Genomic DNA, 55563 nt, shown 5'->3' on the forward strand with positions numbered 1-55563 from the left:
GCGCACCCGGAAGTGTCGATCCTGCACGCTTCGGGCTATCAGACCGCGCCGAACTTCTCGCCATTTGGGGCGCGCTACTATCAGGGCACCTACCTGATGGGGATGGCGGCGGCGTCGCTGTCGAAGTCGAAGAAACTGGGCTGCGTGGGGGCCTTTGCGATCCCCGAACTGATCACCTCGATCAATGCGTTTACCTTGGGCGCGCAGTCGGTCGATCCGACGATGGAGGTCTCGGTGGTCTGGGTGAACTCTTGGTTCGATCCGGCGTCAGAGCAGGAAGCCGCCAAGGCGCTGCTGTCGCAGGGCTGCGATGTGGTATTTTCCAACGCGCAGGACACGCCGTCGGTGGTGGCTGCGTGTGAAGAAGCCGGGGCCTATGTGTTCAACCTGAACTCGTCGATGAAGACCTATGCGCCGAAGAAATATCTTGGCGTGGTTGGCACCGATTGGGCACCGTTCTTTAAGGCGAGTGTGGCGGCGCATCTTGCGGGGACGTTTGCGGGCGCTTCGGCGTGGCTGGGGATGGCGGATAAGTGTGTGTTCGTCGCAGATTGGAACCCCGACATTACGCCCGATATGGTCGCGAAGATTGAGACGGTGCATGCCACCTTGCTGGACGGCAGTTTCAGCCCCTTCACCGGGCCGCTGACCAACCAGGACGGGGCCGAGGCCGTGGCTGCTGGTGTGACCTTGGGCGATGATGCGATCTTGTCGATGGATTGGCATGTCAAAGGCGTCACCACGCCATTGCCGAAATAACCCGATGACCGCGCTGTTGTCTTTGCAAGCCGTATCAAAGCGTTATGGCGCGGTGCAAGCCAATGCCGGGATTGATCTGGTGGTCGATCCCGGTTCCATCCATGCGATTTTGGGCGAGAATGGCGCGGGGAAATCCACGCTGATGAAGCTGATTTATGGCGTGGAATCGCCCGACTCTGGCGTGATCTTATGGAAGGGTCAGCCGGCGAACCTTGCCAGCCCCGCCGAGGCGCGGGCCGTGGGGATTGGCATGGTATTCCAGCATTTCTCGCTGTTTGAAACCCTGTCGGTGGTGCAAAACATCGCGCTGATCGTGCCGGGGCGGAAGGCCGATCTGGCCCGCCGCATCCGGGCTTTGGGCGATGAATTTGGCCTGAATGTTGACCCCGAAGCGATGGTGCATGCGCTGTCGGTGGGCGAGCGGCAACGGGTGGAGATTATCCGCTGTCTGCTGCTGAACCCCGAACTGCTGATCCTCGATGAGCCTACTTCGGTGCTGCCGCCACAAAGTGTTGCGCGGTTGTTTGAGACTTTGCGGGCGTTGCAGGCGCGCGGCATGGCGATCTTGTTCATCAGCCATAAGCTGGAAGAAATCAAAGAGTTGTGCGACACTGCAACGATCCTGCGGGGCGGGAAAGTTACAGGTCGCGTTGACCCGCGTGCCCATTCCGCCAAGGATTTGGCCACCCTGATGATCGGTCGCGCCATGCCGCCGCCTTTGCCCGCAACGGTGCAAGCTGTGGGCGAGGTGCGGCTGAAACTCAGCGGTTTGGACTATGTGAACGACGATCCGTTTGGCGTCTCGCTGTCGGATGTTTCCCTGCGGGTTCATAGCGGTGAGATCGTCGGCATCGCCGGGATTTCCGGCAATGGTCAGCAGGAACTGGCGGCACTGATCTCGGGCGAGGTGGTGCAGCCGGGCGACAGTATCCGCATGTTGGGTCATGCCGTGGGGGCTGTGGGCGTGGATGCGCGGCGTCGGATGGGCTTTGCTTTCGTGCCAGAGGAACGCTTGGGGCGCGGGGCAGTGCCGGAAATGTCTTTGGCCGACAATGCCTTGCTGACCGCACATGGCGCGGGCCTTGTTGTGCGTGGCTTCATCCTTCGCAAACCAGAGCGCGCCTATACCGCCACCTGCATTGCCCGCTATGACGTGCGCACCCCCGGCCCGGAAGCCGAAGCGGGGGCGCTGTCGGGCGGCAATCTGCAAAAATTCATCATGGGCCGCGAGATGATGCTTGAGCCGAAATTGCTGCTGGTGTCGCAGCCGACTTGGGGCGTTGACATTGGGGCTGCCACCGATATCCGGCAACGCTTGGTGGCGATGCGCAACGCGGGGGCGGCGATCTTGGTGATTTCCGAGGAGTTGGAGGAGTTGTTCCAGATCTGCGACCGCCTGCATGTGCTGCACAAGGGCCATCTGTCGCCGTCTCTGCCAACCGCTGCGACCAATGCTGAGGAGGTCGGCACCTATATGATCGGCGCGGGGAAATCGCCCGAGGGGACGGCATGAGGATCAGCTTCATCCGCCGTGAGCGCGCCTCGCGGATGGCGATGCTGGTGGCCCCCGTCGCGGCCTTTGTCTGCGCGATTGTCGCCTCGGTGGTGCTGTTCACCTTGTTGGGAAAGGCCCCCGGTCAGGCTTTGTATTCGCTGCTGCTGGAGCCGTTCCTGACATGGTATAACTTTTCCGAAGTGCTGCTGAAAATGGCCCCTTTGCTGCTGATCGCCCAAGGTCTTGCCATCGGCTTTCGCGCCAATGTGTTCAACATTGGGGCCGAGGGCCAGCTGATCATCGGTGCGATTGCGGCCTCGGCTTTGCCCGTGTGGTATCCGCAGGGGGACTCAGCGTTCATGCTGCCCGCGATGCTGGCGATGGGGGCTGTGGCCGGGATGGCTTGGGCCGGGATCGCGGCGCTGTTTCGCACGCGGTTCAATGCCAATGAAATTCTGGTGACGCTGATGCTGTCACTGATCGCGGCACAGGTGCTGAACTTCCTGCTGCTCGGGCCGTGGAAAGACCCGCATGGCTTTAACTTTCCGCAAAGCGTGATGTTCCCGGATGCCGCCTTGCTGCCGATCCTGCTGCCCGGCACGCGGGTGAATATCTCGCTGTTGATCGCGCTGGTGGCCAGTGCGTTGGCCTACATATTGATGCGCCACCGCTTTGCCGGGTTTCAACTGCTGGTCGGAGGCTTAGCGCCCCGCGCCGCCCGCTATGCCGGGTTCAGCGAAGCCCGTGCGATCTGGCTCAGTCTGCTGCTGGGGGGGGTGGCGGCGGGCCTTGCCGGAGCGGCGGAAGTGGCAGGGCCTTTGGGCCAGTTGCAACGCTCGGTCTCGACCGGATACGGCTATTCAGCGATCATCGTGGCGTATCTCGGCGGGTTGAACCCATGGGGCATCGTGATTTCGGCCTTTGTGATGTCGGTGATCTATATCGGCGGCGATAATGCGATGGTGTCGGCGGATCTGCCGATCGCTGCGGTTTGGGTGTTCCAGGGCCTGCTGCTGTGCTTCTACCTTGCGGGGCTGACCTTCATCCGCCACAAAATCAGCTTCACCCGCAAGGGTATGCCATGAACGCGGTTGATTTCATTCTGGCTGGCATGCTGGCCGCCGCGACGCCGATGCTGTTGGCGGCGCTGGGCGAGATGGTGGTGGAGCGGTCTGGCGTGCTGAACCTTGGGCTTGAGGGCATGATGGCTTTGGGCGCGGCTTTGGGGTTTATCACCACCTATACCACTCAAAGCCATGCCTTGGGCTTTCTGGCCGCAGGCTTGGGCGGCGCGGCGCTGTCGCTGTTGTTCGCGCTGATCGTGCTGGGGTTTGTCGCCAATCAGGTGGCGGCGGGGCTGGCGATCGGGATTCTGGGCACCGGGCTGTCAGCGCTGTTTGGCAAAAGCTTTGAAAGCTTGACGATCAGCGGATTGCCGAAACTGGCGCTGCCGTTACTGTCCGATCTGCCCGTGGTGGGGGCGCTGTTCGTGCAGGATATCGTCGTTTGGCTGACGCTGGCTTTAGCCTTGGTGATCTGGGCCATAATGAACCACTCCAAACTCGGCCTGATCCTCCGCGCTGTTGGCGAGAATCCCCATGCCGCCCGCGCGATAGGCTTTCGCGTGCTGAGGGTCCGCTGTGCGGCGATTGGCTTTGGCGGCGCACTTGCGGGGATTGCCGGGGCCTATGCCTCCACGGTTTACACACCGCTTTGGGCCGATGGCATGATCGCCGGACGTGGTTGGATTGCGCTGGCGCTGGTGGTGTTTGGCACTTGGCAAACCGGGCGGGTGGTGTTCGGTGCCTTCCTGTTTGGCGCTTTGTCTTTGGGCGAGCTGACCACCCAAGCGGCGGGCGTCAACATCCCGTCGCAGCTGTTGGCCTGCGTGCCCTATATCGTGACGATCCTGATGCTGGCGGTGATTTCCTCGAACCGTCGCCGAATGCGGCTGAACACCATTGCCTCACTGGGGCAGCCGTTTGAGAAATAGCGCGGCTTGAGGCGGTGGCTTGCTTGACCAGGCTGGGGGTTTCACACCCCCAGACCCCCGTGGAGTATTTCCGCCAAGATGAAACAAATTTTATTCAAATGGTTCGTAATAGGCGGTAGCGGAGTGCCATTCTCGCGGCGGTTTCGCGCCCTGTTTGGCGAGGATTTCGACAAAGCTGTGCCCGGTTTTTTCTTCGGCGCAGAGCACGACTTGGGCTGCGGCGCGGGCATCCTCGCCGGCATCGTGGTGCTGAAACTGCAACGACAACGCCTGTTTCAGATGGCCAAGCCCATGCCCGCCATTGCCCTTGAACTCGGGCCAAGCGCGCCGCGCGATGGTGACGCTGTCGACCCAGTGCAGGTCGGGCACCTCCAGCCCATGCCAGCCGCAAGCCGCCGCCACCGCGCGCTGATCAAAGCTGGAGTGTTGCACAATCGGCTGCCGCGCCATCAGCGGGGCGAGGGCGGCGATCACTTCGGGGAATTGCGGGGCATCGCGGCAAGCCTTTGCGTCAATGCCATGCAACTGGGTGTTGAAATCCGAGAATGGCTCGGCGGGATCGACCAGCAGGCTGAAAGTGTCAATCTGGCCCCAGTCATCGACGCAGGCCAACCCGACCTGACAGATGCTATGCGCGTTGCGATTGGCGGTTTCGACATCGAAGGCGATGAAGCGATAGGGCGGGCGCAGATCGTCGGGGATCATCGCCGTGGCCTTGGATAGATCACAACGCGCCCCCAGTTTCGACATTTGCGTAAGGGTGCAGTTTGCCGCATCTGATGACAGAAGGGCAAGCCATGAACGGTGCTGTTAGGCCTCAGCCGCCGCAGATCGCGTTTGCGGCGGGCAATAGTCTTGGCAACAGGATCGTCGCCAACACCGCGCAAGCCGCAAGGGCGGCGATCAGCACGGCAGCGGCGGCGATATCCTGAGCTTTGCCGATGCTGGGGTTGGGCCCGGGGGAAATTACATCGCAGAGCTGCTCAAGCGCAGTGTTGAGCAGCTCGGCGATAAACACCAAGGCCACCGCAAACAGGGTCCGCGCCCATTCGGCGGCAGTGAACTGCAGGCCCAGACCCAGCGCTGTCACCAAGATGGCGGCGGCCAGATGCAGGCGGGCGTTATGTTCCTCACGCAGAGCGCAGATCAGGCCACGGCCAGCGTAGTGGAAACTGCGGGCGCGGGCGGTCCATGCGAAGCGTGCGGGCTTTGGGTTGTCGGGTCGCCATGCCAAGGGCGAGGCGGGGCGCAGGCCAAGTTTATGCAAAGCGATGCCGATGAGACCAAGCAGGGCGATGATCAGGGTACAGCAGATCATGGGGTTTCCCCTTCTTCTGGGTATAGAACAAAGGCTGTGCGCTGGCTGAGCACCAGTTGCAACGCCGCTTTGCCCTGCGCATCCGCAATCAACCGACCGTTGATATCACCGCGCAAAAGATAGGTGTGATTCGGATGTAACCTTGCAAAAACAAGGCTTTGTGACTGACCGGGTTGGCGGGGGTCCAGCACAATCTCTAGCCCGCCTGCGGTATTGCGCGCTTTCGCCACCAAGGTCTCAGCATAGTCCACCGCCTCGATATACGGCCCCGCACCCACCTGCGGCTGCATCAGCGCAGCCAAGCCGCCCGCCCGGTGTGCCCTCGCCATCACCTCATGCGCCAAGGCCCAAAGTGACGCACTTTCGCGGTGCGCCACCCCAGCGGCGATCACTTCGGGGCAATCCGCCTCCAGCAGCGCCAGCAGGTCGGCGGCTGCGGCTTCATCGCCGATCTCACGCGCTGCAAGCGCTAATCCGGTGTAGCCTGCCGCCCGCGACAGGCCGTAATTGCCGACATCCAGCCGCCAAATCGCCCGCCGCCAATCGCGCCCTTGTCGCGCAAACCGCAGGGTCTGCCACTGCCGCTGTGCCATATCGGGAGCTACGGCATTCAGATAAACGCACGGATAGCCCTGCATCAGCGCGCCGCCCACCGCTGGAGCAACAATCCCGGTCAGGCTGGAACGGAACGCCAGAAAAGTACCGCCTGCGCCGATAAACTCCGCCTCCAGCCCGGCCCGCAAACACCCAGAAATCCGCGCCCAATGCTGAGTGCCGTGGCGGTTAGCATGGGCGCGGATCGCTGCGGCAGTGATCAGATTGCACAACGGATAGACCCAGTTCGGCTCACACGGCAACAGGCCAAGGCGGGAGGTTTCGTACTGTCGGGTCAGAGTTTCGATGATTTGCGGCTGGCTGTAGGCAAAGCTTTGCCCGCCACTGACCTGCACCTGTGTTGCATCAAACGGATAGCCGCAGGCATTGGCGCGCAGCGCGATTTGGGCGGCGACAAAGCCTGCATACATGATATTGCCCTGCCGGATTGGATCGGGGTCATGGCGCAGATTGCCCCAGAGGTTTTCCCATGCCCAATAGCGCCAGACTTTCGGATTTTGTATCTTGATCAGCAGGTTATCCTGCGCCTGATGTAGATAGCCCTTACAGGCGGGGGCGTATTGTGCCTGCACCAGCGCCAGCGCGAAGGCTACAAAATTCACCTGATAGCGCAAGGCTGCGGTCTGAAACGGATCACGATGCTCAAAGCCGTTGAAGGTCTCTACGGGTTGCAAGGCGCGGTCCAAGAGCAGGCGCAGGCGGGCAAGATCGGCGGGAGACAAAGCGTCGGCGGATGGGGGTGGTGCGGGCAGGGCGGGGCAGACGGCAAGATGCGCGTTCAGCCGCAGCCGATGGTTTTTTGCTCGGTACAGGGCGTGGTGCTGCCAGAGCCACAGCGCCGCAAAACCCAGTATAATCAGCACGGGCACGGTTGATTTTTGCGAAGGCGAGGGGGTGTTTTCCACTGCCAGCCAAGCTGCGCCCAGCCAAACCATCGGCGGTAGCAGCACATTGCCGGTGGCAAACCAGATCAGCAGGGCCACGCCGAACAGCGCACCACCCGCCAGCATCGACCAACCTGCGGCAAAGCCCGCCCCCGGTGCCATCAGCCCCAGCGCAAAGCCTGCCCAAGTCGCAGGTGCCAGCAGCAGCAGCGCCACCGCTATGCCATACAGCACGACATAGATCGCAACACTACGCCGCAACAGCCTGCGGGTTTGCGGGCCATGCAGATGGGTCAATTTGGGAAACAGCGAGGGATCTGCGTTTGGCAAACTACTTTGCATTGTAAAGTTACTCCACAAATAAAAGCTCAGACCAAATCCGGTTCGGCATCGGGAAATGTGGCGGTCAAACTGGCGGGCAAGGGGGCCGCGTCTCGCAGCACCTGCTCTAGCACGCTCAGATATTCCAGAAACTGCTGCTGTCCAGCGGGCGTGATCGTCACCGTCGTAAGGGGTCGGTTGTCATCATAGCCCTTCACCGCAGCAACCAGCCCAGCATCCTGCAACACCTTCATATGGCGGCTTAAATTGCCATCGGTCAGGCCGCAATGCTGCTTCAATTCGGTGAACGACAGCCCCTTAGGATGGGTGATCAGCGCGGTAAGCAGACTGAGGCGCGCCTTTTCATGCATCACCCGGTCCAGCCCGTCATAGGCATATCGGGCGGTAGGTTTAACCATGATCGCGCCCCGCGAGATAGAGACACAGCGCAACCAGAAGCTGCCCCAGACCAAACGGCAGCCCCATCAGCCACGGCGATAGCCCAGCCTCACTCGCCAAAATCAGCGACCCAAGCCCGGCCAGAAAATACCATGCCCCGGCAATCCGCAGGCTGGCAGGCAGCCGCGCACCCGCGCTGAACAGAGCAAGAGCGATCAGAATCTGCCACAATCCGGGCAGCAGCCACATCGCCTCGGGTGCGAAGCGATAGAGCACCGCCGCAATGCTGGCCCCGGCCAGACCGGCGGGCAGGAAGGCTTCCGCCATGCCCCAGAGGAACGGACCAGCCAGCCCGCCATGGTAACGCTTGGACAAAGCCCACATTTCCGCCCCGATCAGCGCCAGCGACAGCACTGCAACCCCAAGCCACAGCGCGAAATATGTGGCCACCGCCTGCACAGCCTGTTGATTTTGCCACATCGCCGCGATCAGTGCTAAAACCCCGGTCAGCGCCACCACCGCAGGCCCAAAGCCGCGAAACAACCGCGCGCCCGCAATCTGATTGCGGATGGTGGCGATGTCGGCAAGGGCGCGGTTGATTTCGGTCATACCGCTTCCTAGCACGCAAACTTTGCAATGCAAAGCACTTTGCGCGTTACTGATACCGCAACGCCTCAATCGGATCGAGCCGCGCCGCCCTGCGTGCTGGGAAGTAACCGAACACCACCCCGATCAGCGCCGAAAACCCAAAGGCCAGCGCCACCACCGCGCCCGAAGGCGCAAACGGGATCGCCATGAACACCGAACCGCCATAGGCAATCGCCAAACCCAAGCCGATGCCAATCGCCCCGCCGAGCAGCGACAGCACCACCGCTTCCACCAGAAACTGCAGCAAAACCTGCCCGGCACTGGCGCCCACCGCCAGCCTTATACCGATCTCGCGGGTGCGTTCCGTCACCGACACCAGCATGATGTTCATGATGCCAATGCCGCCGACCAACAGGCTGACCGCCGCCACTGATGAGAGCAGCCCGGTCAGCACGGTATTGATACCGCCGAGCATATTTGACAGCTCTTTGCTGTCGGAAACGCTGAAATTATCCGGTTGGGTCAGCCCGATCCGCCGCCGCTCGCGCAGCACCGATTGCACCGCCGCGATGCCATCCTCCGCGCTGACCGATTTGCGCAAAGCCACCGCGATGCTGTCGACATTGCTGTTTCCTTCCAGCCGCCGCTGCACCGCCTTCGCGGGCATCAGGACCAGATCATCCTGATCCTGCCCAAAACTGCCCGAGCCGCGCGCAGACAGCACCCCCAGCACCTGACAGGCGACGTTTTTCACCCGGATGGTTTGGCCCACCGGATCAGAATTGCCGAACAAAGTGGTCGCCACGGTTTGGCCCAGCACACAAACCGCCGACCCGGCACTTTCTTCATGCGGCTCAAAACTGCGCCCCGTCCGCATGGCCCAGTTCTGCACGCGGGTGTAATCATTGCTGGTGCCGTAAACCTGCGTCGCCACATTGGCATTGCCGAACACCACGGTTTGCCCGGAACTGACCACGGGGGCGGCAAAGCCGACCACGGGCAATTCCGCCAAAGCCTCGGCATCTTTCAGGCTAAACCGCGGCGCTTGCGCGCCTCCGGTCGGCGGGCCAAACCCGCGCGTGCCGGGGCGCACCGTCAGCACATTGGTGCCCAAAGCCGCCACACTGGCGCTGACTTGCGCCGATGATCCCTGCCCAATCGTCACCATCGCAATCACCGCAGCAACGCCGATCACCACACCCAGCACGGTCAGAAACGTGCGCAGCTTGTTGCGGATGATGGTGGTGAAGGCGAGGGTTATAGTCTCCCACAGCATCTCAGGCGCTCCGCTGCATGGAGGCAGGGGTGGCCTCATCTCGGCTGAGTTTGCCATCGGTGAATACCAGCAAACGTTGCGCATAGGCCGCGATGTCTTCCTCATGCGTCACCATTACAATGGTGATGCCGTCGCGGTTCAACGCTTGCAACAACTGCATGATCTCATGGCTGCGCTGGCTGTCGAGGTTGCCGGTGGGCTCATCCGCCAGGATCACCATCGGATCGCTGGCCAGCGCGCGGGCAATCGCCACCCGTTGCTGTTGGCCGCCTGACAACTGCGAGGGATCATGGCCCTCACGCCCCTGCAATCCAACCTTTTGCAAGGCCAATCGTGCCCGGGCCACCCGCTGCGCTTTCGGCAAGCCCTTATAGATCAACGGCAATTCGACATTCTCTAACGCCGATTGCCGCGCCAACAGGTTAAAGCCCTGAAACACAAACCCCAAGCAATGCCTGCGCAACAACGCCCGGCGGTCTTGGTCAAGATCCTGCACCTCAACCCCCTGAAACAGATATTTCCCCGCCGAGGGCCGATCCAGACAACCGATGATATTCATCGCGGTGGATTTGCCCGACCCCGAAGGCCCCATGATCGCGACAAACTCGCCGCGCCCGATGCTCAGATCCACCCGATCCAGCGCCCGCACCTCTGCCTCGCCGCGCCCATAACTGCGCGATACCTCGGAAAACTGCAGCAGCGGCACCATCAACGCGATCCTGCGGTTTGATCGGTGATCACCGCATCACCCATCGCCAGATCGCCTGTCACGACAGTGGCGCGCCCATCCGTCGCCCCCAAGCTCACCGCCACCTCAACCGGAGCCCCGGCCCGCAACAGCCAGACCGACTTGCCGCTGCCAAGGCCAGACGCGCCACGACCGCTCCGCGTCGGCAGGATCAATCCAACCAGACCACCAGAAGGCCCGCGCCCAGCTTCTTGCACAGGCGGCGCATACCGCAAAGCTGCATTCGGCACCAAGAGCGCGCCCAGCACCTTATCCACCGTGATCGCCGCCGTCGCCGTCATGCCGGGGCGCAGCAGACCATTCGGGTTGGCGACCGACAGCACCGCTTTGTAAGTCACCACCTCGTTGGTGGTTTCCGGCGCGAACCGCACTTGCGTGATCACCGCCGGAAAGCTTTGGCCCGGATAGGCCTCTACCGTGAAATCTGCCACATCGCCGACCTTGACCTTGCCAATATCGGCCTCGTCAATATCGACCAGCAGTTGCATCCGCTCCAGATCTTCCGCCAGCTTGAACAGCACGGGGGCCTCAAAGCTTGCCGCTACGATCTGCCCGGCTTCGGCGGTGCGATCCAACACCACACCATTGATCGGGCTGCGAATTTCAGCCTTGCCCAGATCGGCGCTGACCAGATCGAGATTGGCCTCTGCCAAGGTTAAATCCGCCCGCGCGATCTCCACCGCCGCCTGCGCGCGCTGATCGCTGGCCTCATAGCCCACCATATCCTTGCGCGTCGCCACCCCGCGCGCCGCCAACTCCTGCTGGGTTTTCAACACCGCCGCCGCTTCTCGCGCCGAAGCCTCGGCTTGCGTCACCCGCGCCTTGGCCGAAGCCAGTTGCGCGCCGGCGTTATCGACTTGTGCGGTCAGCTTGGTGGCATCCAACTGCGCCAGCACTTGACCGATTTTGACGGTATCGTTGTAATCCACCGAAACGCTGGCCAAAGTGCCGGACAACTCCGAAGACACCTCCACTTCCGTGGTCGGCTGCACCGTCCCGGTCGCCGTCACCACCACCACAAGATCGCCCGTGGCAACCGCTTCGGTGGTATAGCGCACCTCTGCCGCCCCGGCCTTGCTGCCCATATAATACCAGCCCGCAGCCACCGCCAAAACCGCCAGCAGCAACACCACCCAAGGCCAGCGCCGCCGTCTGGCCGCACTCCCCGCCAACATTCTGGCAATGTCATCGCTGCTTTGCATCTGCACCCTTCGCCGCTTTGGGCATTATACGTGCGCCAAAGCCTGTTCCGTCGTTGTCAGATGTGTCGCGCGACAGCTTTGGCAAGCCCCTCAACTGCCGCGATAGGTCGAATAAGCAAAGGGTGAGATCAACAGCGGCACATGATAATGCCCATCGGCATCCGCCACGCCAAACCGGATCGGGATTTCGTCCAAAAACAGCACCTCACCCGAGGCTTGCCCCGAGGCCATCAGATATTCTCCCGCGCAGAACACCAGCTCATACACCCCGGCCGTCAACGCCTTACCCTCCAACATCGGCGCATCGGTGCGGCCATCGGCATTGGTCACGGTTTCCGCGATCTTATTGTGGCTTAAGCCGTTGATCCGATACAGCATGATCTTCACCCCGGCCGCAGGCTTGCCCTTGGCCGTATCCAGCACATGCGTGGTCAACTTGCCCATCTTCGCCCCCATTTTGTGCCAGCCTACCCCAGCTTGCCCGCCGCCGCAGCCCCTGCCAAGCCGCAAAACTCCTTTCGGGATTATTTGATAAACCCGCGTCGATATTCGATATAGTCTAAGCCAAACAGGAGTCTGCCATGCCCCGCTACCCCCGCGATTTCCGAGGCTATGGCCCAGACGCCCCCGATGCCGCTTGGCCAAATGGCGCAAAAATCGCGATATCCTTGGTGCTGAACTACGAAGAAGGCGGCGAGAACAACATCCTGCACGGTGATGGTCACTGCGAGGCGTTTCTGTCTGACATCGCAGGGGCTGCGCCTTGGCCGGGTCAGCGCCACTGGAACATGGAATCGATCTACGATTACGGCGCGCGCGCCGGCTTCTGGCGACTGCACCGGCTGTTCACCGGCATGGATATTCCGGTGACGATCTACGGCGTCTCCACCGCTTTGGCCCGCAATCCCGAACAAGTCGCCGCGATGAAATCCGCCGGCTGGGAGATCGCCAGCCACGGGCTGAAATGGGTCGATCACCGCGACATGCCCATCGACGAGGAACGCCGCCAAATCGCCGAGGCGATCCGCCTGCACACCGAAGTCGTGGGGGATGCCCCGCGCGGCTGGTACACCGGGCGCTGCTCGCTCAACACCGTCGATCTTACCGCCGAAACCGGTCAATTCGACTGGATATCCGACACCTATGACGACGATCTGCCCTACTGGCGCGAGGTGGGCGACCGCGATCAGCTGGTGATCCCCTACACGCTGGAAGCCAACGACATGCGCTTCGCCACGGCCCCCGGCTACATCGAGGGTCAGCAGTTTTTCCAATATCTGAAAGACAGCTTCGACGTGCTTTATGCCGAGGGCGAACAGGGCAAAGCGAAGATGTTTTCCATCGGCCTGCACTGCCGCCTGATCGGCCGTCCGGGTAAGATCGCAGGGCTCAAGCGCTTCCTCGACTATGCAAAATCCCATAATGACGTGTGGTTTCCCAAGCGCATTGAGATTGCCGAGCATTGGGCAAAAACCCATCCCCATAAGCGATTCGAGCGGCCATCGACGATGATCCGCGACCGCTTCATCGCCGCCTATGGGAGCATTTTCGAACATTCGCCGTGGATTGCCGACCGCGCCTTTGATCTGGAACTCGGCCCCGCGCATGATAGCGCCACAGGCCTGCACAATGCCCTCGCCCGTATGTTCCGCTCGGCCACCCCCGCCGAACGCCTCGGCGTTTTGCAAGCCCACCCCGACCTTGCAGGCAAACTCGCGGCCGCCAAAGCGCTGACCCCCGAGTCTAGCTCCGAGCAATCTTCGGCTGCGTTGGACGCCCTCACCGACGATGAACGCGCTGAATTTGAACGCCTAAACACCGCCTATGTCGCCAAACACGGCTTCCCCTTCATCATCGCCGTGCGCGACCATTCCAAAGCGCAAATCTTGCAAGCCTTTGAAACCCGCATCGCCAACGACACCAAAACCGAATTCAAAACCGCCTGCACCCAGGTCGAACGCATCGCTGAACTGCGCCTGAAGGACATCCTGCCATGAGCCCCTATTACACCCCCCCCGGTGGCCTGCCCGCCCAGACCACGCTGATGACGGGACGTGCGACGTTCACCAATGCCTATGCCTTCATCCCGAAAGGCTGCTTTTCCGACATCCTGACCAGTTGCCTGCCGGGCTGGCGGCAGACCAAACTCTGGCTGATCGCGCGCCCGATGTCAGGCTTTTCCGAAACCTTCAGCCAATATGTGATGGAGGTGCAACCGGGCGGCGGCTCTGACGCTCCCGACGCGGAAACTGGCGCCGAACATTTCCTGTTCATCACCGACGGCCTGATCACCCTGACCATCGACGGCATCGGCTATGAGCTGGACGCAGGCGGCTACGCCTTCATCCCGCCGGGGGCGACATGGCGCTTGCTTGCCGAAGGCAACGGGCCCGCCCGCTTCCACTGGCTTCGCAAACTCTATGAACCCGCCCCCGGCGTCGATATCCCGCCCGCCTTCGTGATCAACGAAAAAGACGTGAACCTTACCCTGATGCCTGACACCAACGGCGTCTGGGGCACCACGCGCTTCGTCGATCCGGCCGATGTGCGCTACGATGCCCATGTCAACATCGTCACGTTTCAGCCGGGCGGCGTGATTCCGTTTGAAGAAACCCATGTGATGGAGCACGGGCTTTACGTGCTGGAAGGCAAAGCCGTCTACAAACTCAACCAGGATTGGGTCGAGGTCGAGGCTGGTGATTTCATGTGGCTGCGCGCCTATTGCCCGCAAGCCTGCTACGCCGCAGGCCCCGGCCCGTTCCGCTATCTGCTCTACAAAGACGTCAACCGCCACGCCAATTTGCGCGGCCCCGGAGCCTACCGCCCCAGCCGCTAAATCTATCTAAAACTTATCTAAAATTTGCGTTCATCTGTTCCTAAATATCCCACGGGGAGCGCGAGGGGTGTGAAACCCCTCGTTTCGCCATAAGCCCAAGGCACACCATGCAGCCGATCCACCCCGAACCCCTCACGCCCGCAGTCTTCGCCCGCTTCGGCGATGTGCTGGACGCCACGGGCGATTTCCGCCTGATCAACGACGGCCTCTGCCAGCGCCACCACGACCGCGCACGTCTCGACTTCGCCCCCGAAATCAGCCTGCAAAACCGCCCCGGCCTGTCGATCTTCAACGCCACGCCGCGTGCCTTGCCCTACATATTCGACCTGATCGAGCGTCACCCCGAAGGCTGCCAAGCCTTCATCCCAATGACGCAAAACCCCTTCCTCGTCATAGTAGCATCCAGCCCCAACGACAAACCCCGCGCCTTCCTGACCAATGGCGCGCAAGCCATCAACCTGCATCGCGGCACCTGGCACGGCGTGCTCACCCCGCTGCACGCCCCCGGCCTGTTTGCCGTTGTTGACCGCATCGGCACCTCGGCCAATCTAGAGGAATACCGCTACCCGCAGCCTTGGGTGGTGCTAGCCGTCTGACTTCGGTTCAAACGCCCGCGTGAACCGTTCGCCATTAAAGGTGTGCGTGCAGCAAGTGCAAAACGGCACCATATCGTCAAGACCCAGCGCGGGGGCGACCTTCTCCAACAGGTTCTCGGCATTTACGCGCAAGCCGCTCCAGTAGCTGCTTTCCCCGCTCCGAAAGAAATCGCGCTCCTGATCTTCCCGCAGCGCCACCATGCGGAAAATAGGCTCCGCCCGATCCAACCGTGCCACCGCTTCGGAATGGACAGCATCCCAATCCCGCCCGATCTTTGACAGCAGAAAGCGATACAGCGGCGTGTAATCCAGCCCGTTGCGCCCATCAGGATGCATCGAGCCGCGCATGGGTTCATTCTGTGCCGCCTCTTTGGTGTTGCGGTCCCACCGCGCCCGACCACTATTCACCCTTGCGTGCTTCACATGATGCGTCCGCGTATTTACCTTGCGATACAGCGGCTGTTTCTGCCCGCCCCGCATCACCTACAGCTTAATATCATAGGTCACCCATTTCGCCTTCTCGGCCACCCGGTCATATAACCCCCGCGCGCGGTAATTGTCCTCGGCGGTGATCCAGCGGATCAGCGACCAACCCCGCGTCCGCCCGACATCCGCCACGCCTGCCACCAAAGCCTCCGCCGCGCCCGAGCCCCGCGCTTCCGGCCCGACAAACAGATCGTCGAGAAACCCGCCGATAGTCGCCGACAATGGCCGCGCAAAGCTGCGGTAATGCGCGATCCCCACCACCACGCCATCCGTCTCCGCCACCAAGCCCTCGGTGCCATGCGCAGGGTCCATCAGCCAACCCCAGACCCGCGCCCGCATCTCCTCGGTCTGCGTCACGCCATAAAACGCCGCATAGCCAGCATAAAGCCGCTGCCAAGCCGCAAGATCAGCCGCCGCCACTGCCCGAACAATCATTGCGTTTCCCCCATCCGATGTCGCCTCCAGCCTAGCCAAGCCGGGGCATCCCCGCTAGTCTGCAGCGATGAAATTGCTCAGCTATAACATCCAATACGGCTTTGGCGCCGACGGCCAATATGACCTCACCCGCGCCGCAAAAGTCATCGGCGGCGCCGATATCATCGCCCTGCAAGAGGTCGAGCGTCACTGGTCGCGCACGGGTCACGACGACCAGCCCGCGATCCTGGAACGGCTGTTGCCGAACTACTACACCGCCTACGGACCCGGCTTTGACATGGACGCCTCATCCACCGACGGCACGCGCGTGATCAACCGCCGCCGCCAGTTCGGCACCATGATCCTGTCGCGCTGGCCGATCCTGTGGACCCGCCTGCACCTGCTGCCAATGCGCCGGATGCTGACCCCGCTTAATACCCAAAACCCGGCGCTTGAGGCGCTGATCCTCACCCCGCTCGGCCCGATCCGCGTGATCTCATTGCACCTCGCCCATGTCGGCAGCGAAGAACGCCTCGCGCAGATCGACCACCTGCTGCATCTGCACGCCCAAACCGCGCGCAGCGGCCCGCCATGGAGCGGCACCGACGACGAGCCATCGCGCAACTGGACCGAATCCCAGCCCGAGCCGCCCTGTCCGCAAACCGCGATCTGGCTGGGCGATTTCAACTGCGAACCCGAAAGCCGCGAGCACGCCCGGATCACCGGAGCCACCCCCTACCACCCCGGCGCGCTTTATGCCGATGGCTTCACCAACGCCGTCGCCCATCTGGGGCAAACCCTGCACACGCATGAGAAAATCATCGCCGGGGCAACCCGCCTGCGCCAGTTGGACCATTGCTTTGTGACGGGCGACCTCGTGCCGCATCTGCGCCGTGCATGGACCGATAACGCCGAAATCGCCTCCGACCATCACCCGCTTTGGGTGGAACTTGGCGCGGCGGGGTGAACCCCGCCCTACGCCTTGTTCAAAACGACGTCGGATAACCGGTAGGGCGGGGTTCACCCCGCCGCGCGTTACACCCGCGCCAAAACGCCCTCAAATGCCGCCAAAAACGTATCAACATTGGCTTTTGAGAACACCAGCGGTGGCCTGATCTTCAAAACATTCGATCTTGACCCAGTGGCCGAGATTAACACCCGCGCCGCGCGCAAGCCATTGACGATCCGCCCGGTTTTCGCAGCATCAGCCGCCAGCGGCCCGCCAGAGACAATCTCTTGCCCCAAAAACAACCCCGCCGCCCGCAACGGCCCAAGGCAATCAAACCGCGCCGCCAACCCGCGCAGACCATCGGCGAAGTAACCGCCCACCAGCCGCGCATTCTCCTGCAAGCCTTCGGACTCGATCACCTCCAGCACCGCCATCGCTGTTGCCGCCGCCACCGCATTGCCGCCGAAGGTGTTGAAATACCGGGCTTTTGCACCGAATGCCGCGATCACCTCTGGCCGCATCACCAGCCCCGCCACCGGATAGCCATTGCCCATCGGCTTGCCCAAACTGACCAGATCGGGCACCACGCCATGGCGCTGAAACCCCCACATCGTCTCGCCACAGCGGCCAAATCCCGGCTGCACCTCGTCGGCGATAAACACCCCACCCGCCGCCCGAATGGCCGCCACAGCCGGAGCCAAAAACCCCGCAGGTCCCTCAAACACCCCATCCGACGAGAAAATCGTATCGACAATCAGCCCCGCAGGCTTGATGCCATGCCGCAGCATATCGTCAATCGCGGCTTGCACTTCCGCCGCAAAAGCCGCCGCCAAATCGCCCTGCATCCGCAACGGATCGGGCGCTGCCACCGTCCGCACATGCTCGCCCAAAGCCACGCCCTCGCCCAATGACGGGGACATCCCGGCAATCGCGTAAGTTACACCATGGTAAGCATTTTCCGTCACGATAAAGCCAGTGCCGCCAGTATGCACGCGGGCAATTCGAAACGCCAGATCATTGGCCTCTGACCCGGTGCAGGTGAACATCACATGGCTTAACTCAGCCGGAAACGTCGTCAACAACCGCTCGGCATAATCCAGCACGGTGTCGTGCAAATACCGCGTATGGCTGGAAAGAATCGCAGCCTGCTTCGCGGTTGCGGCCACCACGGCGGGGTGACAATGCCCCACCGAGGCCACATTATTATATGTATCCAAATAGGCGTTGCCCGCGCCATCATACAGCCAGACCCCCTCACCGCGCACCAGATGCACCGGGGTTTCATAGAACAACCGATAGGCGGGCCCCAAAGCCTTTGCCCTGCGCGCCACCAAAGCCTGATCGGCGGCGGACAAATCGCCTTTGCCCGCCACATAGGCGTTCACCATGGTTCCGTCGTTTTTCATAGGGCCTCCAAGGCGTTCATCAGGGCAGGGCGGTCAAGGTTGGCAAGCGCGGTTAAGCCTTCCCGTGCGGTGGCGACATTGCGCAGAATATAGGGCGCATTGTCCGGGTAACGCGCCGCACGGGCCGAGGCGATGGTGATCGTCGTCAGCATCCGTGTCGCCACCAGATCGGCGAACAGCAGCGTCTCAGCGGGCAAAAGTGGCAGCACCGCGTGATAGGCGTGGGCGAAGTTCAGCAGGCTTTCCAGCGGCTTAGCCGGATCAACGCAGTATGACGCCGCAACCGCCGCATCGCAGACGAGCGGCGTGCGCACCATATCGCCAAAATCCAGAACCCCAGCGATCTCATCAGGATTGTCAGTCGATATCAAAACGTTATGCGGGTTCAGATCGTTATGCACCACCTGCCAACGCAGCCCCGCCAACTGCGGCGCGATCGCGTCAAAGCGGTCCAGCGCCGCCCGCGCCAGCGCCTGCAAATCATCAGGCACCGCAGGCAGCATCGGGCGCAACGCGCTGGCCTGCTTGATATCCCATTGCAACACATAGCCCGCCGCCGGATGCGCAAACCCGGCCAGCCCAAGCGTCAACCGCGCCGCCATCCCAGCCATCGCACGGGCCTGCGCCGGGCTGCGCGGCGTCAGATGCTGCGGCACCCCCTCCAGATAGGTCAGCAGGCGCAAGGTGCCGTGCGGCGTCATAACCTCGGTCGCCCCGCTGGTGGTGCGGATCACCTTTGGCACTGGCAGGTTTGATGCCTCCAGATGCAGCAGCGCCTTGGTCTGCAAATCCGTGACTTCCGCAGGCTCGGCGGGGTTGGCGAGTTTCAGCACATAGGCCTGCTCCGGCCCTTGATCTGTGGCGGCGATGCGAAAGTTCAGATCGCGTTCCGAGGTCAGCCGCTTCAGGGCGCCCGTCACGCCAAAATGCACGCGCGCAAGATTTGCGGCGTCGGCATCGGAGAGCGTTGGAGGGTCAGACGAGAGCAACTCGCCCAAGCGCGTATCGGTCATGGCAATCCCGGTTCTGATCGGGTGCATCAGGCCTTCAAGGTGGCGAAGTGTCAAGCGCTGCGGCACAGTTTTGATCGGGCAGGCCAGCGACGCAGAGCTTAACAAATCCTTAAAGCCATAGGTCTAACCCTTTAAAAACATATAAACCGCCGCTCTGTCCACACGTGGACACAGCCTGATCCACAGCAAATCCCTTGCCCCGCGCCCGCCATGCTCTAGGTTGCGGGACAACAAAGGAACCCCGATGCCCCCCGTCCTGATCACAGCCCACGGCCAACCCTCCAACCCCGCCATCGCTGCGGCTGAACTGGCCGATCTGGCCGCCAAAGTGGCGCAATTCCTGCCCGGTCAAGCCATATCCTCCGCCACCCTTGCCGAACCCGAGGCCCTCAGCGAAGCCATCGCCAAACTCGGGCCCGGCGGCCTGCTGTTCCCGCTTTTCATGGCCGGAGGCTGGTTCACCCGCATCCACCTCCCCGCCCGCCTGACCGCCGCAGGGGCGCAAGGTTGGCAAATCTTGGAACCACTGGGTTGCCTCACCACCCTGCATAACCTCGTCGTGAAGGTGGCACACGAAGCCCTGCAAATCCGCCAAGGCCCTGTCCTGCTCGCCGCGCACGGCTCCTCCAAAACCTTGGTCCCCTCAGATATCGCCGTCCATGTCGCCGCCAAAATCCACGCGGAACTCGGCTGCGAGGTACATGTCGCGTTCATCGACCAAACCCCACAGCTGAAAGACCTCCCCACGCTTGGAGATCACGCGATCTGCCTGCCGTTTTTCGCAGCCTCTGGCGGCCATGTCACCACCGATATCCCCGCAGCCCTGAAGCAATCAGGTTTCAGCGGAACCCTGCTGCCCGCCCTCGGCCTGCGCCAAGAAATCCCCGCCCTGATCGCCGAAGCCATCCGTGCCGCCAGCCCGGTTTGTGTGCAGGAGTGTCGGTATAAGCGCGGCTAGAATTGCCCCCTTTGCAGAACAAAGCAGCCTCCGGCGGGGATATTTGAGCAGAGAGGATGACCCTGCCGCCAATCATTTCACATTGGCTTAAATACTCCCGCGCGGCGCGCAGCCGACCTCTCAGCCCTCAGACCGTATGCAGATAGAGATCGAAATCCACTTCCGATACCGTCCGCATCACCCGCGCATATTCTGCCGCTTTGATTGCTGTGAAGGTGCGGTGCATATCCTCGCCCAAAGCGTCCTTCAGGAACGTCGAGGCCTTCGCAGCCTCAATCGCCGAGCGCCAATCGACCGGAATCGGCGGGGCGTCTGACGCATCGGTGTAACCGTTGCCGGTGGTTTCCGGCCCCGGGTCCATCTTGTTCGCCATGCCATGCCGCACCCCGGCCAACACGGTGGCCGCCACCAGATACGCACTGGCATCCACCCCGGCCGGACGATGTTCAATGCGGCGCGCGCGGATATCGCCCGCAGGGATGCGCAGCGCGACCGAGCGGTTGTTCACCCCCCAAGTCGGCGACACCGGCGCGTAAGAATTTGAGGCAAACCGCCGCCATGAATTGGCGTGCGGCGCGAACACCAGCATCGACTCGGCCATTGTGGCACGCAAACCGCCAATCGCGTGCAGGATCGCGTCGTTATACTGGCCCTCGACCGCCTCGATGAAGATATTCTTGCCCGCATCATTCAGCATTGAGACGTGGAAATGCATCCCCGACCCGGCGTAATCCTCGTTCGGTTTCGCCATGAAACAGGCGGTCACGCCGTGCTGGCGGGCGTGATAGCGCACCATCCGCTTCAGCCGCACCAGATCATCCGCCGCCTGCATCACGTCTTCACGGTAGTGCAGCGTCAACTCGTACTGCCCCGGCGCAAATTCGGAAATCAGCGTTTCCGCCTTGATCCCGGCCTTCGCCGCATCGGCGTAAACATCGTTGAACAGCGGCAACATGCCGTGCAGTTGATCGACCGAATACACGTCGGTTTTGGAGTTGCGCCGCCCGTCCAGCACGTCGCGGGCGGGCACCATTTTGCCATCCGGGCCGCGCTCATTCGCCAACAGGAAGAATTCCAACTCGAATGCGCCCGCTGGGTGCAGACCCTCGGTGGCCAAGGCATCGACTTGGCGTTGCAACGCGTGGCGGGGGTCCGACGACATCGGCGAGCCGTCAAGGTTATAGACGCACATCAGCACTTCGCCACGCGGTGGTTTGGTGGCATGGATCGGGCGCAGGGTTCCCGGCAGCGGCCAAGCCCGTCGATCTCCATCGCCCTGATCCCAGATCAGCCCGGTTTCATGCACATCTTCGCCGCAGATATCCAATCCCAAGATCGAAATCGGCAAATGCCGCCCGGATTTGAACATGCCGAGCAATTCGTGTCGGCGGATGATCTTGCCACGGCCAATGCCATTGGCGTCGTGCAGTACGATGTCAAGCGCCTCAATGTCGGGATGGGCATCCAGAAAGGCCTCGGCCTCGGCAACGCTGGAACCAGAAGGGCTGTGCATATCGGTCATGGGCATCTCAAAATAACTCAGACAAGGTTTCGTCGAAGGCGGCGATCAGGCGATCGACCTGACGTTTCTGGGTGGCGGGGCTGATCAGCATCATGTTGTGGAAGGGTGCGATCAGGCAGCCCCGGTTCAGGAGGGCAACATGCAGCGCGGATTCCACGGATGGCTGATGCGCCAGCGCGGCCTCGGTGCCGTTGTGCAACGGGCCGGGGGCGCAGATGAACTCCACCCGCGCGCCAACCCGCACCACATGCCATGGCGCTTTGTGGCGGGCGATGGATTTGCCCAGACCCTGCGCCAGACGGTGTGCGAGGCTTTCCATATGGGCATAGTTTTTCGCCGTCATCACGTCCGAAAGCGTGGCTTTCAGACAGGCGAACTGCATCGGATTGGCCGAAAGCGTGGTGCCCATACCGGAATGTCCCGGCGCGCGGGCGGCATTGGCGGCCTCATAGCGGGCAGCAGTTTCCGGGGTGAGGCCCCAGACAGCGGTGGGCATCCCGCCCGCCACACACTTGCCGACAACAAAGATATCGGGCGTCAGGCCATAGACGCCCGTGTAGCCGCCCAAACCGCTGGAGATCGTATGAGTCTCGTCGATCATCAACAGCGCGCCGTATTTCAGCGACAAAGCGCGCAAACCGTCATGAAAGCCGGTGTCGGGGAGGACCATGCAAGAGTTGGTCATCACCGGCTCGGTCAGGATTGCGGCGACATCGCCCTTGGAAAGGGCTGCTTCCACTCCGGCCAAGTCATTGAATTCGCATGCCACAGCGCCGAGCGTCAGGTCGGCCACTTGCCCCATCAGCCCCTCGCGGTTCTGCGTCACACCGTTGGAAAGCTCGACCATCGTGTCATCGACAGTGCCGTGATAGCAGCCGTTGAACACCAGAATTTTCGCGCGGCCCGTGATGGCGCGGGCGACCCTTATGGCGAAACGGTTGGCATCGGTGGCGGTGGTGGCGATCTGCCAGCGGAAATTTCCGAAACGCGTCGTCAACAGCCGGCCGGCGTCCAAAGCATCCTCGGAGGGTAGCATATAGGTCAGCCCGCGCGAAGCCTGACGGCGGATGGCTTTGGCGACGGGGGCAGGCGAGTGGCCGAACATGCTGCCGGTGTCGCCAAGACAAAAATCGTCGATCTCATAGCCGTCGATATCAGTGATCCGCGCGCCCTTGGCCTTTGTAATCAATGGCAAATGCGGCATCGGCCAGTCTTTCATCCAATGCAAAGGCACGCCGTCAAGGAAAGCATCCGCGCCCTGATCCAGCGCCGCGCGGGCCTTCGGGCGACCTTGCGCAAAACGTTTGGCTTCACGGGCGCGCAGCTTTTCCAGACGGTCTGGGTGAATTCCGGCGATCAGAGACTCGGACATCAGGGGGCACCTTTCAGGACTTATTGCCTTATGCCAAATAATTTGATCAAAAGAAAGGGGCGCAACAGCTGCGCCCCGAAATCGGAATTCGCGCGAATTCCGTCTACGATTTCCGCTGCGGAAATCGGCTACCTTGCCACCCGCACCTCGATCATCCTTGGACCGTTGTGTGGTTGGATCAGCGCAGCGTGCAGCGCTTCTGGGTCCAACGCCACGCTCGCAAACGGCAGATCGCAGGCCGCAGCAAACGGTTCCATGTTCAGGGGCGAAGGCGAACACCCGATCACCTCGGTATTCGCGCCGCGCATGGCATCGGCGATCTCGCCAAACGCCGCGTTGTTCCACACGATAAAGGTGATCGGCAAACGCTCATCCACCGCCGTACGCAATTCACCGGGGCTGAATTGCAAGCCGCCGTCGCCGATCAGGCAGACCACCTCCGCCCCCGGTGCCGCCAAAGCCGCCCCCACCGCAGCCCCCGGCCCATAGCCCAAGGCGCCAAAACCCGTGGCTGCATTGAAAAACCCACCCGCGCGGTCGTGGTCGTAATAAAGGTTCGCGGCATAGATCGCTTGGGTGCTATCGCCCACGATCAGTGCCCCCGGCATGGCAGAACGAATGGTTTCCACCATTTCCAACCGGCCCGGCATCAGCACATCCAGCTCGCCAAGTTCAGCGCGCGCCGACACCCGAGCTTTCTCAGCCCTCGCCACGCCGTCCGTCTTCTTCTGCGACACCAGCGGCAACAGCCCCACCATCACCGCGCCCGCATCGCCGTGCAGGGCCACCGCTGCCTTGTGCCGCCCCAACTGCTTGGCGCAAATATCCACCCGGATCATCCCCGACAGATCGGGGAAATGACCACGCACATACATGTCATAATCGGTCGGGCCAAATTCGGTGCCAATCGCCAGCACCTGATCTGCCGCCGCGATCAAAGCACGCGGCGCATCCAAGCTGGGCGAGGCGGGCACCACCAACGGATGCCGATACATCATCCCGCGCGCGTTCACCGTCTGCACAACCGGAGCGTCCAGCTTGTCGGCCAAGGCCTGCAACGCCGCCTCTTGCCCGCGCGCCCCGCCGCCTGCCAAAATCACCACGCGAGACGCCGCGTTCAACTTCGCCACCGCCGCCGAAAGATCCGGCACTGCCGCTATGGGCAAATCCGCAGGTGGCGCTAAAGCGTAACAGTCCAGCGGCATCACATCGGTCGGCACCTCGATATGCACAGGCCCCGGACGCCCGGTCGCCATGGTGGCGAATGCCCAGTCTAAAACCTCACCCACCTCTGACGCATCCCTGATCTGCCGTGTCGGGCACAAGGGCCGCACCATCGCCGCCTGATCCGGCAACTCGTGCAACAGCCCCAGACCCAAGCCCAGTGAATCGCGACGGTTCACCCCGGAAATCACCAGCATCGGCACCGAGTCCGCCGCCGCTTGCCCCATCGCGGTCAAGGCGTTCAAAATCCCCGGCCCTGTGATCACCAAGGCCACCCCCGGCTTGCCCGAGACCCGCGCATAGCCATCGGCCATAAAGGCGCAGCCTTGTTCGTGCCGCGCCGTCACATGGCGGATCGAACTGCCCGACAGCCCGCGATACATCTCAACGGTATGCACGCCGGGGATGCCGAAGATTACCTCAACCCCGCGCGCCGCCAAGCCTTCAACCAAACGCTCACCAACCGTCTTCATGCCGCCATTCCCTGCTTCAGCGCCGCATAGCGTGCGATCCGCTTGCACGCCTCAATCACCAAAGCATCCTCTTGCGTCAGACTGATCCTGATCCAACCCGCCAGTGCCGCACCGAAACTTTCGCCCGGCATCACAGCGACACCTTCATCGGCGAGCAACCCCAGTGCAAAACACTCACCGCTGAGCCCCGTGGCATTGACATTCACCACAGTGAACATCCCGGCATCGGGCTTATGCACAGATAACCCATTCACCCCGTTCAGATTTTCATAAATCAACGCGGCACGGCCTGCGAAGCGCGTCGCCATCCCATGGGCCACTTCCGAAGGCACCGAGACTGCCAAAGCCGTCATATCCGCGATGAACGGTTGGTTGCCGAACAACATGGTTTCCGCCACCGGCAAAAGCTTCGCCGAGAACTCCTCTGGCCCGACGCACCAACCTGAGCGGAACCCCGGTGCCGCGTGCGATTTCGAGATTGACGACGCCACCACCACCCGATCTGCCAGATCAGCATTGTCCAACGGCGAGGCAAATACCCCACCCGCAAACACCAATTCCTCATAAACCTCGTCGCTCAGCATCCATAGATCATGCTGTTTCGCCAAAGCCCCCAAGGCCGCAATATCCGCAGCCGTCAGAATAGCCCCGGTCGGATTATGCGGTGTGTTCAGAAAAATCATCCGGCTGCGCGGAGTGATCCGTGCGGCCACATCCGCCGCCTGCATCCGAAAGCCATACTCGGGCCTGAGCGGCACTGGCACCGCGACAGCGCCGGTCGCGGCAATCAACCCCTCATAGGTCGCATACAAAGGATCGCCGACCAGCACCTCATCGCCCGGCCCGGTCAGCGTCAACAGCACCGCATAAAGCGAGGTCTGCGTGCCGGGCAGGCAGGCGATTTGCTCAGGTGAAATCGCGCGGCCTGTGCGCGCCGAATAGCGCGCGGCCAATGCCTCAAGCAAGGCAGGCTCACCCCGGCCATTGGAATAGCCCAGACGTCCGGCATCCATCGACCGTTGCGCTTCCGCGATCAAGGTGGGCGGCGTCGCCACATCCGGCTCGCCAATCGTCAGTTGAATCACCGGAAGACCCTGCGCCTGCATGGCTTTAGCGCGGGCGTGAATTTCCCATTTCGCGCCGCCCAGATGGGCAAGGCGTTCGGTGATGGCGGCGTATTTCATGGCAAGGTCCGATCTGGCTGATAAGCAGCAACAAGGTCAATATTCAGAATGGCACCAACCGACGTCAGTGCTATGGCGGGGATTTCGCCAAGCTCGAAAGCTTCGGGCAGGATCGAGCCTTCCAGCCACAACCCGTCAATCACTCCATTGCAGGCGATGGCGTCGCGGCGCAGCTGTGCGTCGCCGACAGAACGGGCCAGGGCGGCAATCAGCCCCTGCAGCATGTTGCGAAACGCCAGATAGTTCGCGGTGTGGATGTTGCGCATCGCGGGATTGCTGCGCACATCATGCACGAACGCCGCCCATAGCCCTACCGCCACCGGGTCCGCCACCGGAGGACTGACCGATGCCACCACGAAATTCGCCAGCCGGGCCGTGGCGTCATCCGGCCCACCCTGCAGCACCGCCGCCGAATCCACGATCATTTGCTCCATCAACCGATGATAAGCGACGCGGGTAAGGTCTTCTTTCGAGGTGAAATAATGCCGGATCAACCCCGGCGTAACGCCCGCACGGTCGGCAATCGCCCGCACCGTTGCCGCATGAAGCCCGCCTTCCGCAACCAGATCAAGCGCTGCTGCGATCAAATCCTCGCGGCGACGTTCTTCACTTTCCCGGCGGTAAGGGCGGCGGTCTGCCATCGTGAGCCATTCTTGTTATACGATTGTGTAATTCAGCCTTAATATGAGGCGGAGTTGGCGGTGTTGCAAGTGTTACGGAAAGTTCTGCTGGTTCGTGCGCAAACACCTGTACCGCGCACAAGCATCAATCTAGCGCAAATTGGCCTGACCACAAAGCGGGGAAATTTGAGGTGTAGTCAGTGCGGTAGCGTCCGATTGTGGTGCATCAAGGCTTCTGCAGAGCCCGCGACATCCTTGTGGATGATCACATCGGTCTGCGGATAGGCCTGCAAAATCGCGCGCCGCAACGCCGCCCCAATCGCGTGGGCGTCGCGCAAAGACTGCTCGCCATCCAACTCGATATGCAGGTTGACGAAGACCTTGCTGCCCGCCATCCGGGTTTTCAGATCATGATGCCCACGCACTCCCGGCCAAGTGTCCGCCATTGCTGCGATGGCTGTGACAATCGCAGGATCTGCGGTGCGATCCATCAGCGCATCAAACGCGCCCTTGCCGATCCGCACCGCCCCCACCGCCATAATCGCCGCCGCCGTCAGCGCCACCACCGAATCGATGCTGCCCAGCCCAAAGCTTTTCGAGGCCCAAAGCGAGATGATCGCCCCGATATTCGGCAGCAGATCGCCCATGTAGTGCAAGCGGTCCGCCGCCACCACCCGGCTGCCGGTGCGCTTGGCGACCCGGCCCTGCCACCACACCAGCGCCACAGTCAGCGCCACCGAGACACCCATCACCAGCATCCCCTCGCCTTCGCCGACCAGATGCGGCTGGGCTGGCCCCAAAAGCCGCGCCACCGCCGCCCAAGTGATCACCCCCGCCGAGATCAGCACGAAAAACGCCTGCCCCAACGCCGCCAGATCCTCGGCTGAACTATGGCCAAAGGCATGATCGTCGTCCGCAGGCTTGGCGGCATAAATCAGCGCCGCCATTGCGCCCAAAGACACCATCAGATCCATCGCGCTGTCCGCCAGCGAGGCCGCGACCGACAGCGACCCTGTGGTGCCATAGGCCCAAAGCTTCAGCCCCACCATCACCCCGGCAATCGCCACCGAAGCAAGCCCCGCCGACAGATTCAACTTCATGCTGTCGGATGTGCTCATCTTCCGCTCCATAAACCCGGACCCGCGCCCTAAACCCCAGAGCGTCGCGCTGCAAGGCTATTAGTCGATCACCTCACCCGGATCGACACCCCAAAGCGCTGTTTTCAAGATCCAGCCCTTCTCGCCGCCCGCATTCACCCGGCACCAATCTGTGTTACATTCCAACAGCTTAGCAATCACACCCAATTCCGCCTGAAACGACACCCGCGCCTGCCCGTCCGGGCTGTCGCGAAATTGCGCCATATCCTGCGTCACCAGCACAGACCTTGACCCCGACAACAGGTTGAACTGCATCCAGCCCCCCATGCCCTGATAATCCTCCACCCGCCGCCAGCGGTCATATTCCGCCGTAATCCGCAACGGCATGCCGGCGGTGGTGAACACCCAATCGATCCGATGCGTCATCCCCGGCCCGCGCCGCACATTGCCCTCGCGCCCCTTCAGGCTGACATAACGCGGCAAGGCCAAGTTGGTTACCGGGCCTTTATGCGGATCGCGCGGAGCTTTATCATCCGGGGCGGGCTCCATCGGCAGTTCTTCCTGTGCCTGCGCGCGCCCAAGCCCCAGACTTTCGCCCAGCAAAGCCGCCGCCATACCCGCCAAAAACTGCTTCCTGTTCATCCCGCCGCGCCCCAAATACAGACGGGGGCTTGTGCCTTGCCCCGCTTCCCGCCACTTTGCCAAAGAATACGCTGATTTGGAAGTGCAGGGAGGCCTTCATGCCCGCAACACGCTTAAACGTTGTCGTGACGCGACGATTGCCAGAAGCCGTCGAGACCAGGATGAAGGAATTGTTCGATGTCGAGTTGCGCGACCCCGACACGCCGATGAGCCGCGAAGACCTAAGCGCCGCCATGCGCCGCTGCGATGTGCTGGTGCCAACGATCACCGATCAGATTGATGCTGGCCTGATCGCGCAGGCGGGTGACAAGCTGAAACTGATCGCCAACTACGGCTCGGGCGTCGATCATATTGATGTCGCCACCGCACGACAGCGTGGAATTTTGGTCTCCAACACCCCCGGCACTGTCACCGACGATACCGCCGATATGACGCTTGCGCTGATGCTGTCGGTCACCCGCCGCATCCCCGAAGGTCTGGCCGAAATGCAGGCGGGCAAATGGCAGGGCTGGTCGCCGATGGCGCATCTGGGCGGTCGGATGGGCGGCCGCCGTTTGGGTATCTTGGGGATGGGCCGCATTGGCCAAGCCGTAGCCCGCCGTGCCCGCGCCTTTGGCATGCAGGTGCATTATCACAATCGCAAGCGTGTGCGCCCCGATATCGAGGCAGAGTTAGAGGCGACCTATTGGGAAAGCCTGGATCAGATGATCGCCCGCATGGACATCATCTCGGTGAACTGCCCGCACACGCCCTCGACCTTCCACCTGCTGAACGCGCGTCGGCTGAAACTGTTGAAACCGACGGCAGTGATCATCAACACCTCACGCGGTGAGGTGATCGACGAAAACGCCCTCGCCCGTGGCCTGAAAGCAGGCGAGATCGGCGGTGCGGGCCTTGATGTCTACGAACACGGGGCTGAGATCAACCCCACCCTGCGCAGCCTGCCCAACGTCGTCCTGCTGCCGCACATGGGATCGGCGACAGTTGAGGGCCGCATCGAGATGGGCGAAAAGGTCATCATCAACATTAAAACCTTCGCCGACGGCCACCGCCCGCCGGATCAGGTTGTGCCGGGGATGTTATGATCATGCTGCGCCTTGCAACTCTGCTGACGCTTGCCGCCAGCCCCGCGCTTGCCATGCTGTCGCCGTTTTATGACAGCGCCGAAAAGATCACCACGATCCTGCAAGACGCCGCCGTTGCAGATGCGCTGCGTCAGGCTCCAATCGGTGCGATCAGCAACACGGGCAGTTTCCCCGATGGTGCCGATGAATGGACGGTGCGCACGCAAGAGTGCGATCTTGTGCTGAAGTTGATCGGCAAGCCGCCCGGTATGGCGGGCAAAGCCACATATAGCGTCGAAATCACCTCACCTTGCCCCTGAGGTGGTGGTTACAAAGCGGCTTTTGGGCTGAACAGATGGCATTGGCTCTGAACGTTGGGTTGAAATACACCCGGTCAGCCCTTACCTAGCGCGCAACAACAACACGCAAACCGGGACGGTCATGGAAATATTCACTTATCCGGGCTTTATCGCCCTGCTTCAGGTCATGGGGATTGACCTTGTCCTCGCGGGCGACAATGCCATCGTGATCGGTCTTGCTGCGGCTGGCCTGCCGAAAGATCAGCGCAACAAGGCCATTCTGGTTGGCATCATTGCCGCCACCGTGATGCGGATCGGTTTTGCTCTGATCACCACGCATCTGCTGGCGATTGTCGGGCTGTTGCTGGCCGGGGGCATCCTGCTGCTTTGGGTCTGCTGGAAGATGTGGCGCGAGCTGCAAGCGGGCCACGGCAGCGACAATATGGCCGAGGAATCGCTGACCGACAGCGATCTGAACGCCGATGGCACCGTCGCAGGTGGAGCACCCCGCAAGACTTTCGCGCAAGCCGCTTGGCAGATCGTCATTGCCGATATCTCGATGAGCCTTGATAACGTGCTGGCCGTCGCAGGAGCCGCGCGCGAACATCCGACCGTGCTGGTGATCGGCCTTGTGATGTCGATCGCCCTGATGGGTCTTGCCGCCACATTCATCGCGCGTTTGCTGAACAAGCACCGCTGGATCGCTTATGTTGGCTTGCTGATCATCGTCTATGTCGCCCTGAAAATGATGTGGGAAGGCTGGCACGAGGTGCAGCCTTTCGTGATGACCTATCTCGGCAAATAAGCGTCTGGGTATGATACAGAAAACCGCCCGTTCAGGGCGGTTTTCTGCTGGCAAAATGCGGTGAAGTGTTAAAAGTTCCTTAAGTTGAGTTTTTAACCCATTGATATTAAACAATCTGAAAACGGTCCCGAGTTGGGACCACCCTCAAAATCGCCCCGGTCGATACGGCGTCAAATCCAATTCCGGCTCCCGCCCGGCTATCAAAGCCGCCACCAACCGCGCCGTGATCGGGGCCAAAGTCAGCCCAATATGCCCGTGTCCGTAAGCATGGATAATCTCTGGCCCCGCCCCGGATGGCCCGATCACCGGCACCGAATCCGGCATCGAGGGCCGAAACCCCATCCACTCCCGATCAGGCTTGCCCAGATCAGGAAAGATCGCCCGCGCCCCCTCCACCAGCTTTTTGATCCGGTGTGGTGACGCAGGCGCCGTCAGCCCCCCCAACTCCACCGTCCCCGCCACCCGCAGCCGTCCCGTCATCGGACACAGATAAAACCCGCGCGCCGTCGGACAGACAGGCCGCGTCAGCCGGGGTGAGGCCATATCCCACTCCACATGATACCCCCGCTCAGTCTCCAGCGGCACGCGATCGCCAGCCTGCATTGCCAATCCTTTGGAATGTGCCCCCGCCGCGATGATCACCTTTCGCGCCCGCAACCGCAGGTCTGGCCCTTCGACCACGATGCCATCAAACTGCCGTGAGATCGAGCGCGCCTCGGCCTGCACAAAATCCGCCCGCTTGCAAACATGGGCCGCAAGGGTATGCACCATCAGCCCCGGATCGGACAGAAACACCGCCTTGGGAAAGAACGCCGCCCCACCCTCCACGGCAGGCAACCCCGGCTCCATCCCGGCCAGCACTTCAGGCGAGATCAACTCAACAGTGATCCCCTGCGTCCGCCGAAACGCCATATCTGCCTCGGCAGCTTTGAAGCCAGCGGTGGTTTCATAGAGATACAAACATCCCTTGTGCTGCATGATCGCAGCGCCGCCGATCCGATCCGCCAGCGCCTGCCAACTCGGGCAAGCATCCGCGACAAGTGCCGCAATCGCCGCCACATTGCGCCGGGTGGGTCCGGGCAAAGATTGCATAGCAAAGCGAGCCAGCCACGGCATCAGCGCGGGCAGGGCGGCGCGGCGGATGGCGAGGGGGGAGTTTTTATTGAGCAGCAAAGACGGCAGGTTGCGCAAAACATCCGGGCTGCCCACCGGCATCACCGCGTAATCGGCGATGGTGCCCGCATTGCCAAAGCTCGCGCCCATTCCCGGCTGGCTTGGATCGACCAGCACCACCTCGCGCCCCTCCGCCGTCAAAGCTTCGGCAATCGCAAGACCAACGACCCCCGCGCCAAGGATCGCGATATCGGTGGTGACGTGTTGGGTCATGCGGCTTCTCGTCTGAAAGGGTCGCTCATCGAGCCTGACGGCTCTCTTCGCTGGCGCGCGTCTCTAGCGAAGAGAGCCGTTAGGCTCGATGAGTGATTTGGTCACATGCAGGCTTCAAACAGCGCGCGGGTGTTCTCGCGCGTCATCGCCACCGGATTGCCGCCGCAGGACGGATCCTCCAGTGCCATTTCGGTCAGCATATCGAGATCGGGGTTGGTGACACCCAGCGCTGTCAGATTTTCCGGGATGTTCAGCATTTTGCGCAGATCCATCACAGCGGCCCGGAAGCCATCAAAGCCGCCTTTGATGCCAAGGTAAGCTGCGGCGGCGTTGATCCGCTCCTCAATAGCACGGCGATTCATATCCAGCACCATCGGCATCACCACGGCGTTGGTGGTGCCGTGATGGGTTCCATACACTGCGCCAATCGGGTGGCTCAGGCTATGGATCGCCCCCAGTCCCTTCTGGAACGCAGTCGCCCCCATCGCCGCCGCCGACATCATATGCGCCCGGGCATCAAGATCGTTCGGGTTGGCGTAGACTTTAGGCAGATTCTCAAACACCAAGCGCATGCCTTCCAAGGCAATGCCTTGGCTCATCGGGTGGTAAAACGGGCTCGAATACGCCTCAAGGCAATGCGCCAACGCGTCCATGCCGGTGCCTGCAGTGATGAATTTCGGCATCCCCACCGTCAGCGCCGGGTCGCAGATCACCACCACGGGCAGCAGTTTCGGGTGGAAGATGATCTTCTTCTTATGGGTGACTGAGTTGGTCAGAACGCCCGCGCGACCCACTTCCGAACCCGTTCCCGCCGTGGTCGGCACCGCGATGATCGGCGCGATTTTGCTGGCGTCGGCGCGGGTGTACCAGTCGTCGATATCCTCCAGATCCCAGACGCTTAGGTCTTTGCGCTGATGCGCCATCAGGGCGATCATCTTGCCAAGATCAAGCGCCGAGCCGCCACCAAAGCAGATCACCCCGTCATGGCCGGCCGCGAGGTAGACCTTGATGCCGTCGGCCATATTGGTCTCATTCGGGTTCGGATCGACTTCGGAAAATACTGCTGTGCCAAGGCCGTGGGCTTTTAGGACCGCCACGGCGTCGGCGGTGATCGGCAGGCTGGCGAGGGCCTTGTCGGTGACGAACAGTGGTTTCTTCACCCCGGCGCTCGCGCAATGCTCGGCCAGTTCGCTGATGCGGCCAACGCCGAATTTGATCGCGGTGGGGTAGGACCAGTTCCGGTTGGGAACGTTGTGGGTCATGGTTCAGACTTTCTTCAGATGGTAGGATTTCGGGCGGGTGACCGAGAGGAAACCCAAGTAGGAAAGCGAGCCGCCGCGTCCGGTGTCTTTGCAGCCGGTCCAGCACAAAGCCGGGTCAAGGTAATCGGCGCGGTTCATGAAGATCGTGCCGGTCTCGATCTGCGCGCCGAGGGCGGCGGCGGTGTCGTAATCTTCCGTCCAGATTGAGGCGGTCAGGCCATAGGGGCTGTCGTTCATCAGTTTGAGCGCCTCGGCATCGTCCTTGACCTTCATGATGCCAACGACCGGGCCGAAGCTTTCCTCCATCATCACCCGCATGGAATGATCCACGTTCACCAGTACTTGCGGGGCGAGATAGGCACCGCCATCATCCGCCGGGAACAGCGCGGGGTCGATCAGGGCTTTCGCACCTTGGGCCACAGCCTCGGCAATCTGGCCGCGCACCACGGCGGCGAAGCGTTTGTTCGCCATTGGGCCGAGGGTGGATTCTGCGTCAAACGGGTTGCCGAGTTTCAGGGTTTTCACCCAAGCGACGGCCTTTTCGACAAAGGCATCGTAGAGCGACTCGTGCACATAAATCCGCTCGATCCCGCAGCAGCACTGGCCCGCGTTGAACATCGCTCCATCCATCAGCGTATCGACGGCGGCGTCCAGGTTCGCATCGGCGCGGACATAGCCGGGATCTTTGCCGCCGAGTTCAAGGCCGAGGGGGGTGAAGGTGCCAGCAGCGGCGCGTTCAATCGCCTGACCGCCGCCGACCGAGCCGGTGAAGTTGACGAAATTGAAGGCGCGGCCCGCGATCAGGTGTTCGGTGCTGGCATGGTCTAGCACGACATTTTGGAACACGTCGGCAGGGATGCCAGCGGCGTGGAAGGCTTCGGCCAGACGCTCGCCCACCAGCATGGTTTGGCTCGCATGCTTCAAAACAACGGTGTTGCCTGCGATCAGGGCAGGCACAAGCGTGTTGATCGTGGTTAGATACGGGTAGTTCCAAGGGGCGACGATAAACGCCACGCCCAAGGCTTCGCGCGCAAGATAGCGGCGGAATTTGTCACTGTCTTCAACGGTTTGCGGGGCCAAAGTCGCTGCGGCAATCTCGGACATATATTCGGTGCGGGCGTTCACACCGCCAAATTCACCGCCAAAGCGGGTGGGGCGGCCCATTTGCCAGGCCAGTTCCTCGACGATTTTCGGCGCGTTGGCGTTCAGATTGGCGACACCGGCTTTGACCAGCGCAATGCGGTCGGCCAAGGTGCGCGCGGCCCAACCTTTTTGTGCGGCGCGGGCGAGGGCAACAGTGGCTTTGGCAGCCTCCAGCGTCAGCGGCGTGCGTTCGGCATAGACCGAGCCGTCCACCGGGGAGATAAGTTGAATGGGTTTCATCGTGTTGGTCCTTGGTAGGGCGGGGTTCACCCCGCCAATCGGTGAAGGCGGGGTGAACCCCGCCCTACATTACGCGCGTTCCAGCAAGCGCTGGATTTCAAAATCGGTCACCACGCGGTCGGTTTCCGAAATCTCCCATTGTGCGGCGTGATGGTAGTGGTCCACCACATCATCGCCAAACGCCTTGCGGTACATCGCCGAGGTGTTCAGCAAATCGGCAGCTTCGCGCAGGTTATGCGGGATTTCGCGCACATCGCCTGCGGCATACATATCGCCCTGCATTTCCGGCTCCAGCTCCAGCTTCTGTTCGATGCCGTCAAGGCCAGCGGCCAGTAGGGCGGCGCAGGTGAGGTAGGGGTTCACATCAGAGCCCGGAATGCGACATTCCACCCGGATCGCCTTGGTGTGCTCGCCACACACCCGGAAACCTGCGGTGCGATTGTCGGCGGACCAGACGGCTTTGGTGGGGGCAAACATCCCCACGGTGAAGCGTTTGTAGCTGTTGACGTAGGGGGCGAGGAACACCGTCATTTGCCGCGCATAGGCCAGTTGGCCTGCGATGTAGTGCTTCATCAACTGGCTCATGCCGTGCTTGTCTTTTTTGTCGTAGAACGCGGGCTTGCCGTCCAACGTCCACAAAGATTGGTGGCAATGCGAGGACGATCCAGCCTTGCGGTGATCGTATTTCGCCATGAAGGTCACCGACTTGCCCTTCGACCAAGCGATTTCCTTGATGCCGTGCTTGACGATGCTGTGGTTGTCGGCGGTGTCCAAAGCGTCGGAGTATTTATAGTTGACCTCCTCTTGCCCGGCGTCCGCCTCACCCTTGGAGTTCTCAATGGTGATGCCCGCGCCATACAGCCCGTTGCGCACGGCGCGCATCACGTCTTCTTCCTTGGTGGTCTGGAAGATGTGGTAATCCTCGTTATAGGCGCTGACGGGTTTGAGGCCGGCGAAATTGCTGTCACGCAGGGATTCGTAGCTGTTTTCAAACAGATAGAACTCCAACTCGGTCGCCATCATCGCATCGAACCCCATCGCACGGGCGCGTTCAACCTGTTTCTTTAGGATGTTGCGCGGCGCGTGCGGCACCGGGTTGTGGTGGTGATCCAAAGTATCGCCCAGCACCATCGCGGTGCCTTCCAGCCACGGCACCCGGCGCAGGGTGCTCATGTCTGTTTTCAGGATGTAGTCGCCATAGCCGGTTTGCCAGTTCGAGGATTTATAGCCCTGAACCGTGGTCATCTCCATATCGACGGCAAGGAGATAGTTGCAGCAATGCGTCTCCTCCCAGCCGCCATCTATGAAGAATTGCGCGTGAAAGCGCTTGCCCATCAGGCGGCCTTGCATGTCGATGCCAGCCACCAGAACGGTGTCAATTTCGCCAGCCTTCACGGCGGCTTTCAGGTCTGCGAGTGTCAAATTGCCGGGCATATCCGGGATCTCCAGTGATGTTTCCCCCATCTGATGTGGGGTCATGTGCATTTGGGGCCGAAACCCCGCCAAGAATCCATTAGCCGCGCGTCAACTGGCCTTCGCCTGCCGTTGGATTTCCACCAGCCCCATGTTCAGCACGGAGGCGAGTTGATCGGCCATCACCTCCGCCGCTTCCGGCGTGGCGATCAGGTCGTTGCGGATTTCCAGCATGGCGTTGGGCAACCCGTAAGGCGTCGCCTGCACGCGCAAGGTGTGGGTTACATCATCCGCCGCCGAATAGGGCGCGTTCAACTCGGCCTGTAACCCGGTCAGCTTGTGCGCGGCGCTCAAGATCGCCACCGACAGATGCGGGTCGGCATCATGGATCACACCAAATTCGACCCGGCGGAGTTTGCCGTGATAGATCGGGGTGAAGGAGTGGATGGTGATCACCACAGGCCGCAGCCCCAAGGCAATCCGCTTGGCGATCAGGCCATGCAGGCCGGTGGCCCATGGCAGATACACGGCTTCGGTCCGCGCCAAGCGCTCTGCGTCTGAGATCGTGGCATTGCCGGGAATGTCGTGGATTTCCGAGCGCGCGGGCATCGCCCCCGGCATATCCGGCGCGCGGTTGCAGTCGTAAACCAAACGGCTGATGGGCGCGTGGATCAGCACCGCATCCAAGCGCTGCGCGAGGCCGCGCGACACTGCCAAAGCACCGGGGTCCCAGGCTATATGTGCCATGCGCTGCGCAGGCGTCAGCCCCAGATCGCCCCACGCAGGCGGGATATGGTTACAAGCATGTTCGCAGACCAAAATGATCCGGCCTTGCGCCTCGACATTTTCGATCACCGGCAAAAACACTTCGGGTAGTGGCGCGGGCGCTTTGCGGGTCGCGTGCGTTTTGAGTTTCGCGGCATCGCGCATGGCGGCGAGTCATCTCCCAGATTTGGCTGAAGGCTCACCTTTTGCCGCAGTTCTGTCAAGAATGTTTCTTTCGGGGCGGCGCTGATACAATCTTTTCCAAACGCGGTGATCTGCGTTAGGCTGATCGCAATGCTGAGGGGAATGTGATGGATGCCAGACTGCCACTTGACGAGCAACTGCGCGCGGCTTTGCCTGATCTGACACGAGCCGAGCGACAGCTTGCCACCCATGTGCTGTCGCATTATCCGGTGGCGGCTTTGGGCTCGATCACCATTCTGGCGAAAGCGGCATCGGTGTCCACCCCAACCGTGGTGCGGCTGGCGCAAAAGCTGGGCTACAAGGGTTATCCCGATTTCCAAGCCGCGCTGCGGGGCGAGGTTGAGGCGATGCTGATCTCGCCCCTCGCCAAGCATGATCGCTGGGCGGGCGGGGTGCCCGATACCCATATCCTGAATCGCTTCGCCGATGCGGTGATGAGCAATCTGCAAGCCACCTTGGGCCAGATTGACCATGCTGAATTCGATGCCGCTGCCCGGTTGCTGGCTGATCCCGCACGGCATGTATTCGCGATGGGCGGGCGGATCACCCATTCGATGGCGGATTATTTTACCTCGCTGATGACGATTGTGCGGCCACAGGTGACGCTGTTGTCAGACAGTTCTTCAACTTGGCAGCCTGCGCTGCTGGATATGCGGCCAAGCGATGTGCTTTTGGTGTTCGACATCCGCCGCTACGAAAACGCAGTGCTGCAAGTGACGGAAATGGCAAAGGAACGTGGGGCGGAAATCGTGCTGATCACTGATCGCTGGATATCGCCTGCCTCGGCGCATGCGCGGCATACCCTCGCCTGCCATATTGAGGTACCTTCGGCGTGGGACAGCAATGTATCCCTGATGGTGCTGGTGGAAACTCTGCTGGCAGCGGTGCAAGACCTGACCTGGGATGTTACCGAAGGCCGGATGAAACGGCTGGAGGAACTGTATGCCCGCACAAGGTTCTTCCGCCGTCACCGCTAGAACCGCTAAGGGCATCCTCTGCGCTCAAATATCCTCGGGGTGAGGCGTGCCACGCCGAGGGGGTGAGCCCCCTGCACCCGGCTTACCCGCCCGCCGTAAGCGTTCAAAACCACTGCCGCCAGCAACACCGCTCCGCCGATGAGCGTGCCGCGCGATACCGTTTCATCCAACAGCAACCAAACCCACAGCGGGGCCAGCAAGACCTCGACCAGCGACAACAAGGTGGCTTGCGCGGCGGGCACCACTTTGCTGCCGATGGTGTACAGCAACATCCCCCCGGTCAACGTCACCGCCCCCATCGCGGCAGAGATCGCAATCTCGGGCAGCGGGATCAGCACGGCTTTGCCCAAGATTGCCAAAGCAATCGCCCCGGCGATCATCGAGAACACCCCACCCAAAGCCACCGCAGGCAGCATGTTCGCGAGCTTGCCCCAACGCAAGGTCACGGTGAAAATCGCAAAGCCCAAGGCCGAGGCGAGGGCCGCGATATTGCCGTCCATCGCGCCGCCAGCAAGGCCGCCACCGACCATCACGAGGATGCCGAACGCGGCGAGAGCAATGGCAAACCATGTCAGCCCGCTCACTCCTTCGCCCAGCAACACCCGGCCCAAGATCGCGGCACAGAACGGTGAGGCTGCGAACAGCAGCACGGCATTGGCGACGCTGGTGGCTTGGAACGCATAGATCGCGCCCGAGAAGGCCATCACCAGCCCAAGGCCACCCAGCACCCCGGCCCAGCCGACCGAGCGGATTTCAGTCATGATGCTGCCGCGTGCGGCAAGCCCGATCCAAAGCATCAGCACCGGCAACATCCCGGCCGAGCGCCAGAACAGGATCGCCCAAGACCCGGTATCTGGGATCAGCCGGATGATCAGGCCTTGGGTTGACCACAGCACCCCGGCGAGGATGATCAGAATTGCGCCGTTCAGATATGACATGACCGCCTCCGTTTGCGGCAAGCTGGGCGCGGCGGGCGCGCAGGTCTGGCCCAATCGCGACCTTTGCCGCACTGATCGCACCGAAACCACAGGCGGAACCGATTTCCGCGCGGAAATCGTGCCCGGAATTCGCGCGAATTCCGCTTTGTCAGTAGCCGCGCGTGCGATCTACCAGATGCAGCAGCGGCGCGCCTGCCTCCGAGCGGCGGATGTTTTCCACCAGCACTTTTGCGGCCCCGGTCGCCCGCGTATCGGCGGCGATATGCGGGGTGATGGTGACGCGGGGATGGGCCCAGAACGGGTGATCCTGCGGCAAGGGCTCGATGCGGAATACATCCAGCGTTGCGTGGCCAACTTGCCCCGCATCCAGTGCCGCCAGCAGGGCTGCATCGTCGATCAGCGGCCCGCGTCCGGGGTTCAGAATAAACGCGCCGGATTTCAGCCACGACAGCCGCTCTGCGTTCAGGATATTCTCGGTTTCAGGCGTTTTGGGCAGCAGGGTCACGACGATTTCCGCATCGCGCAAAGCCGCCTCCAAGCCTGCGCCGCCATGAAAGCTTTGGATGCCGGGGGTGTGCTTTTCGGTCCGGCTCCAGCCCACCACGTTGAAATTCAACGCGGCCAAAGCCAAAGCGCAGGCGGTGCCCAATGCGCCCATTCCCAGCATCGCCACCTTGCGTTCGCGTGCCAAAGGCGGGCAGGTTGCATCCCATACATGGCCCGGATTGATGATATGACGGTCCATGCCGAGATGAAGTCGCAAGGCGTGACCGACCACCCATTCCACCATGCCCTCGGTCAGGCCGTTATCGACCATCCGGCACAAAGGTTGCGTCAGCGTGCTGTTGTCAACGATCCGCTCGACCCCGGCCCAGAGGCTGAGCACCGCCTTGCAGCGGGTAAACGGGTTGAAATCCTGCAACGGCGCGGACGGCGCGTAGATGATGTAATCCACCGTCGCAGGATCAAGCGCTTCGGTCACCACTTGGGCGTCGATCCAGGCATTTGCCAGCTGCTGCGGCAGCAAATCCCGATATTCCTCCCACACAGCGGGGGCGGCGAAAAATACGGTGAGGGTCATTGCAGGCTCCTGTCTTGCGGCCGTTGTCGGGCAGATCAACCAGCGCTGGTTACGGCGGCATTCACCGCCAGCGCCAGAATGATGGTGTTGTAAAAGAACGAACCGACTGAATGTACCAGCACCACTTTGCGCAGTTGGGTCGAGGTTGTGGTGACATCGGCCACCTGCGCGGTCATGCCAATGCCAAACGAGAAATACAGGAAATCCCACGGGCCGGGGCGCTCACTGCCGGGAAAGCTCAGGCAGGCGGGGGCTTTGGGGCGTCTGGGCTGGTAGTAGAGGTGCGCGTAGTGAAACCCCGCCAGCACCTGCAACGCCGCCCAGCCCAGTGGCACCGAGCCTAAGGCCAACACGCGCGCCGGGGCGCTGTCGTTTGGCGCGCTTAGCACCAAAAGGATCGAGGTCAGGCTGATCGCCACCGCCAGTACCGCCAGCAGCAGGATGGTCCAGACCCCCTCATCGGTTTGCTCGGCATGGGTGCGCAGCACCTCGGGCGTGGCGTTCATCGCAAAACGCAACATCAGGCCGAGATAGGTGACAAAAAGCGCATTCGCCGCCGCCAGTACCCGCAATTCAATCGGCAGCGCGGTCAGTTGCAGCAGCGCCGCCACCGCAGCGCCCACCAGCAGGGCAATGAAAAACCGATAGTGACGTTTCATTGTTCTACCTCGGCCTATGCACGATGGCGCTTTGCACCAGTCCGAAGGCCAGCAAAATCACCAAGGTCGCCGAGCCGCCATAAGACAGCAGTGGCAAGGGCACACCCACGACGGGGGCCATCCCCATCACCATCGCAAGGTTCACCGCAAGGTAAAGGAAGAAGTTCATCGCCACCCCAATGATCAACAACTGGCTGAAGCGGTCCTTATTCTGGATCGCGGCGATGATGCAAAACACCAAAACCAGCGTATAGAGCGCCAGCAAAGAAATCGCGCCGATGAAGCCGAATTCCTCGCCCAAGGTGGTGAAGATGAAGTCGGTGTGCTTCTCGGGCAGGAAATTCAACCGGCTTTGGGTGCCCTGCATGAAACCTTTGCCGGCCCAACCGCCTGATCCCAAAGCAATCTTGGCTTGGATGATGTTATAGCCGGTGCCCAACGGGTCTGCGGAAGGGTCCAGAAAGGTGTGGATGCGCTTGTATTGGTAATCATGCAGCACCTGCCATGGCGTGCCTTCCGACATGATCACCGCCGTAAGGCCGCCGCCGCCCAAAGCCGCCACTGCACCGAAATACCACAGCGACACGCCTGCGGCGAACATCACCCCGGCCCCGGCCAAGACCAGCATCATCGCGGTGCCAAGGTTGGGTTGCTTCAACACGAAATAGGTCGGCAGCAGAATAAGCACTACCGGGATCACCACCCACAGCGGGTGCGAGACTTTCTTGTCATCCAGCCAATCGTAATAGGCCGCCAAGATCATCACCAGCGTTACCTTCATCAATTCCGAAGGTTGCAAGCGCATGAAACCCAGATCAATCCAGCGCTGCGCGCCCATGCCCACGGTGCCGAAGAAATGCACCACCAGCAAAAGCACCATGGCCACCAGATAAGACACGCCGGACATGCTGCGCCAGAACCAGATTGGGATGAAGGCGACGAAGAACAGCAGCCCCAAACCCATGCCAAAACGCTTGATCTGCGGCAAAGCCCAAGTGTCCATCTCGCCGCCTGCGATGGAATACAGCATCAGCCAGCCAATGGCGGCGATGGCGGTCAACACCAAAATCAGCGCCCAGTTGATGTAGAACACTTTGGCGATGCCACTGGGCGCTAGCTTGAGGCGATATTCGAGAAAACTCATCGTGCTAGACTTTCGAGGCTTCTGGCTGACTGCCATCGGGCAGGCGCAGGCGCAATTCGTTCATCCGGCTTTCAATCGTGCCGCGCTGATCTGCGGGATAAGCTGTCAGCGGCGGGATGCCTCCGGTCAGGGCGCGCAACAACGCATCGCGCGCAATCGGCCCGGCTACAGCAGAGCCACCGCCGCCGTGTTCCACCACCACCGAGACCGCATAGCGCGGCGCATTGGCGGGGGCAAAGCCGACAAACAGCGCGTGATCGCGCAACTTCCACGGTAAGGCTTCGTTCTTCGTAGCCCCGCCTTGCTTTTCGGCAACGGAAAAGTTGCGCACCTGTGCTGTGCCAGATTTGCCGCACATCTGCATGGTGTCATCGGCAATCCGCGAGCCGCGCCCGGTGCCATGTGGGCCGTTCATCACCTCAAACATACCCATCTGAACCGCGCGCAGCTTTGATCCGTCCAGGTCCAGCCCCTCAACCTCGGTGATCGGCACTTCAATGTCGTTGACCGAATTGATGATGCGGGGGGCGACCTGCTTGCCGGCTGCGATCCGCGAGGCCATCACCGCCAGTTGCAAGGGCGTGGCCAGCACATAACCCTGACCGATCGAGGCGTTGATGGTATCGCCGATCACCCAAGCCTGACCGTAGCGTTCCTGCTTCCATGCCTTGTTCGGCATCTTGCCTTCCGAGATTGCCGACATTGGCAGGTCGTGGCGTATTCCCAGACCCAGCTTGTTGCCCATCTCGGCCATCTTGTCGATGCCAACGCGTTGACCAACATCATAAAAGAACACATCGCAGCTTTCTGACAAACCGCGTTTCAGGTTGACCGAGCCATGCCCGCCACGCTTCCAGCAGTTGAAGCGGATGCCGCCCATTTCGATATAACCGGGGCAATGCACCACGGTATTCTCATCAATCACACCCGCTTCCAGAGCAGCCAGTGCCGTCACCATCTTGAAGGTTGACCCCGGCGGATAGGCCCCCTGTACGACTTTATTCGCCAGCGGGCGGTGATCGTGTTCGGTCAAAGCGGCGTAATCGGCGCTGGAGATTCCGCGCACGAACAGGTTCGGATCAAATGACGGTGAGGATACCGCTGCGATGATGTCGCCGTTGTTGACATCCATCACCACACAGGCAGCACTTTCTTCGCCCAAGCGGGCCTGCACGAAATTCTGCACATCGGCGTCAATGGTCAGCCGCAGATCCTTGCCCTTCAGGCCTTCCTCGCGGTCCAGTTCTCGCATCACGCGGCCCACGGCATTGACCTCAATCCGCTTGGTGCCTGCGGAGCCACGCAGGGTATCTTCCATCCACTTTTCCACGCCGATCTTGCCGATCTGAAAGCGCGGGATCAGCAGCAGTGGATCAACATTATCCGCGCCGTCTTTTTCCTTCAGCTCGGTCAGGTCTTTTTCCGAAACCGGGCCGACATAGCCGACGATATGCGCGAAATCGCCATCGCGCGGATAGACACGGCTGAGACCAACTTCGGGCGAGACGCCTGGCAGGGCGGGGGCGTTGATGGCGATTTTGCTGAAATCATCCCAGCTGAGCCGCTCGGCCACGGTAATCGGCACGAAGGCCGAGTTGACGCGTGGGTTCAGCTCTTTCATGGTGTCAGCCAAATCCTCAGCCGTCATCGGGATGATATGGCTGAGGCGGTTGAGCACATCTTCGACCTCGGCATCGGTTTTACCGGCATTTTCGCGGGTGATCACCACGCGGTAATTCTGCTCATTGCCCGCAATCAGCTTGCCATTGCGGTCTTGGATCAGGCCCCGTGCGGGCGGGATCAGCCGGATGTTGATGCGGTTTTCTTCGGCCAGAAGACGAAACTGATCCGCCTGCTCAACCCCCAGAAACCGCATCCGCGCGCCGAGTGCCGCCACCATAGCCGCCATACAGCCGCCCATGAACAAGGCCCGCCTTGTGACAGAACGCGAGGTGGCTTCGGTATCGCGGGGCGCGCGTCTCACATCCGTCTCCCATAAGCATCAACTTCGCCCATCGCGGGCTTGTGCAGATCCAGCGCATAGCGCGACAGGAACACCACCACAGGATAGCACAGCATCGACCAGACCACTTGGATCATCGCGAAGCCAAAGCCGGTTTGCGGCACCATCACCATCGCGAAGGTCATCCGGTAGACCAACAGCATCGCCACCATCAGACCCGAGACCAATAGCCATTCGACCCCGAAGTTCAATTCACGAGTCAGTGCAACCCGGCCCCGCACAAACTCCGACGCCAATAGCACCAGCGCTGTCCACAGGCCGGGGGGGCGATCCAGCAGCATATCCTCCAGCAAAACCACCACGGCGATCAGCAACGCGGGCAGATAATCCGGGCGGCGCATCGTCCAGGCGAAAATAATGCACAGCAGCAAATCTGGCCCCGGTGTGCGGTTCAGCCAGACGGTAAAGCGGCACCAGCCCGCCGTTTCCGCACAATCCGACATCATCGCCATCGGCAACGGCAGCAGCCGCCAAAACAGCAGCAGCAGGGCGATGGCCACGAACAAAGCACGGTGCAGCCAAACCTCTCGCGCGGCGGGATCAACCATTGCTGGCCCCCGTCTCGGACGCGGGTTCTGGCGTGGTGGGCGGCTTTGGCGGGCCTTGCACGGGGGGGGATGTCACCAAAGCGCCAGGATCGGTGATTGGCGTCAACTCGTGGCTGCGCAGCACGCGCAGGAATTCGAGGCGCTGGTAGTCCGCCGACAACGCCACCCGCAGCCGCTTATCGGTGCCCAAAACCACCGAGCCCACCAGTAGCCCCGCCGGAAACATCCCGCCATCACCCGAGGTGACAACCCGGTCACCGGGGCGCACCTCATCGGGGTCTTCCAGAAAATCGAGCGGTGGCAGGTCAGAGTTATCCCCCGACAGCAGCGCTTTTTGCCCCGAGGGCTGCACCGTTACCGGCACCCGGCTGTTGCTGTCGGTCAGCAAGATCACCCGGCTGATCTGCTGGCCGACGCCCGAGATGCGCCCCACCAATCCGATGCCATCCATCGTTGCCCAGCCGTCCTTGATGCCATCGCGCGCGCCCACATTCAGCAAAACTGACTGCCGGAACGGGCTGCCGCTGTCGGCCAAAACCACCCCGGTCACATGCGTCAACATCGGGTCCAGCCGCACATGGTTCAGATCCAGCAGGCGGGCGTTCTTCTGCTCCAACTGCAACGCCGCCTCTTTCCACGCCTTCATCTGGCGCAATTCCTCGCGCAGTTGTTGGTTCTGCTCGTAGAGGCGAGAGTAGGATTGGTAATTGTCCAATACCCCCGCCGTCCATGTGACCGGCGCCGCTGCCCATTGAAAGCTGGGCACAAAGCGATCAACCAACGCCGCGCGGAAGCGTTCCACCCTTGGGCTGTCGATGCGCCACAGGAAAAACAGCGCCAGCATCAACATAATCAACAAACCCACCAAAACCCGACGCAGCGGGCGGTGGAAATCTTCTGGATCAACGCGGTTTCTTGCCATGACTGGCCCGTTTCACTTGAAAGACCGGAGGACCACCGGTTTAGCTATCGTAGTCGATAACGTGGCGCAGTTGCTTCTCATATTCCAGCGCTTTGCCAGTGCCCAAAGCCACGCAGTTCAAAGGCTCATTGGCGACCGAGATCGAAAGCCCGGTTTGTTCACGCAAGCTTAGGTCCAGATCGCCCAAAAGCGCGCCACCCCCGGTCAGCATCACGCCACGGTCGACAATATCTGCCGCCAAATCCGGCGGAGTTGTCTCCAAAGCCTGCATCACCGCATCGCAAATCTGCTGCACGGGTTCGCTTAAAGCTTCCGCCACCTGCGCCTGATTGATCTCAGTTTCCTTCGGCACGCCATTCAGCAAATCCCGACCGCGAATGGTCATGCTCGCCCCACGCCCATCATCCGGCATCCGCGCCGTACCGATAGAAGTCTTGATGCGCTCCGCCGTCGACTCACCGATCAACAAGTTCTGATGACGGCGCAGATAAGAGATAATCGCCTCATCCATCCGGTCGCCACCGACCCGAACCGAGCGCGCATAAACGATGTCACCCAAGCTGAGAACCGCGACTTCCGTGGTGCCGCCGCCGATATCGACCACCATATTCCCCGTAGGATCAGTGATCGGCATCCCCGCCCCAATCGCCGCCGCAATCGGTTCTGCGATCAACCCAGCCCGCCGTGCGCCCGCCGACAGCACCGATTGCCGGATCGCGCGCTTTTCCACCGGGGTCGCGCCATGCGGCACGCAAACGATGATCTTGGGCTTCGAAAACGTCGTGCGCTTATGCACCTTGCGGATGAAATGCTTGATCATCTCCTCCGCCGCTTCAAAGTCGGCAATCACCCCGTCGCGCATCGGGCGGATCGCCTCAATGCTGCCCGGCGTGCGGCCCAGCATCAGCTTGGCATCCTCGCCGACCGCCAGCACCTGCTTCTTACCGTCCTTGGTGTGATAGGCGACCACAGAAGGCTCGTTCAGCACGATCCCCTTGCCGCGGATATAGACCAGCGTATTGGCGGTGCCGAGGTCGATGGCCATGTCAGACGAGAAAATGCTGGAGAGGATAGACATGCTGAGGTGATCCTTGGCCCGCGAAAAACAAACGCCCGCGACTCAGCTTGTGACCGAGGCAGGCACCTTCATATAAGACCATGCACAGAGCAGGGAAAGGCCCGAGCCTTGTCGGACGCACGTTTCCGCCTTGGACAATGCACTATCCATTTTGCAGCAATTACTTTCTAAAATCAGCCAAAAATGCCAATAACCTGTTGCAGAGTTGATCTATTTCAACTTTCTTTCACGCGGCACAGGCTAAGGCGCGCGCGGGGCGGTGCGCGGCTGCTATCATTTCCGCGTGTGTGGTGGCAGATCAAGGCGGGGAATATGTTCAATTTCAACAATCGCGTAGCGCTGGTCACTGGCGCAGGCAGCGTGGATGGAATCGGTTTTGCCATCGCCAAAGCCCTGATTTCAGCGGGCGCGCGGGTTTGCATCACGGCCACCAGCTCACGGATATTTGAGCGCGCCACCGCTTTGGGCTGCATGGCGCATATCGCCGATCTGACCGATCCCAAGCAGGCAGCCGCGCTGTTTGCGGCGGTCGCGGAGCGGCTGGGGTCGGTGGAGGTTCTGATCAACAATGCCGGTATGGTGCAGAACGGCAAGTCGGTGGCGCAGGCAAAGCTGGGCGGGATGAGCGACGCCGCTTGGGCGCATCATCTTGGCTTGAACATTGGTGTGACCTTCCACTGCATCCGCGCAGCCCTGCCCGCAATGCAAGCCGCGGGCTATGGCCGGATCGTCAACATCGCCTCAGTCACCGGGCCGATGGTGGCGATTGACGGATCATCCGGCTACGCCACCGCCAAGGCGGCGATCACCGGTATGACCCGATCTGTGGCGCTGGAATATGGCCGCGAGGGCATCACTTGCAACGCCGTGTTGCCGGGCTGGATCGCCACCGCTTCGTCCAACGCCAAGGAAATCCGCGCCGGACGCGCGACGCCTGCGGGGCGTCCGGGCAGCCCGGCCGAGGTGGCCGCTTGCGCGGTGTTTCTGGGATCAGATGCCGCAGCTTACGTCAACGGCGCGATGCTGGTGGTCGACGGCGGCAACACGCTGACCGAGATGAAAGGCGCGTTCTAGGCGCGGCCCTACGCAGGGCCGCGCCAGAGCGGATCACTGATCCTTGTAGTTTACCGACTTTTTATCCGTATCCGGCGCAGATTTCTGCCGCCGCACCACCAGTTTATTCAGCGCGTTCACATAAGCCTTCACGCTTGCGACCACCGTGTCGGTGTCTGCCGAGGCCCCGGTGACGATGCGGCCTTCTTCCTCCATCCGCACCGAAACCGTGGCTTGCGCGTCGGTGCCTTCGGTTACAGCTTGCACCTGATACAGCTGCAAACGCGCCGAATGGGGGAACAGCATCTTCACCGCATTGAACGCCGCATCGACCGGGCCGTCGCCGGTGGCGTCGATGGAATGATCCACGCCCTCGATGGTCAGCGTTAATTCCGCCTCTCGCGGGCCTTCGGTGCCGCAGACCACGCGCAGGCGCTTGACTTGGATGCTGTCGTGCGCGTCATTGGTGGCCTCATCGGCGACCAGCGCCAGCAGATCCTCGTCATAGACCTCTTTCTTGCTGTCCGCCAAAGCCTTGAAGCGCACGAAGACATCGTTCAACTGGTTGTCGGCCAACTCATAGCCGAGCTCCTTCAGCTTGGACCGCAACGCCGCCCGCCCCGAATGTTTGCCCATCGAGATGTTGTTCGCGGTCAGGCCAATATCCGCCGGGCGCATGATCTCAAAGGTCTCGATATTTTTCAGCACACCATCCTGATGAATACCACTTTCGTGCAGGAAAGCGTTCTTGCCGACGATGGCTTTGTTGAACTGCACCGCAAAGCCCGAGACGCTGGAGACCCGGCGCGACAGGTTCATGATCTTGGTGGTGTCGATGCCGGTGCGATACGGCATGATGTCATTGCGCACCTTCATCGCCATCACGACTTCTTCCAGCGCCGTGTTGCCCGCACGTTCGCCCAAACCGTTGATGGTGCATTCGATCTGCCGCGCACCCGCCTCAACGGCAGCCAAGGAGTTCGCGGTCGCCATCCCGAGATCGTTGTGGCAATGGGTGGCGAAAATCACCGTGTCGGCCCCCGGCACGCGTTCAAGCAACATGCGGATCAGGTCGGCAGACTCGCGCGGCGCGGTGTAGCCGACGGTATCGGGAATGTTGATCGTGCTCGCCCCGGCCTTGATGGCAATTTCCACCACACGGCACAGGTAGTCGTGTTCCGTCCGTGTCGCATCCATCGCCGACCATTGCACGTTGTCACACAGATTGCGCGCATGGGTCACGGTGTCGTGGATGCGGGTGGCCATCTGATCCATGTCGAGGTTCGGAATCGCGCGGTGCAACGGCGAGGTGCCGATGAAGGTGTGGATGCGCGGGCTGGCTGCGTATTTCACCGCTTCCCAGCAGCGGTCAATGTCTTTGTAATTGGCGCGGGCGAGGCCGCAGATGGTGGAGTTTTTCGAGCGTTTGGAGATTTCTGTGACAGCCGCGAAATCGCCTTCCGAGGCGATCGGGAAGCCCGCCTCAATGACATCGACGCCCATTTCATCCAACAGGCTCGCGATCTCAAGCTTTTCATTATGGGTCATGGTGGCGCCGGGGGATTGCTCGCCGTCGCGCAGGGTGGTGTCGAAGATGATGACTTGAGGCTGGGTTTTAGCGGCTTCGGCGCGGGTTGGCGCGGCGGTGTCGGTCATGGCTTTGATCCTTGGAGTGTGTTGCTGCTTCCCGGGCGCTGATCACTTCCGAGCGGTCGCACCCAAGGGCACGCTCAGAAGCGGGTAAGAAGCAGCAGCCCACGGGAAAACCGCGCGCTGGGCGCGGTGGGGGTCGAGACGATGATGGTTTCCCGTGTCATGGAGATAACTATACGACGGAATTGTTGGAAGGGAAGGGGGTGTGTGGAAAAAGTGGGGCCGCCTCGGGGGGCATCGAGCCCCCGCTCGACGGCGCTGCCGGGGAGATGGTTTGGGAGCGAGGCGCAGCGGAGAGGGGGGAGCGCGCCGCGCGGGAGTATTTTTGAAAGAGCAATTCTGGGATGGGGTGTTGGGAGCGCTGAGGGGTGGCGGTGGGGGGCTGGCTTTGTCCACGCGTGGACACGGCTTTGGATGTAATAGTTTTAATGCGTTATGAAAGGGCGTTCATAGACTGTTAACTTTTACGCGCGAATGAATTGGGCGGTGGAGGTGGAAGCGTGGCTTTTGGTGTTGTGGCGGGGCGCGAGGATCACGGGGTGTCGTTCTGTCCGGTTCTGCGGCGGTCGCTATCCTGCGGTGCCCGCCGTCCTTCGGGGCGAGATATTCTGTGCGCCGCAATGGCGACGTGGTGGCGTCGCGCTATCTTTGGGCGGTTGGTGCGTGGCCAGATGGCGGTGCGCGCAGTTGGAGGATCAGGATGCGGGCTTTGGTGATTGGGGCTTCGGGCGGGATCGGGGCGGCTTTGGGGGAGGCTTTGGCTGTGCAGGGCGAGGTTGTGGCGTTGTCACGCGCGGCCGATGGCTTGGATGTGACGGATGAAACCTCGGTCGCGCGGGTGTTGGGCGCGGTTGCAGGGGTGTTTGACTGGGTGTTCATCGCCTCGGGGGCGTTGGGGGTGCCGGAGAAATCGTTGAAGGCTTTGGGGGCGCAAGCGATGCTGGAGCAATTCGCGGTGAATGCGGTGGGGCCTGCGTTGGTGATCAAGCATGTGGTGGCTCTGTTGCCGAAAGACCGGGTGGCGCGGGTGGGGGTGTTGTCGGCGCGTGTCGGCTCAATCGGCGACAATGCTTTGGGCGGGTGGTATTCTTACCGGGCGGCGAAAGCGGCGTTGAATCAACTGGTGCATACGGCGGCGATTGAACTGGCGCGCAGCCATCCTTTGGCGGTGTTGGCGTGCTTGCATCCGGGCACGGTGGCGACCTCGTTCACGGCTGGATATCCGGGACAGAAGGATGCAGCCGATCTGGCTGCAGCGCGGTTGATTGCGGTGTTGGAGGGGCTGACGCCAGCGCAGACGGGTGGGTTTTATGATTATGCGGCCAAGGTGGTGCCTTGGTAGGTGGTAATAGCTATAGGAGTTTCGATGGCACAACTGGTGGATACCTCAGTCTCGCTGTGCTTTACGGCGATGATCTGGACCCGGATGCTTTGACGGGCGCGCTCGGGGTTGCACCGTCGCGGTCCGAGTGTAAGGGCGAGGTTTTCGTTGGCAAGGCAGGCAGATCGCGCGTGGTGAAGACAGGGTATTGGCGGTTACAGAGCGAAAACAACCTGTCAGGCGATATGGACATACAGATTGCCGAGATGCTGGCGCAGATGACTGATAGCGATGTCGTTTGGCGCGACTTATCCCAGCGTTACGACGGCAGGATATTCTTCGGCTGGTTTTTGACGTCAGGGAACGACATGGCAGACATATCCGCGCAGACCCTCCAAGCCTGTGCTGCACGCGGGTTGGCTTTTTGCTTTGACATCTATAATTTTACCGACGAAAGCGCGGAGCCTTTGGCTACGGCCTAGCCGTATGAAGTGCTGTAGTGGCCTTTGATCTAAGGTGTGGCCGGGGCCACCGTTTCGCCTGCGGGTGCGCCCTCTGCCGGGGCGGCGGGTGGTTCGGGAGCCACAGGGGAAGCAGGCGTTGCGGGGGCTTCGGGTGGCTGGGGTTGCGCCGGGGCATTGGGGAGAGGCCCGACCAGCACCCCGGCCTTCCACATGCCTTCCGAGATTTCACCGCCCTTATAGGTCAGCTTGCCCGTGCCCTCGCGTTTTCCTGCAACGAAGCCGCCCGCATAGCTGTCTGCGGTCGGATAGGTGGCAATGCCATTGCCCTGCATTTCGCCTGCCAACCAATCGCCACTGTAGCTAAAGCCATCAGGTTGCGTCAGCGCGCCTTTGCCATCACGCAGGCCCGCTTTGAAATTGCCCTTGTAGACCGTGCCATCCGCCCAAGTTGCGGTGCCGACGCCTTCGCGCACGCCGGCTTTCCACGCGCCTTCATAGCGGAAGCCATCGGGATAGCTCATGGCACCGATGCCTTCGGGCTTTTCGCCCACCAGTGCCCCGGTGTAGGTCGCGCCATTGGCATAAACGGCGGTGCCTTGTCCGGTGATCGCCCCTTTCAGCCATTGGCCCGCGTAGCTGGAGCCATCGGCATAGCTGATCTTGCCCGCGCCCTCGGGCTGATCGGCCTTGAAGCCGCCCTCATAGGTCGACCGATCCGCATAGACCATGCGGCCCTGACCCTGCATCTGGCCTGCGACCCAATCGCCCTGATAGCTGCTGCCATCCTTGGCGGTGAATGTGCCTTTGCCATCGCGCTTGTCGGCCTTGAAGCTGCCCTTATAGATATTGCCATTGGCATAGGTTTCAGTACCCTTGCCGACGCGCAGGCCTTCGACAAAATCGCCCTCGTAGACATCGCCATTCGGTTGGGTTAGCTTGCCCAAGCCGTTGATCTGGCCGTCTTTCCACGCGCCGACATAGGTCAGTTTGTTTGGCATGGTCAGCGTGCCGGTGCCTTGGCGCGCGCCGCCCACCAAGGTGCCGGTGTATGTGGTGCCATCGGGGTAGCGGATCACCCCCTTGCCCTGCTTTTCGCCCATGCGCCAGAAGCCTGCATAGCTGTAGCCATTGGCATCGGTCAGCTTGCCGATGCCGTCATGCTTGCCATCGGTGAGCGCGCCAACATAGATCGAGCCATTGGCATAGGATGCGCGGCCTTGCCCAGTCATCTTGCCGCCGCGCCAGTCGCCGTCATAGGTGCCGCCATCGGCGAAGGTGATCTTGCCTTTGCCCTCGGGTTTCCCCGCCGCGAAGTGGCCCTCATAGACCGAACCGTTGGGATAATGTGCAACGCCGATGCCGCGGATTTCGCCGCCGACCCATTTGCCGGAGTATTCATAACCACTCGGCAGGCGGTAGGTGCCGGTACCATCTTGCAAGCCGTTGACGAAGGTGCCCTCGTAGACCGAGCCATCGTCATATTGCTTGCTGATGATCTCGCCTGCGTCCTGTGCCAGTGCTGCCCCTGCCAGAGCCACCACCATCGCCGCCGCCAAGCTTACGTTGCGCATCACCAATATCCCTGTTGTAGCAGCGCACCCTAACCGAGCCCGCGCCCTGCTGACAAGTCGCCCGCTTGGCCTTCCCCTCGGCCCTGAACCTGCTAGAACCGGGAAAACCCTAGCTCGGAGCATGATATGGCCGCGACGTTCCGCCTGACCCTCGCCCAGTTGAACCCCACTCTGGGCGCGATTGAGGCCAATGCAGCGCTGGCCTATGATACTTGGCTGCAGGGGCGCGAGGCCGGCGCGCAGATGGTGGCGGTGAGCGAGATGTTCATCACCGGCTATCAGACCCAAGATCTGGTGATGAAACCGGCATTTCATGCGGCTGCGATACAAGCGGTAGAGGCTTTGGCTCTGCGGATCGTCGATGGCCCGGCGCTGGGGATTGGCGGGCCTTGTGTGAAGGACGGGCTGCTTTACAACGCTTATTACATCCTTGAGGGCGGCAAGATTGCGGCCACGGTGTTGAAGCACGAACTGCCGAACAGCGATGTGTTTGATGAAAAGCGGGTGTTCGCCTCGGCCCCGCCGCAGGGGCCATATCGGGTGGGACCGCTGCGCATCGGCTCGCCTATTTGTGAAGACGCTTGGCATTCGGACGTGTGTGAGACGCTGGCTGAGACCGGGGCGCAGATTTTGCTGGTGCCGAATGGCTCGCCCTATCACCGGGGTAAGCCGGCCGTGCGGACCAATCTGATGGTGGCGCGGGTGATCGAGACCGGGCTGCCGCTGGTCTATCTGAACATGATCGGGGGCCAAGATGATCAGGTGTTTGATGGGGCGTCTTTTGTGCTGAACCCCGGCGGGGTATTGGTGGCGCAACTGCCGCAGTTTGACGCTTGCGTGACGCATGTGGATTTTGAGGAAACCGCCGAGGGCTGGCGGGCTTTGCCGGGTATCATGGATAAGATGCCGATTTCCTATGAGGCGGATTACCGGGCCATGGTGATGTCTTTGCAGGACTATCTGGGAAAAACAGGGTTCAAGAAGGTGCTGCTGGGGCTGTCGGGGGGAATTGATAGCGCCATTGTGGCCGCAGTTGCCGCCGATGCGATTGGCCCGGAAAATGTGCGCTGTGTGATGCTGCCGTCGCGCTATACCTCGCAGACTTCGCTGGAGGATGCGGCGCAGGTGGCGCGGGCTTTGGGCTGTCGCCTCGACACCGTGTCGATCTCGGGCGCGCAGGATGCGGTGGGCGAGGCTTTGGCGCATTTGTTTGAGGGCACACAGCCGGGGGTGACGGAGGAGAACGTGCAATCACGGCTGCGTGGGCTGTTGTTGATGGCGATGTCGAACAAGTTTGGCGAGATGCTGCTGACCACGGGCAACAAGTCTGAGATGGCGGTGGGGTATTGCACGATTTACGGCGATATGAACGGTGGCTATAACCCACTGAAAGACTTGTATAAAACCCGTGTGTTTGACACCTGCCGTTGGAGGAATGACAACCACCGCCCGTGGATGCTGGCCCCGGCAGGGCAGGTGATCCCGCCGCGTGTGATCGACAAGCCGCCGAGTGCCGAGTTGCGGCCCGATCAGAAAGACGAAGACAGCCTGCCGCCCTATCCGGTGCTGGATGCGATTCTGGATGGGTTGGTAGAGCAGGAATTGTCGGTGGCTGATCTGGTCGCCAAGGGCTTTGATCGCGCCACGGTGAAGAAGGTCGAACATCTGCTCTATATCAGCGAATACAAACGCTACCAATCCGCCCCCGGCACAAGGCTGACCCGCCGCGCTTTTGCCGGCGACCGCCGTTATCCGATCGCCAACCGCTGGCGCGACAACGCCTGATCTGGCGCTTATCGCTCCCTTACGGGCGCTCTGCGCTGCAGCGAGAAGCGCCCGCAAGGGAGCGTCGAGCGCGCCTTAAGGAGAAAACATGCCGCTTTACGTCCTCGCCGCCCTGCTCGAAATCGCTGGCTGCTTCGCGGTCTGGAGTTGGTGGCGGGGGGCCTCGGTGCTGTGGTTGATCCCCGGTGCGATGGGGTTGGCAGGCTTTGCTTATCTGCTTGCGCTTGCGCCACCGAGCCATGCGGGGCGCAGCTATGCGGCTTATGGCGGGGTGTATATCGCCGCCTCGGTGCTGTGGCTTTGGCTGGTTGAGGGCAGTCGCCCCGACTGGGCCGACCTTGGTGGTGCTGCTTTGGCGCTTGTCGGCGCGGCGCTGATTTTATGGGGCCCACGTAGCTAAATTTCGCTGATTTCGCACTCCGCCAGCAGGCGTTCGACATCCTGCAAGCGACAGAGCTGCGTTGCATCCGTCGTCACTGCCGCACTGGCCGAGGCCGAGCCATAGGCCAGCGCCAGCGCTGAATCCGCGCCGCGCGCAAGGCTGAGAACGAAGCCGGCCACGAAGCTGTCGCCTGCGCCAACCGTGCTGACCACCTGCACTTTGGCCGCCTTGGCAAACACCCGCCGCCCGGCTTCGGCCATCACCGAGCCATCCGCGCCGCGCGCCACAATCACCCGCCGTGCGACGCCGCATTTAACCAAATCAGACGCAAAATCAGCGCTTTGCGCGCGGGTTTTTAGGGCGTGTCCTGCAATGCTTTCGGCTTCTTCGCCATCCATTCTCAGCACGAAAAGGCCGGCAATCGGATGGCTGACCGCTTCGCGCAAGGGCGCGCCAGAGGTGTCCAGCACCACGTTCAGACCGGGCATCGAGCGTGCCAAGCGTGTGGGAAAATCCACCGGAACGCCGGGCGGCTGGCTGCCCGAAATCACCCCAATCGCCCCCGGTCGGGCCGAGGCGCGCAACAGCATGAATACCCGGTCCTGATCCGCCTCTGACCAAATCGGCCCCGGCAACATGAAGCGGTACTGACTGCCCGTTTTGGCTTCGGTCACCGTGAGGCTTTGCCGGGTTTCACCGGGAGCGGTGAGCGCCAGAAACGGCACGGATTCGGCGCGGATCAATCCCGCCAGACGATCCCCGGTCAACCCGCCCAAAGCCACCAGCGCAAGGCTTTCACCACCCAAAGCCGCAATCGCGCGGCTGACATTCAAGCCGCCGCCGCCGGGATCGAGCAGCGGTTCTGAACAACGCAATTTCTGATCCGGCACCAATTCCGCCACCCCCGTCGCCATATCCAACGCGGGGTTCAGGGTGAGGGTGAGGATCGGGGTTTGCTGGGAAACCATGGGACCTTTGCCCTATTCGATGATC

Annotated in this window: 55 protein-coding genes (2 of these 55 running past the window's edge); 18 read left to right on the top strand and 37 right to left on the bottom strand. The window is 61.5% G+C overall.

The features are described from left to right. The 4 genes in view from ACP7AP_RS09300 to ACP7AP_RS09315 are tightly spaced (at most 4 nt apart) and all read left to right on the top strand, a layout consistent with a single transcriptional unit that may run on beyond the window. A protein-coding gene (locus ACP7AP_RS09300; protein WP_426033930.1) for a BMP family ABC transporter substrate-binding protein crosses the window boundary here: on the top strand, nt 1-759 show its 3' portion. 333 nt of this gene lie to the left of the window's left edge; 759 of the gene's 1092 nt are visible here — the last part of the coding sequence; the start codon falls outside the window, past its left edge; the stop codon is at nt 757-759. A gap of 4 nt (nt 760-763) precedes the next feature. After that, entirely contained in the window at nt 764-2272 is a 1509-nt protein-coding gene (locus tag ACP7AP_RS09305; protein WP_426033931.1) for an ABC transporter ATP-binding protein, read from the top strand. Further along, on the top strand, nt 2269-3339 hold the full coding sequence (locus tag ACP7AP_RS09310; protein WP_426033932.1) for an ABC transporter permease: 1071 nt from the start codon (nt 2269-2271) through the stop codon (nt 3337-3339). Before ACP7AP_RS09305 ends, ACP7AP_RS09310 begins: the two co-directional genes overlap by 4 nt. Next, the gene (locus ACP7AP_RS09315; RefSeq protein WP_426033933.1) at nt 3336-4247 is read left to right on the top strand and encodes an ABC transporter permease; all 912 of its coding nucleotides are present in this window, start codon (nt 3336-3338) and stop codon (nt 4245-4247) included. The genes ACP7AP_RS09310 and ACP7AP_RS09315 overlap by 4 nt, the downstream gene beginning before the upstream one ends. A gap of 90 nt (nt 4248-4337) precedes the next feature. Here ACP7AP_RS09315 and ACP7AP_RS09320 read toward each other — a convergent pair whose 3' ends face one another. The 9 genes from ACP7AP_RS09320 to uraH all read right to left on the bottom strand — a co-directional run bounded on the left by ACP7AP_RS09320 (nt 4338) and on the right by uraH (nt 12042). After that, complete coding sequence (locus ACP7AP_RS09320) at nt 4338-4952, bottom strand: exonuclease domain-containing protein (protein ID WP_426033934.1); 615 nt, start codon at nt 4950-4952, stop codon at nt 4338-4340. 112 nt (nt 4953-5064) lie between these two features. Further along, entirely contained in the window at nt 5065-5565 is a 501-nt protein-coding gene (locus ACP7AP_RS09325) for a diacylglycerol kinase family protein (RefSeq protein WP_426033935.1), read from the bottom strand. Next, on the bottom strand, nt 5562-7394 hold the full coding sequence (locus tag ACP7AP_RS09330) for a hypothetical protein (protein ID WP_426033936.1): 1833 nt from the start codon (nt 7392-7394) through the stop codon (nt 5562-5564). The genes ACP7AP_RS09325 and ACP7AP_RS09330 overlap by 4 nt, the downstream gene beginning before the upstream one ends. 38 nt (nt 7395-7432) lie before the next feature. Next, a complete protein-coding gene (locus ACP7AP_RS09335; protein ID WP_426033937.1) occupies nt 7433-7804 on the bottom strand; it encodes a transcriptional regulator in 372 nt (123 codons plus the stop codon). Then, nucleotides 7797-8393 carry a hypothetical protein gene (locus ACP7AP_RS09340; RefSeq protein WP_426033938.1) on the bottom strand — a complete coding sequence of 199 codons (597 nt, stop codon included), beginning with the start codon at nt 8391-8393 and terminating at the stop codon, nt 7797-7799. The genes ACP7AP_RS09335 and ACP7AP_RS09340 overlap by 8 nt, the downstream gene beginning before the upstream one ends. Nucleotides 8394-8439: 46 nt before the next feature. Further along, nucleotides 8440-9648: an ABC transporter permease gene (locus tag ACP7AP_RS09345; RefSeq protein ID WP_426033939.1), complete on the bottom strand. Its 1209-nt coding sequence runs from the start codon at nt 9646-9648 to the stop codon at nt 8440-8442. A gap of 1 nt (nt 9649) precedes the next feature. Then, the gene (locus ACP7AP_RS09350) at nt 9650-10357 is read right to left on the bottom strand and encodes an ABC transporter ATP-binding protein (RefSeq protein WP_426033940.1); all 708 of its coding nucleotides are present in this window, start codon (nt 10355-10357) and stop codon (nt 9650-9652) included. After that, a complete protein-coding gene (locus tag ACP7AP_RS09355; protein WP_426033941.1) occupies nt 10357-11598 on the bottom strand; it encodes an efflux RND transporter periplasmic adaptor subunit in 1242 nt (413 codons plus the stop codon). Before ACP7AP_RS09355 ends, ACP7AP_RS09350 begins: the two co-directional genes overlap by 1 nt. A 90-nt stretch (nt 11599-11688) precedes the next feature. Further along, nucleotides 11689-12042, bottom strand: a complete 354-nt coding sequence (gene uraH, locus ACP7AP_RS09360) for a hydroxyisourate hydrolase (protein ID WP_426033942.1) — start codon at nt 12040-12042, stop codon at nt 11689-11691. Between the two features lie 137 nt (nt 12043-12179). Here uraH and puuE point away from each other — a divergent pair, with 137 nt between their 5' ends. The 3 genes from puuE to ACP7AP_RS09375 all read left to right on the top strand — a co-directional run bounded on the left by puuE (nt 12180) and on the right by ACP7AP_RS09375 (nt 15030). Continuing rightward, the gene (puuE, locus tag ACP7AP_RS09365; RefSeq protein ID WP_426033943.1) at nt 12180-13595 is read left to right on the top strand and encodes an allantoinase PuuE; all 1416 of its coding nucleotides are present in this window, start codon (nt 12180-12182) and stop codon (nt 13593-13595) included. After that, complete coding sequence (locus ACP7AP_RS09370; RefSeq protein ID WP_426033944.1) at nt 13592-14434, top strand: bifunctional allantoicase/(S)-ureidoglycine aminohydrolase; 843 nt, start codon at nt 13592-13594, stop codon at nt 14432-14434. Before puuE ends, ACP7AP_RS09370 begins: the two co-directional genes overlap by 4 nt. Nucleotides 14435-14541: 107 nt before the next feature. Then, the gene (locus ACP7AP_RS09375) at nt 14542-15030 is read left to right on the top strand and encodes an ureidoglycolate lyase (RefSeq protein WP_426033945.1); all 489 of its coding nucleotides are present in this window, start codon (nt 14542-14544) and stop codon (nt 15028-15030) included. Here the strand turns inward: ACP7AP_RS09375 and ACP7AP_RS09380 are convergent. After that, nucleotides 15019-15510, bottom strand: coding sequence for a hypothetical protein (locus tag ACP7AP_RS09380; protein WP_426033946.1), 492 nt, complete (start codon nt 15508-15510; stop codon nt 15019-15021). The two genes, ACP7AP_RS09375 and ACP7AP_RS09380, sit on opposite strands and share 12 nt — an antisense overlap. A gap of 3 nt (nt 15511-15513) precedes the next feature. After that, nucleotides 15514-15951, bottom strand: coding sequence for a GNAT family N-acetyltransferase (locus ACP7AP_RS09385; protein ID WP_426033947.1), 438 nt, complete (start codon nt 15949-15951; stop codon nt 15514-15516). Nucleotides 15952-16018: 67 nt separating this feature from the next. On the opposite strand from ACP7AP_RS09385, the gene ACP7AP_RS09390 reads away from it, so the two are divergent. Further along, the gene (locus ACP7AP_RS09390) at nt 16019-16897 is read left to right on the top strand and encodes an endonuclease/exonuclease/phosphatase family protein (protein WP_426033948.1); all 879 of its coding nucleotides are present in this window, start codon (nt 16019-16021) and stop codon (nt 16895-16897) included. 68 nt (nt 16898-16965) lie between these two features. Here the strand turns inward: ACP7AP_RS09390 and ACP7AP_RS09395 are convergent, their stop codons facing one another. Together ACP7AP_RS09395 and ACP7AP_RS09400 are read right to left on the bottom strand one after the other, a co-directional pair. After that, nucleotides 16966-18285 (bottom strand): aspartate aminotransferase family protein, encoded by a 1320-nt coding sequence (locus ACP7AP_RS09395; RefSeq protein ID WP_426033949.1) that lies wholly within the window; start codon nt 18283-18285, stop codon nt 16966-16968. After that, on the bottom strand, nt 18282-19325 hold the full coding sequence (locus ACP7AP_RS09400; RefSeq protein ID WP_426033951.1) for a phosphotransferase: 1044 nt from the start codon (nt 19323-19325) through the stop codon (nt 18282-18284). The genes ACP7AP_RS09395 and ACP7AP_RS09400 overlap by 4 nt, the downstream gene beginning before the upstream one ends. Before the next feature lie 217 nt (nt 19326-19542). Here ACP7AP_RS09400 and ACP7AP_RS09405 point away from each other — a divergent pair, with 217 nt between their 5' ends. After that, a complete protein-coding gene (locus ACP7AP_RS09405) occupies nt 19543-20256 on the top strand; it encodes a sirohydrochlorin chelatase (RefSeq protein WP_426033952.1) in 714 nt (237 codons plus the stop codon). Between the two features lie 127 nt (nt 20257-20383). Here the strand turns inward: ACP7AP_RS09405 and ACP7AP_RS09410 are convergent, their stop codons facing one another. The 7 genes from ACP7AP_RS09410 to ACP7AP_RS09440 all read right to left on the bottom strand — a co-directional run bounded on the left by ACP7AP_RS09410 (nt 20384) and on the right by ACP7AP_RS09440 (nt 28390). Beyond that, complete coding sequence (locus ACP7AP_RS09410; RefSeq protein WP_426033953.1) at nt 20384-21778, bottom strand: glutamine synthetase family protein; 1395 nt, start codon at nt 21776-21778, stop codon at nt 20384-20386. A 7-nt stretch (nt 21779-21785) separates the two neighbouring features. Further along, complete coding sequence (locus tag ACP7AP_RS09415) at nt 21786-23150, bottom strand: aspartate aminotransferase family protein (RefSeq protein WP_426033954.1); 1365 nt, start codon at nt 23148-23150, stop codon at nt 21786-21788. A 128-nt stretch (nt 23151-23278) separates the two neighbouring features. Further along, a complete protein-coding gene (locus ACP7AP_RS09420; RefSeq protein ID WP_426033955.1) occupies nt 23279-24847 on the bottom strand; it encodes a 5-guanidino-2-oxopentanoate decarboxylase in 1569 nt (522 codons plus the stop codon). Next, nucleotides 24844-26031, bottom strand: a complete 1188-nt coding sequence (locus ACP7AP_RS09425; RefSeq protein WP_426033956.1) for a pyridoxal phosphate-dependent aminotransferase — start codon at nt 26029-26031, stop codon at nt 24844-24846. Before ACP7AP_RS09425 ends, ACP7AP_RS09420 begins: the two co-directional genes overlap by 4 nt. Further along, nucleotides 26028-26672, bottom strand: coding sequence for a TetR/AcrR family transcriptional regulator (locus ACP7AP_RS09430; protein WP_426033957.1), 645 nt, complete (start codon nt 26670-26672; stop codon nt 26028-26030). The genes ACP7AP_RS09425 and ACP7AP_RS09430 overlap by 4 nt, the downstream gene beginning before the upstream one ends. 176 nt (nt 26673-26848) lie before the next feature. Continuing rightward, complete coding sequence (locus tag ACP7AP_RS09435) at nt 26849-27769, bottom strand: cation diffusion facilitator family transporter (protein WP_426033958.1); 921 nt, start codon at nt 27767-27769, stop codon at nt 26849-26851. A gap of 60 nt (nt 27770-27829) precedes the next feature. Continuing rightward, a complete protein-coding gene (locus ACP7AP_RS09440; RefSeq protein WP_426033959.1) occupies nt 27830-28390 on the bottom strand; it encodes an SH3 domain-containing protein in 561 nt (186 codons plus the stop codon). Nucleotides 28391-28488: 98 nt separating this feature from the next. Between ACP7AP_RS09440 and ACP7AP_RS09445 the strand changes: the two genes are divergently transcribed. The 3 genes from ACP7AP_RS09445 (at nt 28489) to ACP7AP_RS09455 (ending at nt 30558) form a co-directional block, all read left to right on the top strand. Further along, on the top strand, nt 28489-29475 hold the full coding sequence (locus ACP7AP_RS09445; RefSeq protein ID WP_426033960.1) for a 2-hydroxyacid dehydrogenase: 987 nt from the start codon (nt 28489-28491) through the stop codon (nt 29473-29475). A gap of 2 nt (nt 29476-29477) precedes the next feature. Then, complete coding sequence (locus ACP7AP_RS09450; RefSeq protein ID WP_426033961.1) at nt 29478-29774, top strand: hypothetical protein; 297 nt, start codon at nt 29478-29480, stop codon at nt 29772-29774. A 121-nt stretch (nt 29775-29895) separates the two neighbouring features. Beyond that, nucleotides 29896-30558: a TerC family protein gene (locus ACP7AP_RS09455; protein ID WP_426033962.1), complete on the top strand. Its 663-nt coding sequence runs from the start codon at nt 29896-29898 to the stop codon at nt 30556-30558. Between the two features lie 144 nt (nt 30559-30702). Here the strand turns inward: ACP7AP_RS09455 and ACP7AP_RS09460 are convergent, their stop codons facing one another. The 5 genes from ACP7AP_RS09460 to ACP7AP_RS09480 all read right to left on the bottom strand — a co-directional run bounded on the left by ACP7AP_RS09460 (nt 30703) and on the right by ACP7AP_RS09480 (nt 36932). Beyond that, on the bottom strand, nt 30703-31944 hold the full coding sequence (locus ACP7AP_RS09460; protein WP_426033963.1) for an NAD(P)/FAD-dependent oxidoreductase: 1242 nt from the start codon (nt 31942-31944) through the stop codon (nt 30703-30705). A 101-nt stretch (nt 31945-32045) separates the two neighbouring features. Next, nucleotides 32046-33206 carry an iron-containing alcohol dehydrogenase gene (locus ACP7AP_RS09465; RefSeq protein ID WP_426033964.1) on the bottom strand — a complete coding sequence of 387 codons (1161 nt, stop codon included), beginning with the start codon at nt 33204-33206 and terminating at the stop codon, nt 32046-32048. 3 nt (nt 33207-33209) lie between these two features. Then, nucleotides 33210-34589: an aldehyde dehydrogenase family protein gene (locus ACP7AP_RS09470; RefSeq protein ID WP_426033965.1), complete on the bottom strand. Its 1380-nt coding sequence runs from the start codon at nt 34587-34589 to the stop codon at nt 33210-33212. A 69-nt stretch (nt 34590-34658) separates the two neighbouring features. Next, the gene (locus ACP7AP_RS09475) at nt 34659-36023 is read right to left on the bottom strand and encodes a glutamine synthetase family protein (RefSeq protein WP_426033966.1); all 1365 of its coding nucleotides are present in this window, start codon (nt 36021-36023) and stop codon (nt 34659-34661) included. 90 nt (nt 36024-36113) lie between these two features. Next, nucleotides 36114-36932: an N-formylglutamate amidohydrolase gene (locus ACP7AP_RS09480; protein WP_426033967.1), complete on the bottom strand. Its 819-nt coding sequence runs from the start codon at nt 36930-36932 to the stop codon at nt 36114-36116. Between the two features lie 146 nt (nt 36933-37078). On the opposite strand from ACP7AP_RS09480, the gene ACP7AP_RS09485 reads away from it, so the two are divergent. After that, nucleotides 37079-37948 carry a MurR/RpiR family transcriptional regulator gene (locus ACP7AP_RS09485; RefSeq protein ID WP_426033968.1) on the top strand — a complete coding sequence of 290 codons (870 nt, stop codon included), beginning with the start codon at nt 37079-37081 and terminating at the stop codon, nt 37946-37948. 5 nt (nt 37949-37953) lie between these two features. Here the strand turns inward: ACP7AP_RS09485 and ACP7AP_RS09490 are convergent, their stop codons facing one another. The 8 genes from ACP7AP_RS09490 to ACP7AP_RS09525 form a co-directional block, all read right to left on the bottom strand. After that, on the bottom strand, nt 37954-38886 hold the full coding sequence (locus ACP7AP_RS09490; RefSeq protein ID WP_426033969.1) for a DMT family transporter: 933 nt from the start codon (nt 38884-38886) through the stop codon (nt 37954-37956). Nucleotides 38887-39034: 148 nt separating this feature from the next. Further along, complete coding sequence (locus tag ACP7AP_RS09495) at nt 39035-39967, bottom strand: NAD(P)-dependent oxidoreductase (RefSeq protein ID WP_426033970.1); 933 nt, start codon at nt 39965-39967, stop codon at nt 39035-39037. A 35-nt stretch (nt 39968-40002) separates the two neighbouring features. Further along, nucleotides 40003-40626 carry a DUF1345 domain-containing protein gene (locus tag ACP7AP_RS09500; RefSeq protein ID WP_426033971.1) on the bottom strand — a complete coding sequence of 208 codons (624 nt, stop codon included), beginning with the start codon at nt 40624-40626 and terminating at the stop codon, nt 40003-40005. 4 nt (nt 40627-40630) lie between these two features. Further along, the gene (rodA, locus tag ACP7AP_RS09505) at nt 40631-41770 is read right to left on the bottom strand and encodes a rod shape-determining protein RodA (protein ID WP_426033972.1); all 1140 of its coding nucleotides are present in this window, start codon (nt 41768-41770) and stop codon (nt 40631-40633) included. 4 nt (nt 41771-41774) lie between these two features. After that, nucleotides 41775-43754: a penicillin-binding protein 2 gene (gene mrdA / locus ACP7AP_RS09510; RefSeq protein WP_426033973.1), complete on the bottom strand. Its 1980-nt coding sequence runs from the start codon at nt 43752-43754 to the stop codon at nt 41775-41777. Further along, a complete protein-coding gene (locus ACP7AP_RS09515) occupies nt 43751-44341 on the bottom strand; it encodes a rod shape-determining protein MreD (protein ID WP_426033974.1) in 591 nt (196 codons plus the stop codon). The genes mrdA and ACP7AP_RS09515 overlap by 4 nt, the downstream gene beginning before the upstream one ends. Then, complete coding sequence (gene mreC / locus ACP7AP_RS09520) at nt 44334-45263, bottom strand: rod shape-determining protein MreC (protein ID WP_426033976.1); 930 nt, start codon at nt 45261-45263, stop codon at nt 44334-44336. Before mreC ends, ACP7AP_RS09515 begins: the two co-directional genes overlap by 8 nt. A 40-nt stretch (nt 45264-45303) precedes the next feature. Continuing rightward, nucleotides 45304-46341, bottom strand: a complete 1038-nt coding sequence (locus tag ACP7AP_RS09525) for a rod shape-determining protein (RefSeq protein WP_054007360.1) — start codon at nt 46339-46341, stop codon at nt 45304-45306. Between the two features lie 312 nt (nt 46342-46653). Here ACP7AP_RS09525 and ACP7AP_RS09530 point away from each other — a divergent pair, with 312 nt between their 5' ends. Continuing rightward, nucleotides 46654-47415, top strand: coding sequence for an SDR family NAD(P)-dependent oxidoreductase (locus ACP7AP_RS09530; protein WP_426033977.1), 762 nt, complete (start codon nt 46654-46656; stop codon nt 47413-47415). Between the two features lie 33 nt (nt 47416-47448). On the opposite strand, the gene ACP7AP_RS09535 is transcribed toward ACP7AP_RS09530, so the two are convergent. Further along, on the bottom strand, nt 47449-49050 hold the full coding sequence (locus ACP7AP_RS09535) for a 2-isopropylmalate synthase (protein ID WP_426033978.1): 1602 nt from the start codon (nt 49048-49050) through the stop codon (nt 47449-47451). A 697-nt stretch (nt 49051-49747) separates the two neighbouring features. Between ACP7AP_RS09535 and ACP7AP_RS09540 the strand changes: the two genes are divergently transcribed. Together ACP7AP_RS09540 and ACP7AP_RS09545 are read left to right on the top strand one after the other, a co-directional pair. Further along, entirely contained in the window at nt 49748-50389 is a 642-nt protein-coding gene (locus tag ACP7AP_RS09540) for an SDR family NAD(P)-dependent oxidoreductase (protein WP_426034017.1), read from the top strand. After that, nucleotides 50383-50850: a DUF4279 domain-containing protein gene (locus tag ACP7AP_RS09545; RefSeq protein WP_426033979.1), complete on the top strand. Its 468-nt coding sequence runs from the start codon at nt 50383-50385 to the stop codon at nt 50848-50850. The genes ACP7AP_RS09540 and ACP7AP_RS09545 overlap by 7 nt, the downstream gene beginning before the upstream one ends. A 29-nt stretch (nt 50851-50879) precedes the next feature. Here ACP7AP_RS09545 and ACP7AP_RS09550 read toward each other — a convergent pair whose 3' ends face one another. Beyond that, complete coding sequence (locus ACP7AP_RS09550) at nt 50880-52403, bottom strand: 2-isopropylmalate synthase (RefSeq protein ID WP_426033980.1); 1524 nt, start codon at nt 52401-52403, stop codon at nt 50880-50882. A 126-nt stretch (nt 52404-52529) separates the two neighbouring features. Between ACP7AP_RS09550 and ACP7AP_RS09555 the strand changes: the two genes are divergently transcribed. Both ACP7AP_RS09555 and ACP7AP_RS09560 read left to right on the top strand, forming a co-directional pair. Beyond that, the gene (locus tag ACP7AP_RS09555; protein WP_426033981.1) at nt 52530-54188 is read left to right on the top strand and encodes an NAD+ synthase; all 1659 of its coding nucleotides are present in this window, start codon (nt 52530-52532) and stop codon (nt 54186-54188) included. Nucleotides 54189-54276: 88 nt separating this feature from the next. Beyond that, nucleotides 54277-54588, top strand: a complete 312-nt coding sequence (locus ACP7AP_RS09560; protein ID WP_426033982.1) for a YnfA family protein — start codon at nt 54277-54279, stop codon at nt 54586-54588. Here ACP7AP_RS09560 and ACP7AP_RS09565 read toward each other — a convergent pair. Next, on the bottom strand, nt 54585-55538 hold the full coding sequence (locus tag ACP7AP_RS09565; RefSeq protein WP_426033983.1) for a 1-phosphofructokinase family hexose kinase: 954 nt from the start codon (nt 55536-55538) through the stop codon (nt 54585-54587). The two genes, ACP7AP_RS09560 and ACP7AP_RS09565, sit on opposite strands and share 4 nt — an antisense overlap. Nucleotides 55539-55550: 12 nt before the next feature. Continuing rightward, a protein-coding gene (locus ACP7AP_RS09570) for a hypothetical protein (RefSeq protein WP_426033984.1) crosses the window boundary here: on the bottom strand, nt 55551-55563 show its 3' end. 563 nt of this gene lie beyond the right edge of the window; 13 of the gene's 576 nt are visible here — the last part of the coding sequence; the start codon falls outside the window, past its right edge; the stop codon is at nt 55551-55553.

The organism is Cypionkella sp. TWP1-2-1b2 (assembly GCF_049896245.1).
GTDB lineage: Bacteria > Pseudomonadota > Alphaproteobacteria > Rhodobacterales > Rhodobacteraceae > Cypionkella.

What these genes read in the sequence shown, in the direction of transcription:
- ACP7AP_RS09355 (WP_426033941.1), bottom strand. Translation starts at nt 11,598, where the DNA reads ATGCAAAGCAGCGATGACATTGCCAGAATGTTGGCGGGGAGTGCGGCC.
- ACP7AP_RS09435 (WP_426033958.1), bottom strand. Translation starts at nt 27,769, where the DNA reads ATGAGCACATCCGACAGCATGAAGTTGAATCTGTCGGCGGGGCTTGCT.
- ACP7AP_RS09380 (WP_426033946.1), bottom strand. Translation starts at nt 15,510, where the DNA reads ATGCGGGGCGGGCAGAAACAGCCGCTGTATCGCAAGGTAAATACGCGG.
- ACP7AP_RS09420 (WP_426033955.1), bottom strand. Translation starts at nt 24,847, where the DNA reads ATGAAGACGGTTGGTGAGCGTTTGGTTGAAGGCTTGGCGGCGCGCGGG.
- mreC (WP_426033976.1), bottom strand. Translation starts at nt 45,263, where the DNA reads ATGGCAAGAAACCGCGTTGATCCAGAAGATTTCCACCGCCCGCTGCGT.
- ACP7AP_RS09445 (WP_426033960.1), top strand. Translation starts at nt 28,489, where the DNA reads ATGCCCGCAACACGCTTAAACGTTGTCGTGACGCGACGATTGCCAGAA.
- ACP7AP_RS09560 (WP_426033982.1), top strand. Translation starts at nt 54,277, where the DNA reads ATGCCGCTTTACGTCCTCGCCGCCCTGCTCGAAATCGCTGGCTGCTTC.
- uraH (WP_426033942.1), bottom strand. Translation starts at nt 12,042, where the DNA reads ATGGGCAAGTTGACCACGCATGTGCTGGATACGGCCAAGGGCAAGCCT.
- ACP7AP_RS09440 (WP_426033959.1), bottom strand. Translation starts at nt 28,390, where the DNA reads ATGAACAGGAAGCAGTTTTTGGCGGGTATGGCGGCGGCTTTGCTGGGC.
- ACP7AP_RS09500 (WP_426033971.1), bottom strand. Translation starts at nt 40,626, where the DNA reads ATGAAACGTCACTATCGGTTTTTCATTGCCCTGCTGGTGGGCGCTGCG.
- ACP7AP_RS09310 (WP_426033932.1), top strand. Translation starts at nt 2,269, where the DNA reads ATGAGGATCAGCTTCATCCGCCGTGAGCGCGCCTCGCGGATGGCGATG.
- ACP7AP_RS09345 (WP_426033939.1), bottom strand. Translation starts at nt 9,648, where the DNA reads ATGCTGTGGGAGACTATAACCCTCGCCTTCACCACCATCATCCGCAAC.
- ACP7AP_RS09480 (WP_426033967.1), bottom strand. Translation starts at nt 36,932, where the DNA reads ATGCGCGATGCCGCGAAACTCAAAACGCACGCGACCCGCAAAGCGCCC.
- ACP7AP_RS09320 (WP_426033934.1), bottom strand. Translation starts at nt 4,952, where the DNA reads ATGATCCCCGACGATCTGCGCCCGCCCTATCGCTTCATCGCCTTCGAT.
- ACP7AP_RS09475 (WP_426033966.1), bottom strand. Translation starts at nt 36,023, where the DNA reads ATGCCCGGCAATTTGACACTCGCAGACCTGAAAGCCGCCGTGAAGGCT.
- ACP7AP_RS09530 (WP_426033977.1), top strand. Translation starts at nt 46,654, where the DNA reads ATGTTCAATTTCAACAATCGCGTAGCGCTGGTCACTGGCGCAGGCAGC.
- ACP7AP_RS09430 (WP_426033957.1), bottom strand. Translation starts at nt 26,672, where the DNA reads ATGGCAGACCGCCGCCCTTACCGCCGGGAAAGTGAAGAACGTCGCCGC.
- ACP7AP_RS09455 (WP_426033962.1), top strand. Translation starts at nt 29,896, where the DNA reads ATGGAAATATTCACTTATCCGGGCTTTATCGCCCTGCTTCAGGTCATG.
- ACP7AP_RS09400 (WP_426033951.1), bottom strand. Translation starts at nt 19,325, where the DNA reads ATGCACCCGATCAGAACCGGGATTGCCATGACCGATACGCGCTTGGGC.
- ACP7AP_RS09450 (WP_426033961.1), top strand. Translation starts at nt 29,478, where the DNA reads ATGCTGCGCCTTGCAACTCTGCTGACGCTTGCCGCCAGCCCCGCGCTT.
- ACP7AP_RS09370 (WP_426033944.1), top strand. Translation starts at nt 13,592, where the DNA reads ATGAGCCCCTATTACACCCCCCCCGGTGGCCTGCCCGCCCAGACCACG.
- ACP7AP_RS09405 (WP_426033952.1), top strand. Translation starts at nt 19,543, where the DNA reads ATGCCCCCCGTCCTGATCACAGCCCACGGCCAACCCTCCAACCCCGCC.
- ACP7AP_RS09390 (WP_426033948.1), top strand. Translation starts at nt 16,019, where the DNA reads ATGAAATTGCTCAGCTATAACATCCAATACGGCTTTGGCGCCGACGGC.
- ACP7AP_RS09470 (WP_426033965.1), bottom strand. Translation starts at nt 34,589, where the DNA reads ATGAAACCCATTCAACTTATCTCCCCGGTGGACGGCTCGGTCTATGCC.
- ACP7AP_RS09535 (WP_426033978.1), bottom strand. Translation starts at nt 49,050, where the DNA reads ATGACCGACACCGCCGCGCCAACCCGCGCCGAAGCCGCTAAAACCCAG.
- ACP7AP_RS09325 (WP_426033935.1), bottom strand. Translation starts at nt 5,565, where the DNA reads ATGATCTGCTGTACCCTGATCATCGCCCTGCTTGGTCTCATCGGCATC.
- ACP7AP_RS09495 (WP_426033970.1), bottom strand. Translation starts at nt 39,967, where the DNA reads ATGACCCTCACCGTATTTTTCGCCGCCCCCGCTGTGTGGGAGGAATAT.
- ACP7AP_RS09550 (WP_426033980.1), bottom strand. Translation starts at nt 52,403, where the DNA reads ATGCGCAACGTAAGCTTGGCGGCGGCGATGGTGGTGGCTCTGGCAGGG.
- ACP7AP_RS09540 (WP_426034017.1), top strand. Translation starts at nt 49,748, where the DNA reads ATGCGGGCTTTGGTGATTGGGGCTTCGGGCGGGATCGGGGCGGCTTTG.
- ACP7AP_RS09375 (WP_426033945.1), top strand. Translation starts at nt 14,542, where the DNA reads ATGCAGCCGATCCACCCCGAACCCCTCACGCCCGCAGTCTTCGCCCGC.
- ACP7AP_RS09385 (WP_426033947.1), bottom strand. Translation starts at nt 15,951, where the DNA reads ATGATTGTTCGGGCAGTGGCGGCGGCTGATCTTGCGGCTTGGCAGCGG.
- ACP7AP_RS09315 (WP_426033933.1), top strand. Translation starts at nt 3,336, where the DNA reads ATGAACGCGGTTGATTTCATTCTGGCTGGCATGCTGGCCGCCGCGACG.
- ACP7AP_RS09410 (WP_426033953.1), bottom strand. Translation starts at nt 21,778, where the DNA reads ATGACCGATATGCACAGCCCTTCTGGTTCCAGCGTTGCCGAGGCCGAG.
- ACP7AP_RS09465 (WP_426033964.1), bottom strand. Translation starts at nt 33,206, where the DNA reads ATGACCCACAACGTTCCCAACCGGAACTGGTCCTACCCCACCGCGATC.
- ACP7AP_RS09335 (WP_426033937.1), bottom strand. Translation starts at nt 7,804, where the DNA reads ATGGTTAAACCTACCGCCCGATATGCCTATGACGGGCTGGACCGGGTG.
- ACP7AP_RS09485 (WP_426033968.1), top strand. Translation starts at nt 37,079, where the DNA reads ATGGATGCCAGACTGCCACTTGACGAGCAACTGCGCGCGGCTTTGCCT.
- rodA (WP_426033972.1), bottom strand. Translation starts at nt 41,770, where the DNA reads ATGAGTTTTCTCGAATATCGCCTCAAGCTAGCGCCCAGTGGCATCGCC.
- ACP7AP_RS09350 (WP_426033940.1), bottom strand. Translation starts at nt 10,357, where the DNA reads ATGGTGCCGCTGCTGCAGTTTTCCGAGGTATCGCGCAGTTATGGGCGC.
- ACP7AP_RS09415 (WP_426033954.1), bottom strand. Translation starts at nt 23,150, where the DNA reads ATGTCCGAGTCTCTGATCGCCGGAATTCACCCAGACCGTCTGGAAAAG.
- ACP7AP_RS09460 (WP_426033963.1), bottom strand. Translation starts at nt 31,944, where the DNA reads ATGACCCAACACGTCACCACCGATATCGCGATCCTTGGCGCGGGGGTC.
- ACP7AP_RS09525 (WP_054007360.1), bottom strand. Translation starts at nt 46,341, where the DNA reads ATGTCTATCCTCTCCAGCATTTTCTCGTCTGACATGGCCATCGACCTC.
- ACP7AP_RS09565 (WP_426033983.1), bottom strand. Translation starts at nt 55,538, where the DNA reads ATGGTTTCCCAGCAAACCCCGATCCTCACCCTCACCCTGAACCCCGCG.
- ACP7AP_RS09340 (WP_426033938.1), bottom strand. Translation starts at nt 8,393, where the DNA reads ATGACCGAAATCAACCGCGCCCTTGCCGACATCGCCACCATCCGCAAT.
- ACP7AP_RS09305 (WP_426033931.1), top strand. Translation starts at nt 764, where the DNA reads ATGACCGCGCTGTTGTCTTTGCAAGCCGTATCAAAGCGTTATGGCGCG.
- ACP7AP_RS09555 (WP_426033981.1), top strand. Translation starts at nt 52,530, where the DNA reads ATGGCCGCGACGTTCCGCCTGACCCTCGCCCAGTTGAACCCCACTCTG.
- ACP7AP_RS09515 (WP_426033974.1), bottom strand. Translation starts at nt 44,341, where the DNA reads ATGGTTGATCCCGCCGCGCGAGAGGTTTGGCTGCACCGTGCTTTGTTC.
- ACP7AP_RS09425 (WP_426033956.1), bottom strand. Translation starts at nt 26,031, where the DNA reads ATGAAATACGCCGCCATCACCGAACGCCTTGCCCATCTGGGCGGCGCG.
- puuE (WP_426033943.1), top strand. Translation starts at nt 12,180, where the DNA reads ATGCCCCGCTACCCCCGCGATTTCCGAGGCTATGGCCCAGACGCCCCC.
- ACP7AP_RS09395 (WP_426033949.1), bottom strand. Translation starts at nt 18,285, where the DNA reads ATGAAAAACGACGGAACCATGGTGAACGCCTATGTGGCGGGCAAAGGC.
- ACP7AP_RS09490 (WP_426033969.1), bottom strand. Translation starts at nt 38,886, where the DNA reads ATGTCATATCTGAACGGCGCAATTCTGATCATCCTCGCCGGGGTGCTG.